At 50.2% G+C, this 42331-nt stretch carries 31 protein-coding genes (1 of these 31 running past the window's edge); 21 read left to right on the top strand and 10 right to left on the bottom strand.

Annotated features, from left to right (window positions below):
• Window positions 1–183 precede the first annotated feature (183 nt).
• On the bottom strand, window positions 184–654 hold the full coding sequence (locus DN748_RS15160; protein ID WP_112372677.1) for an Lrp/AsnC ligand binding domain-containing protein: 471 nt from the start codon (window positions 652–654) through the stop codon (window positions 184–186).
• Window positions 655–780: 126 nt separating this feature from the next.
• A complete protein-coding gene (locus tag DN748_RS15155; RefSeq protein WP_112372676.1) occupies window positions 781–2151 on the bottom strand; it encodes a saccharopine dehydrogenase family protein in 1371 nt (456 codons plus the stop codon).
• 253 nt (window positions 2152–2404) lie between these two features.
• Between DN748_RS15155 and DN748_RS15150 the strand changes: the two genes are divergently transcribed.
• On the top strand, window positions 2405–2794 hold the full coding sequence (locus DN748_RS15150) for a DUF423 domain-containing protein (RefSeq protein WP_201741496.1): 390 nt from the start codon (window positions 2405–2407) through the stop codon (window positions 2792–2794).
• Window positions 2795–2871: 77 nt separating this feature from the next.
• Entirely contained in the window at window positions 2872–4467 is a 1596-nt protein-coding gene (gene pckA / locus DN748_RS15145; RefSeq protein ID WP_112372674.1) for a phosphoenolpyruvate carboxykinase (ATP), read from the top strand.
• Window positions 4468–4550: 83 nt separating this feature from the next.
• On the opposite strand, the gene DN748_RS15140 is transcribed toward pckA, so the two are convergent.
• The 3 genes from DN748_RS15140 to DN748_RS15130 form a co-directional block, all read right to left on the bottom strand.
• The gene (locus DN748_RS15140) at window positions 4551–5297 is read right to left on the bottom strand and encodes a uroporphyrinogen-III synthase (protein ID WP_112372673.1); all 747 of its coding nucleotides are present in this window, start codon (window positions 5295–5297) and stop codon (window positions 4551–4553) included.
• 34 nt (window positions 5298–5331) lie between these two features.
• On the bottom strand, window positions 5332–5979 hold the full coding sequence (locus DN748_RS15135) for a DUF4271 domain-containing protein (protein WP_161554572.1): 648 nt from the start codon (window positions 5977–5979) through the stop codon (window positions 5332–5334).
• 120 nt (window positions 5980–6099) lie between these two features.
• Complete coding sequence (locus DN748_RS15130) at window positions 6100–7806, bottom strand: ArnT family glycosyltransferase (RefSeq protein WP_112372671.1); 1707 nt, start codon at window positions 7804–7806, stop codon at window positions 6100–6102.
• A 154-nt stretch (window positions 7807–7960) separates the two neighbouring features.
• Between DN748_RS15130 and DN748_RS15125 the strand changes: the two genes are divergently transcribed.
• Genes DN748_RS15125 through DN748_RS15115 form a run of 3 tightly spaced genes read left to right on the top strand, consistent with a single transcriptional unit; the run spans window position 7961 to window position 10466 of the window.
• Complete coding sequence (locus DN748_RS15125; RefSeq protein ID WP_112372684.1) at window positions 7961–8695, top strand: polyprenol monophosphomannose synthase; 735 nt, start codon at window positions 7961–7963, stop codon at window positions 8693–8695.
• 42 nt (window positions 8696–8737) lie between these two features.
• Complete coding sequence (locus DN748_RS15120) at window positions 8738–10069, top strand: dihydroorotase (protein WP_112372670.1); 1332 nt, start codon at window positions 8738–8740, stop codon at window positions 10067–10069.
• 13 nt (window positions 10070–10082) lie between these two features.
• Window positions 10083–10466: a DUF4296 domain-containing protein gene (locus tag DN748_RS15115; RefSeq protein ID WP_112372669.1), complete on the top strand. Its 384-nt coding sequence runs from the start codon at window positions 10083–10085 to the stop codon at window positions 10464–10466.
• 12 nt (window positions 10467–10478) lie between these two features.
• Here DN748_RS15115 and DN748_RS15110 read toward each other — a convergent pair whose 3' ends face one another.
• Window positions 10479–10940 (bottom strand): copper resistance protein NlpE, encoded by a 462-nt coding sequence (locus DN748_RS15110; protein WP_112372668.1) that lies wholly within the window; start codon window positions 10938–10940, stop codon window positions 10479–10481.
• Between the two features lie 100 nt (window positions 10941–11040).
• Window positions 11041–12594 carry an L-piperidine-6-carboxylate dehydrogenase gene (amaB, locus tag DN748_RS15105; protein ID WP_112372667.1) on the bottom strand — a complete coding sequence of 518 codons (1554 nt, stop codon included), beginning with the start codon at window positions 12592–12594 and terminating at the stop codon, window positions 11041–11043.
• Window positions 12595–12789: 195 nt separating this feature from the next.
• Here amaB and DN748_RS15100 point away from each other — a divergent pair, with 195 nt between their 5' ends.
• Complete coding sequence (locus DN748_RS15100; protein ID WP_112372666.1) at window positions 12790–13008, top strand: hypothetical protein; 219 nt, start codon at window positions 12790–12792, stop codon at window positions 13006–13008.
• On the opposite strand, the gene DN748_RS15095 is transcribed toward DN748_RS15100, so the two are convergent.
• Window positions 13009–13542, bottom strand: a complete 534-nt coding sequence (locus DN748_RS15095) for a 3-hydroxyanthranilate 3,4-dioxygenase (RefSeq protein WP_112372665.1) — start codon at window positions 13540–13542, stop codon at window positions 13009–13011.
• Between the two features lie 377 nt (window positions 13543–13919).
• Between DN748_RS15095 and DN748_RS15085 the strand changes: the two genes are divergently transcribed.
• From DN748_RS15085 to ade, 3 genes are read left to right on the top strand one after another with little or no spacing between them, the layout of a single operon-like run.
• A complete protein-coding gene (locus DN748_RS15085; protein ID WP_112372663.1) occupies window positions 13920–14987 on the top strand; it encodes an isoaspartyl peptidase/L-asparaginase family protein in 1068 nt (355 codons plus the stop codon).
• A 54-nt stretch (window positions 14988–15041) separates the two neighbouring features.
• Complete coding sequence (locus DN748_RS15080; RefSeq protein ID WP_112372662.1) at window positions 15042–20588, top strand: alpha-2-macroglobulin family protein; 5547 nt, start codon at window positions 15042–15044, stop codon at window positions 20586–20588.
• Window positions 20589–20621: 33 nt separating this feature from the next.
• A complete protein-coding gene (gene ade, locus DN748_RS15075; protein ID WP_112372661.1) occupies window positions 20622–22259 on the top strand; it encodes an adenine deaminase in 1638 nt (545 codons plus the stop codon).
• Here the strand turns inward: ade and DN748_RS15070 are convergent.
• Window positions 22222–23271 carry an NAD-dependent epimerase/dehydratase family protein gene (locus tag DN748_RS15070; RefSeq protein WP_112372660.1) on the bottom strand — a complete coding sequence of 350 codons (1050 nt, stop codon included), beginning with the start codon at window positions 23269–23271 and terminating at the stop codon, window positions 22222–22224. The two genes, ade and DN748_RS15070, sit on opposite strands and share 38 nt — an antisense overlap.
• Window positions 23272–23397: 126 nt before the next feature.
• Here DN748_RS15070 and tyrS point away from each other — a divergent pair, with 126 nt between their 5' ends.
• Window positions 23398–24699, top strand: coding sequence for a tyrosine--tRNA ligase (tyrS, locus tag DN748_RS15065; RefSeq protein WP_112372659.1), 1302 nt, complete (start codon window positions 23398–23400; stop codon window positions 24697–24699).
• Between the two features lie 74 nt (window positions 24700–24773).
• Here tyrS and DN748_RS15060 read toward each other — a convergent pair whose 3' ends face one another.
• A complete protein-coding gene (locus DN748_RS15060; RefSeq protein WP_112372683.1) occupies window positions 24774–25742 on the bottom strand; it encodes a 2-hydroxyacid dehydrogenase in 969 nt (322 codons plus the stop codon).
• Window positions 25743–25936: 194 nt separating this feature from the next.
• Here DN748_RS15060 and DN748_RS15055 point away from each other — a divergent pair, with 194 nt between their 5' ends.
• The 11 genes from DN748_RS15055 to DN748_RS15005 all read left to right on the top strand — a co-directional run.
• Window positions 25937–26515 (top strand): 30S ribosomal protein S16, encoded by a 579-nt coding sequence (locus DN748_RS15055; RefSeq protein WP_112372658.1) that lies wholly within the window; start codon window positions 25937–25939, stop codon window positions 26513–26515.
• Window positions 26516–26528: 13 nt separating this feature from the next.
• Window positions 26529–27053, top strand: a complete 525-nt coding sequence (gene rimM, locus DN748_RS15050) for a ribosome maturation factor RimM (protein ID WP_112372657.1) — start codon at window positions 26529–26531, stop codon at window positions 27051–27053.
• A gap of 100 nt (window positions 27054–27153) precedes the next feature.
• The gene (locus DN748_RS15045) at window positions 27154–27822 is read left to right on the top strand and encodes a tRNA1(Val) (adenine(37)-N6)-methyltransferase (protein ID WP_236636883.1); all 669 of its coding nucleotides are present in this window, start codon (window positions 27154–27156) and stop codon (window positions 27820–27822) included.
• 72 nt (window positions 27823–27894) lie between these two features.
• Window positions 27895–28923, top strand: coding sequence for a LacI family DNA-binding transcriptional regulator (locus DN748_RS15040; RefSeq protein WP_112372655.1), 1029 nt, complete (start codon window positions 27895–27897; stop codon window positions 28921–28923).
• A 268-nt stretch (window positions 28924–29191) separates the two neighbouring features.
• Entirely contained in the window at window positions 29192–30163 is a 972-nt protein-coding gene (locus tag DN748_RS15035) for a glycoside hydrolase family 43 protein (protein ID WP_112372654.1), read from the top strand.
• A gap of 52 nt (window positions 30164–30215) precedes the next feature.
• Window positions 30216–31958 (top strand): GMC family oxidoreductase, encoded by a 1743-nt coding sequence (locus DN748_RS15030; protein ID WP_112372653.1) that lies wholly within the window; start codon window positions 30216–30218, stop codon window positions 31956–31958.
• Window positions 31959–32079: 121 nt separating this feature from the next.
• On the top strand, window positions 32080–32775 hold the full coding sequence (locus tag DN748_RS15025; RefSeq protein WP_112372652.1) for a gluconate 2-dehydrogenase subunit 3 family protein: 696 nt from the start codon (window positions 32080–32082) through the stop codon (window positions 32773–32775).
• Window positions 32776–33106: 331 nt separating this feature from the next.
• Window positions 33107–36097, top strand: coding sequence for a SusC/RagA family TonB-linked outer membrane protein (locus DN748_RS15020; RefSeq protein WP_112372651.1), 2991 nt, complete (start codon window positions 33107–33109; stop codon window positions 36095–36097).
• A 12-nt stretch (window positions 36098–36109) separates the two neighbouring features.
• Complete coding sequence (locus DN748_RS15015; RefSeq protein ID WP_112372650.1) at window positions 36110–37744, top strand: RagB/SusD family nutrient uptake outer membrane protein; 1635 nt, start codon at window positions 36110–36112, stop codon at window positions 37742–37744.
• A 634-nt stretch (window positions 37745–38378) separates the two neighbouring features.
• The gene (locus DN748_RS15010) at window positions 38379–41450 is read left to right on the top strand and encodes a SusC/RagA family TonB-linked outer membrane protein (protein ID WP_112372649.1); all 3072 of its coding nucleotides are present in this window, start codon (window positions 38379–38381) and stop codon (window positions 41448–41450) included.
• An 18-nt stretch (window positions 41451–41468) separates the two neighbouring features.
• A protein-coding gene (locus tag DN748_RS15005) for a RagB/SusD family nutrient uptake outer membrane protein (RefSeq protein ID WP_112372648.1) crosses the window boundary here: on the top strand, window positions 41469–42331 show its 5' portion. The gene runs 649 nt beyond the window's last position; the window shows 863 of its 1512 coding nt (coding positions 1–863); its start codon is at window positions 41469–41471; its stop codon lies off the right edge, out of view.

Raw genomic sequence — 42331 nt, 5'->3', positions numbered from 1 at the left:
TACAATGAGGTACGTCCCTTAGAATTATAGAAAAAATTTATGAACAAAACTTGTCTGAGTCATAGGATACAGGCAGGTTCGTCTGAAGAGGGGAGTTTTTCAAATGGAGCAACTTACCATAGATACGTCATGGGTAGCACAGTCGAAGGATCTCCGGCGTCCATGATGGGATAAAACCCCGGATCACAGTTGTATCTGCCTCTCGATCTGCTGGTGCAGGGAGATAAATGTTTCCGTGCGCGAGATACCTTCTATAGACTGTATCTTGTGGTTGAGCAGTTCCATGAGATGTTCGTTGTCTTTACAGAGTATCTTGATGAGAATACTCCAGTTGCCCGTGGTATAATGACATTCCAGTACTTCCGGTATTTCCTTTAACTGTTTTACGGCCTCGGGGTTCCGGATGGCCTTGTCCAGGTAAATACCGATAAAGGCCATAGTGGTATACCCCAGTATACGGGGATTAATGATAAAGCGGGAGCCCGAGATAAGCCCCGATTCTTCCAGCTTGCGGAGTCTCTGGTGTATGGCAGCACCTGAAATCCCTATCTTTCGCGCAATTTCGAGGATGGGCCTTCGCGCATCGTTCATCAGGGACCGGAGGATTTCCTTGTCTATGCCGTCTATATTGACTGTTTCATTGACGATTTTCATAGTGCTTGTTTAAAAATGCAATTAAATATACAATATTATATAACACTGTAACGTCAAAACACTGCCAATTATTTACAGATTGAAACAGTTTTGTTGTTTTTGCCTGGGGCATAGCTTTTTAAGCGGTTACCCGGCTACGTAATTCGGGTTGTACCCGGTGTAAGGGTGTTCGGTTTCGGTGAAGCGGATGCCCTGTGCTTCCAGGGCTGCCAGTATGGGGGCATAGACTTCTTTGTCAATGGGTATCCTGACACCGGGGGCAGATATCTTTCCCCGAAGGATATACAGTGCAGCCATGCCCACGGGAAGGCCAACGGTTTTTGCCATGGCGGTGTAGGTCCGGTCCTGGCCGGTAACGACCATGCTGGCATCGGTCTGGTACCGCTCTCCTGCCAGTTCGTAACCGAATTTGTGGTACATGACGATCATGTCCCTGTCGTGTTCTTCCAGGCTCCAGCTTTCTTCCAGTATCTTCTGGAGGATACGTGCCGGGCTGGCATTTTTGAGCCCTACCTTCCTGCGGTGGTCAAACAGTCCGAGCTCCTCGAGTTTGGCCCACATGATGTCGTCCTGGTCTATTTTCAGGTAATACCGGAGTTTAAGCTCTACGGAATCGGTGGGAGAGAACGGAAGAAAAGCATTGATAAAGTCGCGGAAACTCATGTTTTCGGAGCCTTCCATGACATAGCTGTCGTCGGTCATGCCCAGTTGTACGAAAATATTCCACGCCCTTGAAAAGCCTACTTTTCTCATGGTGCCCCTGTAAAGCGTAAGCACGTCCTGAAGCCCGTATGCCTCACGGTATTTGAGGGAGTCCCGGTTGGCATAAGCCTCGAATTTTCCGTACCCTTCGACATCCAGGAATTCGGTACGCCTGAACAGCTTGTGATAGGGAATGTACTTGTATGCCCCTTCCTGTATGAACTTGGCCGCCCCGCCCTGTCCGGCCAGGACCACATTTCTCGGATTCCATGTAAATTTGTAATTCCACAGGTTGGTATCGCTTTCCGGGGCCACCAGCCCTCCGCAGAAGGATTCGAAAAGCAGCATCCTGCCGCCCTGCTCCCGTATGCGGTCTATGACCTGCATGGCACTCATATGGTCTATACCGGGGTCCAGCCCTATTTCGTTCATGAATACCAGCCCCTTGTCCCGCACCTCCCGGTCCAGCTGCTGCATGGCCGGGCTCACATAAGAAGCCGTTACCAGGTGCTTGCCCAGGACGAGACAGGTCTTTGCGATCTCGATATGCAGGGCTGCCGGCAGCATGGAGATGACCAGGTCTGCAGGCCGTATGTTTTTTTCGAGCAGGTCGCCCCGGGAAATGTCGAGCCTTACGGTGCCTATTCCGGGATATTGTGCCTTAAGCAGTTCCAGTTGTGTCTTGTCCCTGTCCCCGAGAGTGATCCCGATTCCTCCCTCCCCGGCTTCCCGGTATAAATAGTCGATAAGGTATGAAGTGGATTTCCCGGTGCCTATGATCAGAATGTGTTTCAAAAGAATGGATTTTTGGTTAAATTTTTTATCACGTATTTTTGCCTGTGTGGCTGCTTAATGGTGTGGTTTGTATTATTTTTATAACACGAATATATAAAAATGTTGTATTTGTAAAAAATAATGATGCTGTTGTCCCGCCCCGCGATCAGAATTTAAACAGTTTCCGGGAAAGGACAATACCTTTGCGTTTTTTTGTTTGCACCAGCAACCAGCAACCAGCAACCTCACACCGAAATAACTCAAATTTATCCGCATGAAAAAAAATATCCTCATTACCGCTGCCTTTTTCGGGCTTACAGCCATTATACTCGGGGCTTTCGGGGCCCACGGGTTAAAAAGGCTCATCGATGAAGAAGCCCTGCTCACTTTTGAGACCGGGGTGAAATACCAGATGTACCACGCACTTTTCCTGTTGTTTGCAGGAAGCACTTCCCTGATTCCGGAGAAGGCGGGAAAGGCGATTTTCTGGCTCACGACCGTAGGGGTTATCTTTTTTTCCGGCTCCATTTACGGTTTGGCGACCAACGGGCTCAGTGCTTTCGACTTCAGGACCATTGCACTGATCACCCCGGTCGGGGGCGCGCTGCTTATCGCCGCCTGGGGAGTGTTGTTTTATAACTTTCTGAGGCTTAAAATCAAATAAATATAACACGAAAACGTTTTCGTTTCGATTAATTTTTACATTTGTAGTATAAAAACACACACTAAACTATTTTCGTAATGATTAACGACACGCTACACACGAAAACGTTTTCGGCGGACGATTACGGCATCAGGAATGCCAGGGTACATTACCAGCTTTCTCCGGAAAAGCTGCAACAAATTACCATTGCAAAAAAACAGGGCGTTGAGGCTTCTTCGGGGGCGCTTGCGGTATGTACAGGGGAATTTACCGGAAGGGCGCCCAAAGACCGTTTTATTGTAAAGGACGACATCACTTCTGCAAAGGTGTGGTGGGGAGAGGTGAATATTCCGTTTGAAGCGACGCATTTCGACCGGCTGTACGACAAGATGACCGCTTATCTCTCCGGAAAGGAGGTTTTTGTCCGCGACTGTTATGCCTGTGCTGCGGAAGATTACCGTACCGGTATCCGGGTGATTACCGAATATGCCTGGAGCAACCTCTTTGCATACAATATGTTTCTGAGGCCCGAACCCGGGGACCTGGAGGATTTTGAGGCGGAGTGGACCGTGATCAATGCCCCGGGATTTTATGCAGACCCGGCTGTAGACGGCACCAGAAGTCATAATTTTTCCATTCTGAATTTCAGCAGGAAGATCATTCTTATCGGGGGCTCGGGATATACCGGGGAGATCAAGAAGGGAATTTTTTCCGCACTTAATTTCGAACTTCCCGTATACAGGAACACGCTTCCCATGCACTGCAGTGCAAATGTGGGGGAAGATAATGCCACTGCCCTGTTTTTCGGTCTCTCGGGTACCGGCAAAACAACACTGTCGGCAGACCCGGACCGGAAACTGATCGGGGATGACGAACACGGGTGGACGGCTAAAAATACGGTATTCAATTTTGAGGGAGGATGTTATGCCAAGGTGATCAACCTGAGCCGGGAGAACGAACCGGATATTTACGGGGCCATACGGAAAGGGGCATTGCTGGAAAATGTCATCCTCGGTCCCGACGGCAGGGTCGATTATGAAGATGGTTCCATAACACAGAACACCAGGGTCAGTTATCCGATATCTCACATCGGGAACATTCAGCGCCCGTCCATAGGCCGTGACCCTGAGAATATCTTTTTCCTGACTGCGGATGCTTTCGGAGTGCTGCCTCCCGTTTCCAGGCTTACCCCGGGACAGGCAGCCTACCACTTTATTTCGGGGTATACGGCAAAGGTAGCCGGTACCGAAGCAGGCGTCGATGAACCCGTACCTTCTTTTTCTGCGTGTTTCGGAGCGCCTTTCATGCCTTTGCACCCCACGGTCTATGCCGGGATGCTCAGTGCCAAAATGAAGGAAACCGGGGCAAGGGTCTGGCTGGTAAATACGGGATGGACCGGCGGGCCGTACGGCACCGGTGCACGTATGAAACTCAGGTATACCCGGGCCATGATAAATGCTGCACTACGGGGAGAACTTGCGCAGGTGGAATATGGCAAACACCCGGTTTTCGGGCTGCAGGTACCGCAATCCTGCCCTGATGTTCCCGCAGAAATACTCAACCCGCGGAATACCTGGGGTGATAAGGATGCCTATGACCGGCAGGCATTAAAGCTTTCGGAGGCTTTCAGGGAAAATTTCAGGAAATTTGAAGCTTATGCCAGTGAAGAGATCCTGGCAGGGGCCCCGGGATAAGATCTTTCGTAATACCGGAAAGCAATACGGGCTGTCTTTTTTAAAAAGGACAGCCCGCTTTTGTATTATGGTATATTATTGTCTTATCTTTTGTTGGCTTCCAGAATATATTTCTCCAGGGCCATGGTCATGGAAGGGGTTTCGGGAGTAGGCGCCTGAATGTCAATGCGAAGCCCGGCGTCGGTTGCCGCCCTTACGGTCGTATTTCCGAATACGGCAATACGAGTGTCTTTCTGCTCGAAATCCGGAAAATTCTTGAAGAGGGATTCGATGCCTGACGGACTGAAAAATACCAGGATGTCGTAATATACGTCCCTGAGATCCGACAGGTCGCTGATCACCGTTTTGTACAGGATGGCCCTTTTCCAGGTTACCCCGAGTTCATCAAGTGTTTCCGGGACCTCCGGCTTCAATACGTCGGAAGAAGGCAGGAGAAACTTCTCGTCTTTGTACTTCTTGATCATGGGGGCCAGTTCCTGAAAAGTCCGTTTCCCCACATAGATCTTTCGCTTGCGGTACACCACATACTTCTGCAGGTAATAGGCTACGGCCTCAGACTGGCAAAAGTATTTCATGGTATCCGGAACCTTGAAACGCATCTCTTCTGCAATTCTGAAAAAGTGATCTACGGAATTTCTACTGGTGAGAATAATAGCAGTGAACGTGGTTAAATCTATCTTTTGCTGCCTTACCTCTTTCGCATTAACTCCCTCCACATGAATAAAAGGCCTGAAGTCTATTTTTACTTTTTGCTTTTCTACAAGCTGTAAATATGGTGAATTTTCTACTTTTGGTTCCGGTTGTGAAACCAAGATTGTTTTCACTTTCATATTAACCATTTGTTTTATTTTCCCCCGATGTTAATCAAAAGACCATCTTTACGACAATCAGATAGGGTGCTATTTCCAGAGCGCAAAGATACAAAATAAAATAAAACAACTTCCCGGTCAAAAACTTTTGATGTTTTCTAAGGATCCTCCCCCATGCGATAATATTTAGTAAAAGGAATAGTGAAATGGTTGCAGATATTACAATTTTCTCGTGAATGGGATTGTAAACCAGTAATGCGATAAGGGGGGTTAAGATGATGGCTATCAGGCTTCTGTAGGTGAGCTTGTAAAAATTATACTTCTCGAGGAAACTATTCAGGTCGAAGATGGTGGCGATGATCTTCTCCAGGTAAAACTTAAACATGATAAACAACCCCAGGGCCGCGATAATTAACAATAAGTTGATATGGAGCGAAACCAACCCGAGGTAGGCCCCGGCAAGCCAGAGCAGCATTCCGAAAATAATGATCTGTACCAGGAACAGGGGAATGTTGAACCTGTTCAGGTTGGGGTCCTGTTCCTTGCCGTAAAGTTTCAGGTACTTGTCAGACACAAATGCTTCCAGGAAACGCCGGAACCTTGCCTCGTTAGATATTTTGGCGTAGGCTACCAGTGCCAGGCAACTCACCAGCAACACGGTCTCGATCGTGTGGTAATCTGCATTCCTGTATATTGCATTCATGTCCATAGGCGATGGTCAAAAATAGTTAAAAATAGGGGTTTACGTTATTAGGTTAATACGTTATTAAGTTAATCAGGCAGGACTCAATAACCCAATAACCCAATAACCTATTAACCAACCCTACTCAGAAGGAGCCTGCTCAATGGGGACAACGCTTCCCTGGAAGCCGGAAGGCCACCCGTATTCCGAGATGGAAATGCGGAAAAGCGTTCCGTTATCAAATTTATGTATACTGTCCAGGCCCACCCTAAGCTCTATGGAACTTCTGGGGCTCAGTGTTTTTACACTTTCGGTGAGCCTCGGGTAAATGTTTACGGTATCGGTAATGCGTTTCTTTTCGTTGAGGACAAGGCCGTAAAATTTAAGTTTCTCAAACGGCACTCCTTCGGTATACGGGTTGGTAAGCATAAGTGTAAGCGAATCGGATCTGCTGTTTACACTGCTCCCGTAAACGCTGCAGCCCAGTTTGCGGAACGACCTGAAGTCTTCCACGATCTTTCCCTTCCACAGGCTTCCTTTCCTGCGGCTGATATTTATACCGAATGCGGAATCGGCATCCTTGCGGGAAGAAAAATAGGCTACTTTCTGGTGCTGTACCAGGGATTCGGAACGGTCGATGTCGTACTGGTTCTGGCGGTGTTCGACGCTGTTGAGGGAGAAGACCGGGACCCTGGTGTAAAAGCCGTACATACTGGCTACCCGGTATGAATCCTCGAAAACCACCGGGATCCCTTCGGTTTTTTCATACATGGCCCTGGTCCACGCCTTGTTGCCGTGGCTTTCATAGGGTATGGGCGAGATCTCATCGAAAACGAGGATTATCCTGGCCACACCGATCACGACCAGTGATGCCGTACTGGTGCGGCGCAACCAGGTCCGGAATGTTCCGTGTTCAAGGCAGTACCGGAAGGTGAGGATGACAAGCGGGAGCATGGTGAGCAATGGCCATTGAGCCTGGGTCTTCCGGTTGAAGGAGGACAACAGGAAAAAACCAATAATCCCCCAGCTCACTACCACAAGGGCCCGGTCAAAGCTGTTTTTCCTGAGGATATCATAACGGGAAAACCGGTAAAGGGCCAGGTATATCAGCGGAAAGGAAAACCCGGGAACAATCAGTACGTTTAAGAGATAGTTCAGGGTAAAGGACGGTCTCCAGTAGCTGTTTGCCCTCCCGGAAAGATGGTATTGAAGCGACACGAAATCGGAGTCAAAAAGCCAGAAAAGGTGAGGAAGGTAACAGATAAGCGAAAGGGCCAGTGCTACCCAGAACCGGTATTTCAGGAATATTGCGGGATAGGACAGCAACACGAAAACGATAAACAGGAAGGCGTGATATTTGCTGTACATCATGGCGGCCATGGATATGGCGAGCAAGAGTATGGCCGGGATATCCGCCCGTTTTGTAAATCTTCTGAAAGCATACAGGAACAGGGCGCCGAAAAACAGCAACGGCGTGTCCGGCAGCATGAAAAAACCGTAGGCGTTGAACAGGGCCACCGAGGCCGAAAACAGCATGAAGAGATGTATATGTTCGTATTTCCTCTCGTCTTCGATCAGTTTCCAGAGCAGATAGACCGTTCCGGAAAAGAGGAAGGGAGCAAAGAGGCGAACCCCCAGTTCATTGTCGAAAAGGGCCGTGCCCGCAGCTGCGAGAAAAGCGACCATGGGAGGGTGATCGAAATATCCCCAGCTCAGGTTCTGGGAAAAATACCAGTAATAGGCTTCGTCAAAAATAAGCTGGGTAACCCCTCCCTGAATGAGATTGATCAGTGTCAATCCGCACAGGAAAATCAGAAGTAGTTGTTCCTTTTGTTTGTTAACTTCCATATATCCGGAAAAATTTCAAGCAAAAATACTTAATAATATATGAGAATAATACACTAATTTAGCCTTTGGGCCATATTACAACGGGCCATGCGTTACAGATAACGGAAAAAGAACGAAAGAAATTCTATTTTTGCATTCTGAGATAAGATTTTTTATGCACACGGACGGTCTGGTCATTATCCCCACATATAACGAAATTGAAAATATCGAAGCGATCATCAGGGAGGTTCTCGGATTGCGGAAAGCATTCCATGTCCTTATCGTGGACGACGGGTCTCCCGATGGTACTGCGGCCCGGGTAAGGATACTGCAAAAGGAATTTCCGGACCGCCTTTTCCTGGAGGAACGACGCGAGAAGTCGGGGCTGGGAACGGCGTATATTCACGGTTTCAGATGGGCATTGCAAAGGGAATATCCCTATATATTTGAAATGGATGCCGATTTCTCCCACAATCCCAGGGATCTCGTACGCCTGTTCAATGCCTGCTCCCTGCACGGTGCCGATGTAGCCATAGGGTCGAGGTATGTAAAAGGAGTAAATGTGGTGAACTGGCCCATGAAAAGGATACTGCTCTCTTACGGGGCGTCGTTCTATGTAAAGATGATTACCGGAATGCGCATACACGACCCTACGGCCGGGTTTATCTGCTACAGGAAAGAGGTTATAGCACAGATTGCCCTCGACCGCATACGCTTTGTGGGCTATGCATTCCAGATCGAAATGAAGTTCAGGGCCTTCCTGAAAAAGTTCCGTATTGTGGAGGTGCCCATTATTTTTAAGGACAGGGAAAAGGGAAATTCCAAAATGAGCGGAAAGATCATAAATGAGGCCGTTTTTGGGGTACTGTCCATGAAATGGCGTAGCCTGTTCCGCAAAAAGGATTTTTAAGACGTTTGCTTCCGGGGAGGGATGCAAGCTAAACGACAGCAAATGAAAACACTTATAAAAAACGCTACCGCAGTTAACGAGTTCAGGATATCCGAAACAGACGTCCTGATCGAGAACGGTATGATCTCGAGGATAGACCGCGATATCGACACCTCCGGATGTACGGTGATCGACGCAGAGGGAAAATATCTCTTTCCTGGGGTGATCGATGACCAGGTACACTTTCGCGAACCGGGGCTTACCCACAAGGCCACCATAGCGTCGGAAAGCCGGGCGGCCATTGCGGGGGGGATTACCTCGTATATTGAGATGCCCAATACCAATCCGCAGACCACAACCATTGAAAAACTGGAAGAGAAGTTTGCCATTGCGGCCGGGACTTCCCATGCCAATTATTCCTTTATGTTCGGGGGCACCAATGACAACCTGGAGGAGGTCCTTCGCGTAGATCCGAAATCCTGTGCCGGATTAAAGCTCTTCCTGGGGTCGTCTACGGGAAACATGCTGGTAGACGACGAAAAGACCCTGGAGAACATATTTTCCAGCACTCCCCTGATCATTTCCGCGCATTGTGAGGACGAGGCTACCATAAAGGCAAACCTCGAGAAATACAAGGCGGAGTACGGCGACGACATTCCGGTAAAATTCCACCCGGCGATACGCAGCGAGGAAGCCTGTTATCTCTCGTCGTCACGGGCGGTGGCCCTTGCGGAGAAAACAGGGGCGCGGCTCCATGTCTTTCACCTGTCGACCGCCAGGGAAACCGGGCTCTTCCGCAATGATATCCCCCTGCGCGAAAAGAAGATCACCGCCGAGGTATGTATACACCACCTCTGGTTCAGCGATGAGGATTACGACAATAAGGGGACCCTTATCAAATGGAACCCTGCCGTAAAAACATCTGCAGACCGCAAGGGGTTATGGCAGGCGCTGCTGGACGACAGCATAGACGTAATCGCAACCGACCACGCCCCGCATACGCTGGAGGAAAAACAAAATGTCTATACCGGGGCTCCCTCTGGCGGCCCGCTGGTTCAGCACGCACTTACAGCTATGCTGGAAACTTTTCACCAGGGCAAGATATCCCTGGAAAAGATGGTGGAGAAAATGTGCCATAACCCCGCTGTGCTCTTCCAGATCTCGAAACGGGGATTTATCCGCGAGGGGTATCATGCCGACCTGGTCCTGGCCGATCTGGACAGTCCGAATACCGTAGGAAGGAATAATATATGGTACAAATGCGGATGGTCTCCTTTTGAAGGGACAACCTTCCGTTCGGCAGTAACGCATACCTTTGTAAACGGAAACCTGGTGTTTGACAACGGTAAATTCACGGGAGGACGCCATGCCATGAGGCTGGAATTCGACCGCTAAAAAGAATAAAGTCATGAAACTCATATACCGAGCATTGCTTTTTATCGTTTTTCTTATGGTCGTTTCCTGTAAGAACAGCACGGTGGAGAAACCGGACAACCTTATTCCCGAAGACCGGATGAAAGATATTCTGCTGGATATCGCCCTGCTCAATGCGGCACGGACGGTGGATGCCGAAACGCTCCGCAAGAACAACATCCGGTCTGAAGCGTATATCTACCGCAAGTATGACATAGACAGTACCCAGTTTGCCAGGAGCAACCTGTATTATGCCTCCAGGCCCAACCGGTATAATGCCATGTACAAGGAAGTGGAAGAGCGGCTTAAACAGATGGAGGAAGATGAAAGGGAAGCCGGGGCAGAACAGGAGGAAGAAAACAAACAGCCGGAAGAATGACCCTCCGTTTTTCTATTCCACTTTTTTCAGGATAAACATTTCGGCAAAACCGCTGTCTTCGATCTTGTTCCCGTCCTGGTCCAGTACCTGGATAAAACCTTCTCCTACAAAGTATTTGTGTACGTCGCCTTCTTCCGGACTGAAGGTAATGGTGCTTTCGGATATCTTCCAGCTTCCCTCTTCCGTATAGGTGTTTTTCACATCTTCCCCGAGATATTCGTATACCGACCTGAACGAACCGTCGTCATTTATGGAAACGGTAAGCTTAATCCCTTCACAGTCCGCACAGGGAATGACCCCTTCGTAGACGCCCTGGTAATCCAGGGCATTCGCCGCATTGTGCATATCGGGGACCTCTGTCTGTTCTTCCTGCGTGTTTTCGTCCGACCCTGAAGAGGGCCTGTCTTTACAGGCGGTAAGGCATACCGTCGATATTGCAGACAGGAGGATGAGGTTTAAAATTGTTTTTTTCATGACTTTGGTTAATTTGATAATGTGCCAATGTGCCAATGTGCCAATGTGATAATGTGTCAATGTGATAATTTGTCAATTGGGAAATTTGTGATGGAGGCTGTTACAGGTCAAACTTAATGCCCTGTGCCAGCGGTAGCTCGGTGGTATAGTTGATGGTATTGGTCTGTCGCCGCATATATACCTTCCAGGCATCCGAACCCGATTCGCGTCCGCCCCCGGTTTCCTTCTCTCCTCCGAAAGCTCCCCCTATTTCTGCTCCGCTTGTTCCTATATTTACGTTGGCAATACCACAATCGGATCCTTCAGCAGATAAAAATCGCTCGGCTTCCCTCAGGTTGTTGGTCATTATCGCCGAAGACAGCCCTTGTTTCACCCCGTTTTGCAGGCGGATGGCATTTTCCAGGTCTCCGCTGTATTTAAGCAGGTACAATACGGGGGCAAAAGTCTCTTCCTGTACGATGTCGTAATGGTTTTCGGCCTCCGCAATGGCGGGTTTTACATAACAGCCGCTCTCATATCCCTCTCCGGAAATCACACCGCCTTCTACCAGTACCTTACCGCCTTCTTCCTCCACCTTTTTAAGGGCGTGAAGATACCGGGCTACGGCGTCTTTATCGATAAGCGGGCCTACGTGATTTTTTTCATCCAGCGGGTTTCCTATGCGAAGCTGCTTATATGCGGCCACGATGGCATCCTTTACCTTGTCGTAAACATCTTCGTGTACAATAAGCCTCCGGGTAGAGGTACAGCGCTGTCCGCAGGTACCCACGGCTCCGAACACGGCCCCGATCACCGTATTCTTGATGTCGGCATCGGGGGTTACGATAATGGCATTGTTTCCCCCGAGTTCCAGCAGCGACTTTCCGAGACGTGCAGCCACGGCCTGGGCCACGATCTTCCCCATACGGATCGACCCCGTGGCAGAAACCAGCGGGATACGCTCGTCACGGGTCATCATCTCCCCCACCGTATAATCGCCGGTAATGAGGCAGGATATCCCCTCGGGCAATCCGTTTTCGGCAAATACCCTTGCGGCAATATTCTGGCAGGCTACCGAGGTAAGCGGTGTTTTTTCCGAGCCTTTCCAGATGCAGGCATCCCCGCATACCCAGGCCAGTGCCGTATTCCAGCTCCATACCGCAACCGGGAAGTTGAACGCCGAGATGATCCCTACGACACCCAAAGGGTGATATTGCTCGTACATACGGTGCCCCGGCCGCTCGGAGTGCATGGTAAGTCCGTGTAACTGCCGTGAGAGCCCCACGGCAAAATCGCAGATATCGATCATTTCCTGTACTTCGCCCAGCCCTTCCTGGTATGATTTTCCCATTTCGTAGGAGACCAGTTTTCCCAGGGGTTCTTTCAGCCGTCGCAACTCGTCGTTGAACTGGCGTACGATCTCCCCGCGCTGCGGCGCAGGCATGGTACGCCATACGGCGAACCCTTCGGCGGCCGTTGTGATTACTTTTTCGTAATCTTCCCGTGTTGTCGTACTCACTTTTCCTATAAGGGCACCATCCACCGGCGAATATGAAGCGACGGGATCTCCGTTCCCGAAAAAGTTTTTCCCCGTGGAAGTCCCGTTGTTTACATCGGCAAGCCCCAGGGCCCTGAGACTTTTATCTATTCCGAAATCAGTAGCAATTAATGACATTTATAACTTTTTTTGAGTAGACTGTTAAATTTTCACGAAGTTACAAATTATTATTTTCTCCTGTTAAACCTTCCCGGCAGATCCGTATTTCCCGGGTCGAATGGTAAAGGAGGCTCTGATAACTTGATTATATATTGAATTTATGTGTTATTTTTTTATTAATTTTATGGATATATCCACATAAAAATGCATATTATGAAAAAAACTATCGGAATAATTTTAATCCTGGCCGGGCTGGTTGCAGGATATGTAGGCATAAACACTTTAGGCGACAGCGAAAGTGGTATCGAAATCGGCGATCTTGAGCTTAAGGCAGAGGATTCCTCGTCCAGGACCAGGGGGTATGCCTATCTCGGCGGAGGCGTTATATGCCTTATTGCCGGAGCGGTGCTCATAAGCCGTAAAGGCAACTGATCAGTCCGTAAACCTCGGGTCGGTATCCATGACGGTTCCGCATTGTTCACAGGTGCGCAGTGCCTCCGAATTATAAAAGTCCCGGAAGTGCGGCAGAAAGTCTTTTTCTATGTCGTGAAGTTCAAAATAGACTTCGTGGAGTTTGTGATTGCAGTTTTCGCAATACCACAGCAGCCCGTCCTTAAAATTCTTTCCGGCCCTTTTTCGCTCTATCACGAGGCCTACGGACCCTTCGCTCCGCACCGGGCTGTGGGGCACCCCGGCGGGGTTGAGGTACATGTCGCCGGGGCCGAGTTCCATCTCTTTGCGCTCCCCGTTTTCCTGGACGACCACCTTGATGTGCCCCTCGATCTGGTAAAAGAATTCTTCGGTCTGATTGTAGTGGAAGTCCTTACGGGCATTGGGCCCGGCAACGACCATCACGATATAATCTTCCGATTCGGTGTAGAGGTTCTTGTTCCCTACCGGCGGTTTGAGAAGTTCCCGGTTCTCGTCGATCCATCGGTGAAGGTTAAAAGGTTTTTTGATACTCATGTCTGAATGTCCTTTTTGATATGGAAAATAATGATGACCGGCTCCCCGTATGCAGGGGAGCAAGGGGTTTCAGGTACCTTTTGGTGCCGAAGCCCTAAAATTACGGATTTCTGCCTTTGGGCCGCATGCTTCCCGTATTTAATTTTGTTGTAATTTCAACAGCTTCCATGATCTCTCCCGGATACCGGCAGTCTGCCCGGAAGGCCATAGCCCGTTTCCGTGGTATTTACCGTTTCGGAAAGGAAAAAATACCCGTTTCCGGGGATTTTTTTAAAGGTGGTTGGCTGTTATTTTTGACTGGTCGAGTGTTGATTCGTCCTGTTTTGAACGATCCGGCCGGTATTTTTAGTATTTTTATTTTTTAAACGAGCCGTTATATGTTCCCGAACAAGTATACCTTCAAGACCGTATTGTACGGCCTGGCACTTTTTGCAGTACTTTCCTGCAGGCAGGAAGCCGGAACCTCCGGGGGAGCCCGCGATGATAAAGAAGAAAGAGTTGCCCTGGTGATTCACGGGGGTGCGGGGACCATTCTCCGGAAGAACCTTTCCCCGGAACGGGAAGCGCAGTACAGGAGTGTACTTGAAAAAGCGCTGGATACGGGATATGCCGTGCTGCAACGGGGAGGCAGCAGCCTGGATGCCGTGGAGCGGGTGGTGGTCATGCTTGAAGATTCCCCCCTGTTCAATGCCGGAAAGGGTGCGGTTTTTACCAGCGACGGGCGGAATGAACTGGACGCTTCCGTTATGGACGGGCAAAGCCTGAATGCAGGGGCGGTGGCCGGGGTAACCACAGTTAAAAACCCTGTTTCACTGGCCCGTGCGGTCATGGAAAGATCGGAACACGTTATGCTGGCCCGTGAAGGGGCGGAGGCTTTTGCCCGGGAGCAGGGACTGGAAATGGTGCCGGAGGGGTACTTTCATACCGGGGAACGGATGCGGGCGCTTAAGGCCGTACAGGAAAAGGCAAGGCGGGAAAACAGAAAACAACAGGCATCGGCCTACGACCCTTTTATCAGGGATTCCAAATACGGTACGGTGGGATGTGTGGCACTGGACCGCAAGGGAAATCTCGCAGCCGCAACCTCTACCGGGGGGATGACCAACAAGCGCTGGGGGCGTATCGGGGATTCTCCCGTTATCGGGGCCGGTACCTATGCCAACAACAATACCTGTGCCGTTTCGTCTACAGGATGGGGAGAGTTCTTTATCCGGGGCGTCGTAGCGTATGATATTTCCGCACTTATGGAATACCGGGGCCATACCCTGGAACAGGCGGCCCGGGAGGTTATCCGGAAGAAGCTCCCGGAAATGGGAGGAAACGGAGGGATCATAGCGGTAGACCATAAGGGGAATATCGTTATGGAATTCAACACCCCCGGGATGTACAGGGCGGGTATCGGTGCAGACGGGCAGAAACATATCGGAATATTCGGAGAAGATTAACCTTAAGATTACAACGGTCCCCTGAGAGGGCATGTCATATTAAAACGGAACATTATGCGTCTGAAACATTTACTCTTTATTGCCATCGCCATGATCGTGGTATCCTGTAAGGATAAAGATCCCGAACAGGCGGTCAGGGAACAGGTTTCCAACTTGTTCAAATACCGCGAATACGTCTCCGATGTTTCCCAGGGGATTATTTCCACCACTTCAGATATCAGGGTGGTGCTTACACAGCCCGTGGAGGGATGGGAGAAAAACAAGGAGCTCCCGGAACGTCTTTTCAGGGTTTCCCCGAATATCAAGGGTAAGGTTGTCGCCCTGAACAACCAGACCGTGGCTTTTGTTCCTGAAGAATCCCTGGAGCAGGATACGGAATACGAGTTTACCCTTGACCTGGAAGCATTGGTAGAGGACCTCCCTGCCGACCTGAGAAAATTCCGGTTCCGGGTAAAGACCGTCAAACAGGAATTCAACATTACCACCGATCACCTGCAGTCGTATGACCGCAACTGGCAGTATATTGAGGGAACACTCCGGAGCAGTGACCAGCTCGATATCGGTATTGCCAAAAACCTCGTGATGGCTTCGCAGGGGGATAAGGACCTCCCTGTGGATTTTTATGCCACTGCAGGCACCCATACCACCTTCCGGTTTAAGATAGACAGCATACAGCGGCAGGAAGAAGATTCCAAAGTAAAGGTGTCGTGGAGCGGAAAAGCCTTCGGTATCGATTCGGAAGGGCAGGGAGAGGTAGCCGTTCCCGGAAAGAATAATTTTACCGTGATAGAGGTCCAGGTGGCCGGGACCGACAAGCCATACCTGGAGATCAGTTTTTCAGACCCGCTTAAAAAGAACCAGGACTTTAACGGCCTGGTCCAGATCCAGGATGCCGGGTCGCTTAAATTTTCGGTAAACGGGAACGTGCTCAAGGTATACCCGAAGGGCACCCTGTCGGGAACAAAAAAACTGGAAGTATTTCAGGGCATACAGAATGCGGAGAACTACAAGCTGAAACAGCTCTTTTCCGAACAGGTGGCCTTCGAACAGCTCAAACCGGATGTGAGGCTGCTGCAAAGCGGTTCCATCCTGCCCTCGTCCAACAATCTGAAAGTCAATTTTGAGGCGGTAAACCTGAAGGCCGTTGATGTGTCGGTGATAAAAATATTCCAGGACAACATCCTTCAGTTCCTGCAATACCAGGATATTAACGGGGGCGAAGGCGATTTGCGCACCGTGGCCAGGCCCGTAGCGCGTAAAACCATAGTGTTGCAGGATGAAATTACTCCCGGCGACGGCAAATGGCACGCCTATGCCCTGGACCTGCGGGAGCTTATCAATCCTGATCCGGGGGCTGTCTACAGGGTGGAATTCCGATTTCGCCCTTCATACAGTACCTATACCTGCAGCACTACCAATTTTACCGAGGAGGAAGACACGGAAGAAGAGGATTACGACAGTGCCGTCGGGGAGTCGAGCTACTGGGACAATGCAGAGCAGTATTATTACGACGATTACTATTACGATTATTCCTATAGCTGGAGCGAAAGGGACAATCCCTGCCATACGTCCTATTACCGCAACAGGAAGACAACGGTCAACATCCTGGCTTCGGATCTCGGCGCTACGGTAAAAAAGGGAAACAACCAGTCTTATTTTATAAGCGTGACCAACCTGGTTACCGCCGACCCGGAGGCGGGGGCCAAAGTGACCTTCTATAATTTTCAGCAGCAGGAGGTGGCGCGGGCGGTTACCGACCAGGATGGTTTTGCCATGTACGATGCCGATCGTCCGGCTTCTTTTGCCATTGCAGAAAAGGGAAATAGCAAAACCTATGTCAAGCTGAACGACGGCAATGCCCTTTCGGTGAGTAAGTTCGATGTGTCGGGTGTTACCCTGCAAAAGGGGATCAAGGGATATATTTACGGGGAGCGGGGCGTATGGCGTCCGGGAGATACGCTTTTTCTTTCTTTTGTGCTGAATGACAAGGCCAGCAGGCTGCCTGCCGGGCATCCGGTAAAATTCGAGCTGCGTGATCCCTATGGCAAAATAGTGACAAAGAAGACCCGCAACGGGGGGGTAGGTAATTTTTATACGTTTATTACGCCTACCGACCAGGATGCACCTACGGGGAACTGGCAGGCGGTGGTTTCCGTAGGGGGTGCTTCATTCCATAAGAACATACGGATAGAGACCATAAAGCCCAACCGGCTGAAAATAAAGGCCGGCTTTGAAGACGAGATACTCTCCGGCTCAAAACCGGTACACGGAACCCTGGATGTAGCCTGGCTTCACGGGGCGGTAGCCCGAAACCTGAAAGCGGATATACAGCTCAGGTTCCAGCCGCAGAAAACAGCCTTCGGGCAGTTTCCGGGATATGTCTTCGACGACCCAACCAGGTCGTTCCGCGCTGAAGAACAGACCGTTTTTGACGGGAAGATCGACGCGGAGGGAAAAGCGGTGTTCTCGCTGAAACCCCAGCTGGACAAAGCCGCCCCGGGAATGCTCAGGGCTTCTTTCACAACCAAGGTATACGAGACCGGGGGAGATTTCAGTACGGATGTCTTTTCCAGGACCTACTCACCCTATCAGACTTATATCGGGCTTAATGTGCCTAAAGGGGATGAAAACCGGGGGATGCTGCTCACCGATACCAAACACCGTTTTGAAGTGGTTTCGGTTGACGAGGATGGAAACCCCAGGGCGACGAAAGGACTGAAGGTTACGGTGTATAAGGTAAACTGGCGCTGGTGGTGGGATACCTCCGAAGATAATTTGTCTTCCTATTCGGGGAGCAGTCAGCGGGAGAATGTTTATTCCCGGACACTGGATACCGGAGCGGATGGAAAAGCGTCGTTCGAATTTGAACTGAAATACCCGGAATGGGGGCGTTACCTGGTGCATGTTGAAGATCCGGAAGGAGGGCATGCTACGGGGCAGACCGTTTATATCGACTGGCCGGGATGGGCCGGGAAGTCGAGGAAAAACGATCCGTCTACGGCCACGATGCTGGTGTTCTCCACAGATAAGGAAAGCTATACGGTAGGGGAAAAGGCCGTAGTTACTTTCCCCAGCAGTGCCGGCGGGCGTGCCCTGGTGACCGTGGAAAACGGTACCGAGGTGCTGCATGCGCGCTGGGTGAATGCCGGGGAAGGGGAAACCCGTTTTGAACTGCCTGTCGAGGCCCTGTATGCCCCCAATGTGTATATCCATATTTCCCTGTTGCAGCCTCATGCCTCTACGGCAAACGACCTTCCCATACGGATGTACGGTGTAATGCCGGTAAACGTGGAGGACCCGGCCACCCGGCTGAAACCGGAAGTGGCCATGCCGGACGTGCTGCGCCCGGAAGAAACGGTTACCGTGAAGGTGAGGGAACAACAGGGCAGGCCCATGACCTATACGCTGGCTGTTGTGGACGACGGCTTGCTCGACCTTACCAGGTTCCGTACACCGGATGCCTGGGAAGCCTTTTTTGCACGGGAAGCCCTGGGCGTCAAGACCTGGGACATCTATGACGATGTTATAGGGGCCTTCGGCGGGCGCATAGACCAGGTATTCAGTATAGGAGGGGATGAAGAACTGGCCGGGGCAAAGAACAAAAAAGCCGATCGCTTCAAGCCGATGGTGGTTTACCTGGGGCCCTTCAGCCTGAAAAAGGGACAGACCGCGTCACATGAGATCGCCATCCCGAAATACATAGGTTCGGTGAGGACCATGGTGGTTGCCGGAAACCCGGAGACAGGGGCTTATGGCAGCACAGAAAAGACCACCCCGGTGAAGAAACCGCTTATGGTACTGGCCTCATTGCCGAGAAAGATAACCCCGGGCGAAAAGGTTACCCTGCCGGTAACGGTATTTGCCATGGAAGACAAGGTGAAAAATGTGACGGTACAGGTAAAAGATAACAAGGCCTTCAAGGTGGCGGAAAACAGCAGCCAGACGGTTTCCTTTGAACGCCCCGATGAAAAAATGGCGTATTTCGAACTGGAGATCTCCGATTTTGAAGGGATAGGCAAGGTAGAGGTCACCGCTTCCGGAGGTGGGGAGACCGCCTCTTATGAGGTGGAAATAGATGCGGTAAACCCCAATCCCGTAACGACCTCGGTACAGGATGTGGTACTGGAACCAGGAAGTAGCCGGGAGATTGGGCTGGAGACCTTCGGGGTGGCAGGCAGCAATGCCGTTAGCCTGGAGTTTTCTACCCTTCCCCCGATGAATTTTGACGGCCGCATGCAATACCTGATCCGCTATCCCCACGGCTGTGTGGAGCAGGTGACTTCCGCAGCCTTCCCGCAGTTGTTCCTTACGGATATTTTTGACCTGACCGCCGGAAAGAAACAGGACATACAGAAAAATGTGGAAAGTGCCATAAAACGGCTGGGCGGGTACCAGCTTCCCAACGGGGGATTTGCATACTGGAGCGGACAGCGGCAGGCCGACGACTGGGGGACTTCCTATGCGGGGCATTTTTTCCTGGAAGCGGAGAAAAGAGGGTACATACTCCCGATAGGCTTCCGCAACAGCTGGGTCAGTTACCAGCAACAGGCCGCCAAACAATGGCGAAGTTCGGAACGGAGTTCCAGCCTTGCCCAGGCTTACCGCCTGTATACCCTGGCGCTGGCAGAACGTGCCGATGTGTCGGCGATGAACCGCCTGAGGGAAACTTCGGGAATATCGAACGAGGCCAAACATCGCCTGGCCGCAGCCTATGCACTGATAGGGCAGCAGGAAATAGCCCGCGAGGTCTTTGCTTCGGCCAATATCGATTTTAAACCGGTGGTATACGACTATCACACCTATGGCTCTACCGAGAGGAACCGGGCACTGGCCCTGGAAACACTGGTGCTGCTGAATGACAAGGATACGGCACGGGAACTTGCGGTAACCATTGCCAAAAGCCTGAGCGAGGATAAGTGGATGAGTACCCAGAGTACGGCATACAGCCTGCTGGCTATGGCGAAATTTGCCGGGTATGTGGGAGGTAAGGGCATGGAGGTAACCTATACGGTAAACGGAAAACAGGCCGGTATAAACACTTCCAAAACCATGGCATCGCGTACTCCCGCGGTCAAGCAGGGTTCCAACAGCCTGCAACTGGAGAACGGCAGGGACAATACGGTTTTTGTACGGGTACTCAGCAGCGGTATCCTTCCGGTAGGTAAGGAACTGGCTGAACAGCAGAACCTCAGGGCCGTAGTAACGTATAAGGGCAGGGATGGCAGTACGATGAATGTGTCGTCCTTATCGCAGGGCACCAACTTTGTGGCGGAGGTAAGTATTACCAATCTCAAGGGAGAGGAACTGAAAAATGTGGCATTGAGCCATATCTTCCCCAGTGGCTGGGAGATCGTCAATACCCGTTTTACCGACTTCGGCGAGGGGCAGAACACCCCGAACCCGGCGACCTATACTGACCTGAGGGACGACAGGGCCAATTTCTATTTTGATCTGGGTGCGAGAAAAACCAAGACTTTCCGGGTACTGGTCAATGCTTCCTATCTCGGCAGATACTATCTCCCCGGCATACAGTGCGAGGCCATGTACGACAATGATTACCGGGTACGTACCAAAGGACAGTGGGTGGAAGTGGTTCGTTGATGGTTGTGGGTTAAACGGAAAATGGGTGAAATAATGAAGGATAGTATACAGGGGCAGTTTGTGGATATGGAGAACCGGGATATTTATCCTGCGGAGATCGTGCTGGCAGAAGGGAAGATAAAGGCGGTGGAACGGCTGGGGTCGGCCCCGGAAGTATTCCTGATGCCCGGTTTTATCGATGCTCATGTACATGTGGAGTCGTCCATGCTGGTGCCGTCGGAATTTGCGCGTCTTGCGGTCGTACACGGCACTGTGGCTACCGTATCAGACCCGCATGAGATCGCCAATGTATGTGGTATGGAAGGGGTCAGGTATATGCTTGACGATGGCCGGAAGGTGAATTTCAAGTTCTGTTTCGGGGCACCGTCCTGTGTGCCGGCAACTCCTTTTGAAACGGCCGGGGCCACCATTACGGCCGGGGATATCGACAGATTGCTGTCGGAAGAAGATATTGGCTACTTGTCGGAAATGATGAACTGGCCGGGGGTCATAGCGCGCAACCCGGAAGTCATGGAAAAAATTGCTGTTGCAAAGAAGTACGGCAAACCGGTAGACGGACACGCCCCCGGTCTTCGGGGAGCAATGGCGGAACAATATGCCAGTGCCGGAATTAGCACGGATCACGAGTGCTTCACCAGGGAGGAGGCACTTGACAAACTGAAGCTGGGCATGAAGGTCATCATACGGGAAGGTAGCGCGGCCCGGAATTTTGAGGCCCTGGCCGGCCTGATCGATGATTACCCCGACCATATTATGTTCTGCTCCGATGACAAGCATCCGGACAGTCTCGTAGAGGGGCATATCAATACCCTGGTATCCCTGGCGGTATCCCGCGGCAACGATCTTTTTAAGGTGTTAAGGGCTGCCTGTGTAAATCCCGTGCGGCATTACGGGATGAATGTAGGGCAGCTGAAACCGGGAGACCCTGCCGATTTTATAGTGGTCCGGGACCTGGTAGACTTCGGTGTGCTGAGCACCTATATCAACGGGGCCCGTGTTGCGGATAAGGGGAGGTCGCTGATACCCCGGGGCAAACCTGCCGGGATCAATAATTTTTGTGCAGGCAAGGTGGCGGCTTCCGGCTTCCGGGTCAGGGCTTCGGGAGAATACCTCCGGATTATAGAAGCACATGACGGGGAGCTGATCACTTCCGGGGCCCTGGAAAAGGCAAAGGTATGCGACGGGTTTGCCGTTCCGGATACGACAAGGGATATCCTGAAGATAGCCGTTGTCAACAGGTATGAAAATGCGCCTCCCGCAGTTGCTTTTGTACGGAACTTCGGTATAAAGGAAGGGGCGATAGCTTCTTCGGTGGCTCATGATTGTCACAATATCATTGCCGTAGGCTCGGACGACAAACTCCTGGCAAGGGCCGTAAATCTTATAGTGGACAGCAAGGGCGGTATTTCGGCGGTATCCGGCAGTGAGGAGATGTTGCTTCCCCTTCCCGTGGCAGGGATCATGTCTGATGCCGATGGTTACGAGGTGGCCCGGAAATATACAGCCATAGAAGCTATGGCTAAATCGATGGGGAGTACCCTGCAGTCTCCTTTTATGACCCTGAGCTTTATGGCCCTCCTGGTGATCCCTGACCTTAAGCTGAGCGATCGTGGCCTTTTTAGTGGGAAAGATTTCAGGTTTGTTCCCCTTTTTTCCCGGAATGTTCCCTGAGTTGCCTGTAGTACTGCCCCGTACGGCTTATAGTATCGGCTACCGGGTTAAAGGTAATGCCGAGGGCCGCTTTTATCTTTTCGCTGTTATAATAGTGACGGGCTATTGCCGACCTGGCCGTTAAACGGGTGATCCTGCGCGGTTTTCCGGTGATCCTGCCCGTGAGCCAGTCCAGCCTCCACAACAGGGGCAGGGTCCATGCGGGAACCTCTTTCCGGGGAGGCTTTTTGTCGAGGGCCCCGGCTATGGCCGTAAAGACCTGCCTGTAGCTCAGGTTTTCCCCGACAGCAACATATCTTTCGTTGCGGAGGTCGCTTTGCATAAGGCCGGTCATGATGGCCACCACATCGGTTACGTCCACATATCCCGTAATCCCTTCGGTATAATGGTTCAGCCCCCTGTCGATCTCCCGGAATATTCTTCCGCTCCCTGTTTTCCATCCCTTTTTCCCCGGCGGGATTCCGAGAATGATGCCCGGATTTACGATAACGACATCCAGTCCTTCCTGGCTTCCTCTCCACACCTCCATTTCAGCGCCATATTTGCTGATGGCATATACGTTGTTTTCCGACTCCGTATTCCAGTGGGTATCCTCGGTGATAAATTCGTCGGGGGAAGCAGTCTTTCCCAGGGTTGCCACAGAGCTCGCGAAACACAGCTTGCGGACACGGTGTGCCAGGCAGAGGTTTACGATATTGGCGGTCCCTTCCGTATTTATCTTTTTCAGCAGATGGTAGTCGGCCGGGTCGAAGGAAATAAAGGCGGCGGCGTGATATACGCGGCTAATGCCCTTAAAGGCATCGGAAAGCGCCGGAATGTCGGTAATATCGGCCTCGACCCATGTGATGCGGCCGAACCGGGCTTCCGGGTCTTTCAGTTCCTCAAAAAGCGTCTTTACTGCAGCAATATCACTGCCTTTCCTGTAAATGGCCCTTATGTGTTCTTCCTGCCGGGACAGTGCGTGTAACAAGTGAGCACCAACGAGCCCCGTTCCTCCGGTGACTAAAATCATAAGGCCAAAGATATGTATTTTAGACCGACTGCATTGCGGGAAAACAGTACAAAATCGTTGTTTACAGGGGGGCTAATTGCCTATTTATTGTAAATTTGCGCTTGTTTTACCAAAAAGGATACAGAAATGGTGAGGAATTTTGTCGAAGAATTACGCTGGAGGGGCATGATCCACGATATCATGCCGGGTACCGAAGAGCAATTGAACAAAGGAACTACCTCGGCCTATGTCGGGATCGATCCTACGGCCGATTCGCTGCATATCGGTCACCTGGTGGGGGTGATGATGCTTCGTCACTTTCAGCTGGCAGGCCATCGCCCGATAGTGCTGGTAGGCGGGGCTACAGGGATGATCGGGGACCCCTCCATGAAATCGGAGGAGCGCAATCTGCTCGATGAGGAGACCCTTGAGAAAAATATAGAGGGCCTTAAAAAACAACTGTCAAAACTGCTCGACTTTAACAGTGGCAAGCCCAATGCCGCCCTGATGGTAAACAATTACGACTGGATGAAGGACTTTTCCTTTATCACCTTTGCCCGCGATGTGGGCAAGCGTATCACGGTAAACTACATGATGGCCAAGGACTCCGTCAAAAAACGCCTGAGCGCGGAATCGGGATCGGGGATGTCCTTTACCGAATTTACCTACCAGCTTATACAGGGATACGATTTTTACCACCTCTACAAGACCTACGACTGCCTGTTGCAGATGGGAGGGTCTGACCAATGGGGCAATATTACGACCGGTACCGAACTTATCCGGCGTATGAGCGATGACAGTGCGAAGGCGTACGCCCTTACCTGTCCGCTTATTACCAAGGCCGACGGGTCGAAATTCGGAAAAACGGAAGGCGGTAACGTATGGCTCGATCCGGAAAGGACCTCTCCGTATAAATTCTACCAGTTCTGGCTGAATACTTCTGATGAAGATGCCGAAAAATACATCCGGATATTTACCTTCCTCGACCGGGAGACCATCGAAGCGCTGATTGCCGGGCACCGGGAGGCCCCGCATCTCAGGGAGCTTCAAAAAAGGCTGGCGGAAGAGATCACGGTCTTTGTACACGGCAGGGAAGCCCTGGAAAAAGCCATACAGGCGTCGGGAATACTGTTCGGGAAGAGTTCTTCCGAAGATCTGAAAGCCCTGGATGAACAGACATTTCTCGATGTATTCGACGGCGTTCCCCAGGCAGAAATAGCGGCTTCGGATATCGAGGCGGGGCTCGACATCATCGGGGCACTAAGTGAAAAATCAGGATTCCTCAAATCCAACGGGGAAGCCCGCAGGGCCCTGAAGGAAAACTCCATTTCGGTAAACAGGGAAAAAGTAGGCGAGGGATATGCCATCACCGGGAAAGACCTGATCAACAACAGGTTTGTACTGCTTCAGAGAGGGAAGAAAAACTATTTTGTGCTGGTAAAAGGGTAATGTTTTTATAAGTAGAGGCCCCATCTGTCCATGCTCCGAAAGCAACTTATTGCCCCCCGTTCTCTTACTCCATATCAAATCCCCCGATTGCCCTGTATCCCGTATAGCTGCAGTATTTTATCTGCGATGGTACGGGCGAGTTTTCTGTGGCTCTCGAAGGTCCATCCGCCGACATGCGGGGAAAGCAATACATGATCTGCCTGGAGAAGGTACTGAAAAGCTTCCGGGATGCGGTCTTCGGAGAACAGGGATTCAAAAGACGATTTTTCGTATTCCAGGACGTCCAGTGCAGCGCCCGTTATTTTTTTGCTTTTCAGGGCCCCGACGAGGTCGTCGGTAACGACACTTTTCCCCCTGGCCGTATTGATAAGCCAGAACGGTTTGGCAAACTTATCGATAAAAGCCGTGTTTACCATCCTGTCCGTGAGGGGAGTAAGCGGGGTATGCAGGCTGAGCACATCGGTTCTGGCCTGTAGTTCGCCGAGGGATACCTGGGTGGCGTTTTCATCCCCCTTGTCCGGTAAGATGTCGTAGCAGATCACCTGTGTGCCGAACCCTTTCAGCTTTGCGGCAAAGGCTTTTCCCATATTCCCGTAACCGATGATCCCCACTGTTTTCCCTTCCAGTTCGTGTCCGCGGTTGGCCTCGCGGAGCCATTGGCCTGCCCGGATCTGCCGGTCGGCACGGTTGAGGTTGTTGAAAAGGGACAGCAGCATGCCCAGTGCGTGTTCGCCTACGGCATTCCTGTTGCCTTCGGGGGCAGCGATAAGGGCTATGCCTTTCTGCCCGGCACAGGCACAATCGATATTTTCCAGCCCTGCCCCTACCCGTGCGATAAAGCGGAGCCGGGTGGCCTTGTCCATAAACTGCCGGTCTATTTTAAAACGGCTGCGTATCACAATACCGTCGTAGGAGGAGATATCTGCCTCGATATCCTCTTTGGAAGAAATGTAATCGCTGTGGTTTTCAAACCCGGCTGCTTCCAGCTGCTCCCATAAGAGCGGGTGGTTACTGTCTAAATGTAATATCTTTGTATGCTCCACGATGTCGTGTTTTGTCGTAAGTGATGAAGAGGTTCCAAAATTAGATTTTTTCCGCGGAAAAAAGTAAAGCCCTAAAAGAAAATAATTTATGGCAGGCAGATACGACAAAAATACTTATATTTGCACCCTCCTTTTCGGAAGGAGTTTCTCAGAATTAATAACCGGGGTCGGGAACCCCATATAATTAATGTATTATGCCTGTTAAAATCAGATTACAGAGACACGGTAGAAAAGGAAAACCTTTTTACTGGATCGTAGCGGCCGATGCCCGTGCCAAAAGAGATGGTAAATTCCTGGAAAAACTGGGAACTTACAATCCGAACACCAACCCTGCACAGATAGAACTCAATGTAGACGGTTCCGTGAAGTGGTTGCAAAACGGTGCACAGCCTACCGATACGGCAAAACGGATTCTTTCTTACAAGGGTGTACTCCTTAAGAAACACCTGCTTGGCGGGGTTACAAAAGGCGCTTTGACCCAGGAAGAAGCAGAGGCTAAATTTGCAGCGTGGCTGGAAGAAAAAACCGGTAAGGTTACTGCAAAAGTAGAGGGGCTGGAAAAAGCTAAAGAAGAAGCTAAGGCAAAAACGCTGGAAGCAGAAAGAGAGATCAGCGAAAAGCGTAAGGCCGACGCTGCTCCTGCAGAGGAAGTTACCGAAGAAGCCGCAGAAGAGGTTGCCGAAGAGGCTGCTGCTCCCGAAGCAGAAGCTGCACCGGAAGCCGGAGCAGGTGCGGAAGCCTCTGAAGAAGAGAACAAGGAAGCTGCAGAGTAATTATTTTGATGGGATGAAGAAAAAGGATTGCTTCTATCTCGGTAAAATAGTAAAAAAATACAGCTTTAAGGGAGAGGTGCTGGCCAAGCTGGATACCGACGAACCCGAATTGTACGAAAATCTGGAATCAGTGTTCATCGCCGTAGGGCATGACCTGGTTCCTTTTTTTATTGAAGCGTCTTCGCTTCACAAATCAGACCTGTTGCGGCTCAGGTTTGAGGATGTCACTACCGAAGAAGATGCCGATGCCCTGCTGAGGGCGGAACTCTACCTGCCGCTTTCGGCACTGCCCGAGCTGTCGGGCAACAAGTTCTATTTTCACGAAGTGATCGGTTTCCTCGTAAAGGATAAGAAATTCGGAGATGTGGGCAGGATAACCGCTGTTAACGACACTACGGCACAGCCCCTGTTTGCGATCGACCGTGACGGAAAGGAAATCCTGATCCCGATGAATGACGAGTTTATCGTAAAGGTAGACAGGAAAGCCGGAGCTGTGGTGGTCAATGTGCCCGAAGGACTGATCGAATTATACCTCTAATATATTCCTGCGGGGGAAACTCCTGCCATTTAAACCGACGGCGATGCCTGATAAACCCTTTCATTTTAAACAGTTCAGTGTAAAACAGGACCGGTGTGCCATGAAAGTAGGTACAGACGGGGTGTTGCTGGGGGCCTGGGCCGATGTTTCCCATCATCCGTTTTCGGTACTGGATATCGGGGCCGGAACCGGTGTTATTGCCCTGATGACCGCCCAGCGGTGCGGGGCAGAATTGATCGACGCGGTAGAGATCGACGGAGCGGCGTATGAGCAATGTGTGGAGAACTTCGAAAATTCTCCCTGGAACGACCGGCTGTTCTGCTATCATGCATCCCTGGCAGATTTTGCCGGTGAAATGGACGACACTTACGAGCTGATCGTTTCCAATCCGCCCTTTTTTTCGGAGCATACCTCTTCCTCAGATCCGGGCAGGGAAAAGGCCAGGTCTGCCGCGTGGCTTCCCTTCGAGCAATTGCTGGAGGCCGTGGCCCGGCTTCTCGCAGATGACGGGAGGTTTAATGTGGTAATACCATACAGGGAGGAGGAACGGTTTCTGGCACTGGCTGCCGGGCAGCGGCTTTATCCTTATCGCATTACCCGTGTGAGGGGCAGGGAAGGTGCCGGTGAGCACGGGATAGGGAGAAGCCTGGTCGGACTTTCCTTCCGGGAGCGGACTCTCCGCACCGATATGCTTGCGATAGAGCGGGAAAGGCATGACTATACCGAAGCATACAGGGCACTTACCGGTGATTTTTATCTGAATATGTAGGGTTTACCCTGTTTTTTACAGGTGGCTGTGCCCCGTTTTTAATATATTTGTAAGGCAGACCCATAGAAACACATGAAAAATAAACGTACGATCCGGGACATCGCCGATGAACTTCAGTTGTCTATTACCACGGTTTCCCTGGTCCTCAACGGCAAGGCAAGGGAAAAACGAATAAGCCAGGAGGTCATAGAGCGGGTTCAGAAATTTGTGCGGGAGGTAGATTACCGTCCCAATCATTTTGCGAGAAGTTTGCGAAACGGCAAGTCGCAGATCATAGCTTTTATGGCCGAGGATATTTCCAATCCCTTTTTTTCCAGTATTGCCAGGCGCATAGAAGACCGGGCCAATAACAGCGGGTATAAGATCGTGTACTGCAGTACCGAAAACGATCCCGAAAAAGCCAGGGAACTCATAAGGGCATTTAAAGACAGGAGTGTGGATGCCTATATCATTACCCCTACCGAAGGCATAGAGGAGGAACTGAAGGAACTGGTGGCAGGCGAAGTGCCGCTCATGCTGTTCGACCGCTATTTTAGCGGACTGGATACGGGGTATGTAGTTATTGAGAACGAAAAAAGCACTTATGAGGCGATACGGCATCTTGTAGACCAGGGGTATTCCAGTATCGGTTTTGTTACGCTCGATTCCGTGCAGTCGCAGATGCAGGGCAGGCTCAATGGATATGTAAAAGCGGTGACCGAAGCAGGGTTGCCGGAACAGGTGCTTCGGGTACCGTACGGGAGCCCCGAGACATCTATAGTGGACGCAATCCGGAATTTTCTGCAGGATAACCGGCAGCTCGACAGCCTGTTCTTCTCTTCCAATTACCTGGGGGCAGGTGGCCTGAAGGCCATCAGGAGCCTGAAACTGTCCATTCCGGAAGATATCGGGGTGGTCGCTTTTGACGACAGTGAGATCTTCAGGATGTATACCCCCGATATTACTTCGGTAACGCAGCCCGTAGAAGAAATATCGCTCAGGCTGGTAGACAGTATCCTTTACCAGCTGAAACACGAAGGGCAGCAGGTCGATACGGGAAAATATAAGATAGCACTACCCGCCCGGCTTGTGGTGCGGGGATCTTCTGTGAAGAACAAATAAGGAATTCTCTTTTCTTTGGCTTTTTTGTTGTTTGATATGTAAAAAAAACACCGGGACTTTGCCGGATAGATTTTTTTTCGTAAAATAGCGCAGAAATCGGAAGTTTTCTGCTCTTAAAGGCACTATTTGCAGGGAAATAAACAGATTTGAAGCCCTAAATCCGCTAAAACGTTTTAGCTTGCTTTTTGTAAGAGGTTGATAAAGAGAGCTTCCGGTTATGCCCCGGGCCTGTTCCGGGATTACAGATCATATTTGAAAACCGGCACCTATGAAATACTTTTTCTCGTTTATTTTCCTCTTCTCCGGGATTTCGGTTTTTGCCCAGTCGGGCAAAGCACAGAACAACCCGGTTTTTCCGGGCTGGTATGCCGATCCGGAAGGTATTGTTTTCGACAAGACCTACTGGATATACCCCACCTATTCGGCACCCTACGACAAACAGGTGTTTTTTGATGCTTTTTCTTCTCCCGACCTGGTACACTGGACCAAACACGAGCGCATACTGGATACTGCTTCGGTAAAATGGGCCAGGAGGGCGGTATGGGCTCCTTCCATTATTCAAAAGGACGACCGCTACTTCCTGTTCTTCGGGGCCAATGATATTCAGAGCAATGAAGAACACGGCGGGATAGGGGTTGCCGTAGCCTCCCGCCCGGAAGGACCTTTCCGGGATTACCTGGGGAAACCCCTGATCAGCAGGTTTTACAACGGGGCACAGCCCATAGACCAGTTTGTTTTCCGGGATAAGGACGGGAAGCACTATCTTTTTTACGGAGGCTGGAAACATTGTAATGTGGCTGTGCTGAATGACGATTTTACCGGTTTTGTACCTTTTGAGAGCGGTGAAGTGTTCAGGGAAGTGACCCCGGAAAATTATGTGGAAGGGCCGTTCATGTTCCTGCGGAACGGGAAATACTACTTTATGTGGTCTGAAGGAGGGTGGACCGGTCCCGACTACAGCGTGGCCTATGCCGTGGCAGATTCTCCGCTGGGACCTTTTAAGCGTATAGGCAAGATACTGCAACAGGATACGGATATTGCCACAGGAGCCGGGCACCATTCGGTGATTAAGGTTCCGGGGAAGGACAAATACTATATCGTATACCACCGCAGACCGCTCGGCGAGACAGACCGGAATTCCAGGGAAACCTGTATCGAAGAGATGCATTTCGACGAAAAAGGACATATTCTCCCCGTCAGGATAACACACGAAGGCGTACAGCCGGAACCCCTGAACTAAGAACCGCTTTATTTGATCAATCTATATAATTTTTGCCGTAAACAACAGAAGCATGTCATTTCAGATTAAAGAACAATCAAAAACCTACGACATATGTATCGTGGGGTCCGGGGCCGGGGGAGGGATGGCCGCCCATGTACTGGCCGAAGCCGGCTTCAAGATCGCACTGATGGAAGCCGGGCCTCATTTCGACCCTGCCAATCCCGAACAGCGTACACAGCTGCGATGGCCCTGGGAATCACCGCGGAGAGGGGCCAGTACCGTACGCCCTTTCGGGGATTTTGATATGGCATACGGAGGCTGGGAAATAGACGGAGAGCCCTATACCAAGGAAAACGGTACCGAATTCGACTGGTTCCGCTCCCGAATGCTCGGAGGGCGTACCAACCACTGGGGGAGAATTTCCCTGCGTTTCGGCCCCCTCGATTTTAAACGGAAGGATTACGACGGGAAAGGAGATAACTGGCCCATAGGGTATGAGGATGTGAGGCCTTATTACGACAAGGTGGACAAGCTTATAGGAGTATTCGGTACCCGGGAAAATATTCCCAACGAACCCGACGGGCATTTTCTGCCGCCTCCCAAACCCAGGCTGCACGAACTCTATATCAAGAAAGGGGCCGATAAGGCCGGAATACCCATGATCCCGTCGAGGTTGTCCATACTTACCAAGAGGGTCAACAATACAAGAGGGGCCTGTTTCTTCTGTAACCAGTGCTCCCGTTCCTGCAGTGTGTACGGAGACTTCTCTTCGTCATCCGTCCTGGTAAACCCGGCGATGGAAACCGGTAATGTAGACCTGTACGTTAATGCCATGGTCCGGGAAGTACTCACCGACGGGGAAGGCAAGGCTACCGGGGTTTCCTATGTGAACAAGGAAGACCTGCAGGAATACCGGGTAAAGGCTAAAGTAATTATCATGGCAGCGAGCGCCTGTAGCTCGGCCAGGATACTGCTCAACTCCAGGTCGGAAGCCCATCCTAACGGACTGGCCAATTCCAGTGATGTGGTAGGGAAATACCTGCACGACTCTACCGGGGCGTCGCGTATGGGGTTTGTGCCCTCCCTGATGGACCGCAAGCGGTATAACGAGGACGGTGTGGGAGGTATGCACCTGTATACGCCCTGGTGGCTCAACGACAGCAAAAATCTCGGGTTTACCAGGGGATATCACATCGAATACTGGGGAGGTATGGGAATGCCTGCCTATGGTTTCGGGTTTAATCTGGAGCAGCTTAACGGGCTTGTGCCGGATAAGGACGGGAACAAGAAGAAAGCGGGAGGTTACGGCCTTGACTTTAAAAATGACCTCAGAAGGTTTTACGGCTCTACGTTCGGTATGGCCGGAAGGGGAGAAAGCATCCCGAGAAAAGAGAACTACTGCGAGATAGACCACGATGTGGTAGACAAATACGGCATTCCCGTGCTCAGGTTTAATTACAAGTGGTCTGACGAAGAACGTAAACAGGCCAGGCATATGCACGATACTTTTGAGGAAGTGATCCACGCAATGGGAGGAATTGCCCTGGGCGAAAGACCCGATGCAAGTACCGATTACGGACTGGAAAACCCCGGACGGATTATTCACGAAGTAGGAACCACACGTATGGGCGACGACCCCAAAACCTCTGTAGTGAACAGGTTTAACCAGGCACATGATGTCCCCAACCTCTTTGTGGTAGACGGCGGACCTTTTGTGTCCCAGGCCGATAAGAATCCGACATGGACCATTCTCGCCCTGGCCTGGAGGGCCTCGGATTACCTGAAGGAAGAAATGAAAAAAATGAATATTTAGTGTTTGGATATTAAGTTAACAGGTTATTGAGTTACTAAGTTATTGAGGTCACACGCAATAACTCAATAACTCAGTAACCAAGTAACCAAGTAACCCAATAACTCAGTAACCCATAAATAAAATGGACAGAAGAGAAACCATAAAGACCCTGGTCATGGGCGGAGTAGCCTCCGGACTGATACTTCACGGATGTGTGCCGGGGGAGGAAAAACAGGAACAGCCGGCGGCAGATGCGAAAACCGACAGGGAAGGCTACGGACGTACCCCGGACGAAGCGGCAAGGGATGAAGCGTTGTGGGATAAAACCTTTTTTAACGAACACGAAATGGCTACCATAGCCGTACTTTCCGATATTGTGATCCCGGCCGATGACACCTCCGGTTCGGCTACCGAAGCAGGCGTACCGGAATTTATCGAATTCATAGTCAAGGATATCCCGGAACACCAGGTCCCGATGCGGGGCGGATTGATGTGGCTCGACCGGGAAAGCGGGTTGCGCTTTGACAAACAGTTTATAGCCTGTGCCGGTGAAGAACAGAAAGCGATTGTCGACGATATTGCCTATCCCGAAGAAGCCCTTCCCGAAATGAGACAGGGGGTTGTATTCTTTTCGAGGTTCAGAAACCTTGTGGCCACCGGATTTTACACCAGCCAGATCGGGATAAAAGACCTGGGATATGTGGGTAACACTCCCAATGTGTGGGACGGTGTGCCCCAGGATGTTTTGGATGAACACGGACTGGCCTATGACGAGAAAATGCTGAAGGAGTGTATCAAGCCGGAAGAAAGGGGAGAGATCATGGAATGGGATAGTTAGAAAAGACGTGGGTTTTATACCGACAGTGCGGGAGCGTTGTTTATAAGGTAGTTTTTCGGGTCGTTTTTTAATAAAAAGATAATTTACACGATATTTTTTTGTGATATTGTGTTTTTTTGCGTAAAATAGCAAATGCTAATAAAATGTTAAAGCAAGGGTATGGTTATATCAGCGTTCCGATAACTGTTCCTGGTTTTTGGCATAAAAAGGATCTTTTTTTCACTGTTTTTCGTCATTGTGCTAAAACGTTTCAGTGAGATTTTATTTCGTCATTTTTTATTGAAGGGCGTAGCGCCTCAAAAAATCTTAATTCTAAACTAAACTATCATTTATGAAAACAACTTTAATGCGAAAGCTTGTGTTTTTCGCAGTGCTCTTCTGTGCTGTGGCAACAATACAGGCTCAGGTTACGGTTTCCGGAACCGTATCAGACCAGAACGGTCCCCTGCCCGGGGCCAATATCGTGGTAAAGGGGACTACCCAGGGTACCCAGACCGATTTTGATGGTAATTATACCCTTACCGGGGTAGATGAAGATGCTGTGCTGGTGTTCAGCTACATAGGTTATAAAAACATGGAGGTAGCCGTAGATGGCAGGACTACCGTAAATGCAACTCTTGAGGAAGATGCGCAGGCTCTGGATGAAGTTGTAGTGGTAGGGTACGGGACCCTGAAGCGGAAGGAAGTTACCTCGGCGGTTTCTTCGGTTAAGGCGGAAGATTTTAATCAGGGAGGTGCGCGTTCCCCGATGGACCTGGTCCAGGGGAAGGTAGCCGGGCTCAACATTACAAGGACCCAGGGAAATAACCCGAACTCCAGTGCCTCCATACAGCTCAGGGGAGTCTCTTCACTCCGGGGTACGAGAACGCCATTGATCGTTATAGATGGCATCCCGGGAGGAAATCTCGATCTTTTGCAACAGGATGATATCGCTTCCATAGATGTGCTGAAAGACGGTTCTGCCGCAGCCATTTACGGGACAAGGGGAAATTCCGGGGTAATACTGGTCACCACAAAAAAAGGTAAGAGCGGTGCTGCACAATACGAGTATAATACGTACTTCCAGCGCGAGTTTGTAGACAACAAGCCCGATTATCTGAGCGCTTCCGAATTCCGTGACCTGATTGCACAAGGGGTGGTTTCGGAAGACCAGGACCTGGGGTACAGCACCGATCTTTACGACGAATTGATCGACAAGAACAACCTCAGTCAATATCACAATTTCTCGGCTTCCGGGGGAAGTGAAAAAACGAATTACAGGGCTTCCCTGTATTATAACGATGCCAATGGTATTGCCAGGGAAAACGGACGGGAACAATTCGGAGCGCGGGTCAATGTCAATCAGAAAGGGTTACAGGACAGGTTGAGCCTTCAGGTAAACCTGGCCTCGAACTTCAACAAGGCCGATCTGCTGGGCGGGGGGTATACCCTGACAGACCGCGGTGATTTTGACCGTACCACCGGAAGCGATTTCGAACAGGCGATACAGCGAAACCCTACTGCTCCCATTTACAATGAAGACGGTAGTTTTTATGAAACCCAGGGGTACAACAACTACAACCCGTTGTCCAGGCTGGAAAACCGGATACTGGAACGCAATCAGCAGACATTTTCCGGAGATGCCCGGCTGACCCTCGATATTATCGACGGTTTAACGGCATCGGCCTTCGGGTCTTATGTCAGGAACAGCTACAATACCCGCCACTACCGCTCTACGAACGACTGGGACCAGAGAGAGAATTCCGACTACCAGGGGATGGCCTATGCGTCCAAATTCAATTACCTGAACTGGTCCAAAACCTTTGAGTCTACCGTTAATTACAATACGACCTTTGACGAAGATCACACCATCGGGGCCATTGTGGGATACAGCTATCAGTATGAGACTACCGAGACCTTTAATGTAAACAACAACGGGTTTACTACCGATGGTTTTCTCGACTGGAGTCTTGGCGACGGTACTGCTATAAACAATACCAACCTACCCCGCCCGGGGATGGGGAGTTTTAAGGAAGACAACACCCTGATCGCCTTTTTCGGACGTGTAAATTACGCTTACCGCGAAAAATATTTTGCCCAGTTTATTTTGCGGCGGGAGGGGTCTTCCCGTTTCGGGGCCAATCACAAATGGGGGAATTTCCCCGCTGCTTCCGTAGGTTGGGCCATAGGTGAAGAAGATTTTATGAGTGCGGTTCCCGAAATAAGCAGCCTCAAGCTGAGAGTGGGTTACGGGGTAACGGGAAACCAGGGGATTCCCAACTATCAGTCGCTGATCTCATTGAGCGGAGGGGGCGCCTATCCGCTGGGCGGGGTGTATTACCAGACCTACGGCCCGGGGAGGAACCCCAACCCGGACCTTAAATGGGAAGAAAAGAAAGAGTGGAATTTCGGACTGGATTTCGGCGTATTGGACAACAGGATAAGCGGATCTGTCGATGTGTATAACAGGGTTACCGAAGACCTGTTGTACGATTATATAGTGCAGCAGCCTTCTTTTGTGCGCGACAGATTATATACGAATGTGGGAACCCTGCGCAACAAGGGAGTGGAAGTAGTGATCTCGGCGATTCCCGTTCAAAAGGAAGACTTTGTCTGGAATGTCGATTTTGCGGGCAACTCACAGTTTAACAAACTGGAGCGCCTGTCGAACGACCAGTTCCAGGCCAACTGGCTGCAGTTCGGCGGACTTCCTTCTCCCGGAAACCTCGGAGATGCCATTCGCCTGGAAGAAGGCGGAGCGGTAGGTAATTTTTACGGGAAGCGGTTTGCCGGGTTTACCGACGATGGCAAATGGCTGTTTTACAAGGCAGACGGCTCTACCGGAACGGCTTCTGAAATGAATGAAAACGACCTGGCCGTTATCGGTAACGGGGTGCCGAAATACCAGGCCTCCTTAAGCAATACCTTCAGGTACAAGAATTTTGATCTGACCGTTTTCTTCCGGGGGAAATTTGATTTCGAGATACTGAACACCAAGGATATGTATTTCGGAAATAAAAAATGGTTGCCCAACAACCTGTTAAAAAGTGCAATTACCACCCACAATCAACTTGACGATGATCCGCAGTATTCGGATTATTATATCGAAAAGGGAGATTTTGTAAAGCTGGACAATATTACCCTGGGATATAATTTTGATTTAAAGACCAAATATATACGAAACCTCAGGGTATATCTTACCGGAAGGAATATAGCGACATTTACGGGATATAGCGGAATAGATCCCGAACTGGAAGATGCCGGTTTTGAGACCGGGATAGATAGCAGAGGGTTTTATCCCAGGACCAAATCCTGGACGATTGGTTTGAATGTTGGATTCTAAAAAGACACGACGATGAAAAAATATATAAAAAAGATAATCTATATATTGATTACGGGCCTTTTGTTCGGAACGAACGGATGTACGGATCTGGACGAAGAACTTTACAGCGACCTGGTAAAGGACAACTTTTACCGCAACAGGCTTGAAGTATTGCAGGCTGCCCTGCGCCCGATAACCCATATGGGAGCCTGGATTGCGCCCAGCGGACAAAACGGGTATTACTATCATTCCGAACTTTCTTCCGACCAGCTGGCGTGGCCGCAGAAGGGAAGGCACGGTTATGACGGGGGAGATCACTTCCGGCAGCACTATCATACCTGGACCAGTAATGAAGGAAGAATGCGTACGGCATGGACGCTGTTGTGGACCGGCGTAGGGTATATCAATGCGGCCATAGAGGATATTTCGGCCATAGAAGACGCGACAGCACTCGAAATGACCGATACGGAGCTGGAAAGCATATTGTCTGAACTTCGGGTACTCCGGGCTTTTCACTATATGAAGATCATGGAACTCTGGGGAAATGTCCCGGTCGTAACGGAAATTGCTTACGGACAGCCTACGAATCCCGAAACCAGGCCCCGTGAAGAGGTTTTCGATTTTATCAGGACCGAACTGGAAGAAAATGTACCCAATCTTCAGCCCTATTCGGAAGAACTGATAGGAAGGGTTACCGCTACGGCCGGTTATGCCATGCTTTCCGAATTATACCTGAATGCGGAAAAATGGACAGGAACTCCCATGTGGGACGAGTGTATCGCGGCATGCGACAAGATCATCGAAGGAGAGGCCGGAGGAATTAACGGGACCCCTCAGCTCGCGCCCGACCTGCTTGAGACTTTCGGGAATACCAACAGGAATGCGAGAGAAAACCTCTTTCAGATCGCTTATAGCCGGGATGGAGGAAACACTCTTGATTGGGGAGGATTTTTTATGGGCTACGACAACATCAAGGAGGTACTCAATGTAGGTTATGGAGGATGGAATGCCTTTGTGGTTATTCCGAGTGCTTTTGATGCCTTTGAAGAAAACGACCTCAGAAAAGAAGAGTGGTTCCTTTTCGGCCCGCAATATAAATACGGGACCGACGAACCGGTTATGGGAACCGAGGAATGGGAAGGGCAACCTTTTGTGTATGTCAATAGTATCCGGAGAGAAAGCGAAGGCGATACCAGCAGTGAGGGAAGTATGGCCGAAGGCGAGGAGAACAGCGGCGCACGGTTTCACAAGTATAAATCGGGAACCCTTGATGACGAAAACTATCAGGAAAACAATTATGTTATCTATCGCCTGACCGAAATTTATTTTAACAAGGCCGAAGCATTGATGCGCAGGAATGACGGTGTTGCTCCCCAGGAGGCTGTCGATCTGGTCAATGCCAGCAAGGAAAGGGCATTTACCGGGGCAGACTGGCCGGATGCAATGTATACTACGGCCACGCTTACCATGGATGAACTCCTGGCGGAAAGGGGAAGGGAATTTATTTTTGAAGGCAAAAGGCGGACCGACCTGATAAGGTTTGATAAGTATGTTACCGCAAGCTGGTGGGATCACGAACCTTCGAATGACCCGAACAGGGAATTATATCCCATACCATCTAACCAGATTGCCAGTAACCCCAACCTGAAGCAGAACCCCGGGTATTAAACTGTAAAACAAGTAAAGCAAGTGAAAAAGAGGGCCATATCGTCCCTCTTTTTCGTTTTATATCATAACCGGCATTTGCAAACAAGAATCCGGAGGCAGGAGTAGCCGATGATTTCCGCAAATGACGGTCATTGCAATTGCAGCCGGGTTTGATAACAGTAAAACAGCTTGCCGGTAATCTTTGTTTTTAATGAATTTTGTATAAATTATGTTAATAAGGGGTTATCGCTTAATCAAATATTGTTTTTTGTGTAAATTGATCTTGAAAAGTATGTGTTTAGTAATAATAATCTATAAAGGAAAGCCAATGGTGTTTTCTTAAAAATACAATTCTATGACCTTATTTTTGCCAGATATATTTTTTTTGCGTAAAATAGCATGTCTGAACAAAGTGTTAAAAATTAACAACCAAATCTGTAAATCTTTACTCACCGGATGAAATGTGAAATGTCCTTGTGCCGAAATGTACCTGATTTTTTTCGGCTCGTATTCTGCAGATTTTCCCTGCGTTTTATAACGGGTGAACGAGGGGGGGATTAAAAATTTTCACATTTCGCTAAAACGTTTTAGCCGAACATTTAATGAAAATCAGGGAGAAGATTTATTAAAAACCTTAATTCTAAACCATTTATCTATGAAGACAAGTTTAATGCGAAGGCTTTTGCTTTTTACAGCATTTTTTTGTGCTGTCGGGGCACAAGTGTATGCTCAGATTACGGTTTCCGGGACCGTTTCTGATGCTACAGGACCTCTTCCCGGGGCCAATATTGTGGTCAAGGGAACGACCAACGGTACCCAGTCTGATTTTGACGGGAATTATACCCTGGACGGTGTTCCCGAAGATGCCGTATTGGTGTTCAGCTATATCGGTTACAGGGAACAGGAAATCGATGTATCGGGAGAGACAACCCTGAATGTTACTCTTGAAGAGGATACCCAGGCTCTGGATGAAGTGGTGGTCGTTGGTTACGGAACGCAAAGAAGATCTGACCTGACAGGGGCAGTCTCGACAGTTAGCAGCGAATCGCTCCAGGAAGCGCCGGTAACCAACCCCGAACAGGCCCTGGCGGGCAGGGCGGCCGGGGTCAATGTGTCTACCAACTCCGGGCGTCCGGGAGGTAACACCAACGTCAGGATACGTGGTAACAACTCCATTAATGCCAGTAATGGTCCGCTGTACGTGGTAGACGGGGTCATTGGGGCCGGGCCTATCAATTACCTGAACCCCAACGATATCGAATCGATGGAGGTACTGAAAGACGCTTCCGCTACCGCGATCTACGGGGCCCGGGGCGCTAACGGGGTCATTATCATTACTACAAAAAGAGGAAGCAAGGAAGGTGGCCGCGTCAGTTACGATACCTTCCTGAGCATAGGGGAGCTTTCCAAAAGACTGGATGTTCTCAACGCACAGGAGTTTCTGCAGGTGGAGATGAATGCGTATAACAATGCCAGTATCTACGACCCGGACGAGTGGGCCAACGGGATATATGTAAACCCTATGGAATACAGGGAGAACCGTCGGCTTTTTGATGCCGAAGGCAACCCGCTGTACGATACCGACTGGCAAAAGGAAGCCATGCGTACCGCAATTACACAGAACCATAACCTTTCCTTTACCGGGGGCAACGACGATACCTCGTACGGGATATTCCTGAACTATGCAGATCAGGAAGGTATTGTCAAGCAATCGTATTTGAAACGGTATTCCGGCCGGTTCGTGATAGACAGCCAGGTCAAGGAATGGATGAAAGTAAGCGGGGGCATTACCTTTAACCACATCGAGGAGAACAGGGTCGACGGTTCGGTAGGAGGCCTTACTCCGCTGAGAATGATCGTGGAGACCCTTCCGATAATTCCTGTAAAGTATGAAGACGGTAGCTGGGGCGGCAATGGGGACTACCCCAATATGGAGGGGGGCGAAAACCCCGTAAACCTGCTGGAGAACAGAAAGGATATTTTCAAGACCCAGAGTGTTCTGGGGGATGTCAGTGCAACTATCGACCTGGCGGAAGGGCTGGAACTCAAGACCAGTCTCGGAATGAATATCCAGAATATCCAGGAAAGCTTTTACTCCGGTAAGGACCTGCGTCAGCTCAGTGCGGACTACAACGGGGAGGCCTGGGTAGAAAATACCAGGACCAACTACTGGCAGTTTGAGAACTACCTGACCTATACGAAGGAATTTAATGAAGACCACAGGCTTACCGCCCTGGCCGGACTGGGATGGCAGCAGTACGACTTTTTCAGGAGCCGTGCGGGAAGCAGGGGCTTTAACGATGATTTCTATATGTGGAATAATCTCGAAGCGGGATCTAACCCGCTCACCCCTACCTCGCTGAACGAAAAATGGGCCATGAATTCCTATTTTGCCCGGGTAAATTACAGCCTGATGAACAAATACCTGTTTACGGTAACGGGCCGGCTCGACGGTTCTTCGAAATTCGGGGCCGATAAAAAAAGGGCTTTCTTTCCCTCGGCGGCATTTGCGTGGAAAGTTTCGGAAGAAGATTTCCTGAGAGACAGCCACGGACTGTCTACATTAAAGCTCAGAACGAGCTACGGTGAAACCGGGAACTCTGAAATAGGGGTTTACCAGTCTCTGGCCAATATGGCGGCAAATACGGCTATCCTGGGCGGAGACAGGGCCTCGGGCACAGGGATAGGTTCGCTGGCCAACCCGGACCTGAAATGGGAAAAGACCGCACAGTTCGATGCCGGTGTGGAATTCGGTTTCTTTGACAACCGCATAAGACTGGAAACCGATTTTTACTATAAAAAGACGACCGACATGTTGCTCGATGCCCCGATCCCTACCTCCAGCGGTTATTCCAGTATTTATACCAATGTCGGGAGTATGGAGAACAAGGGATTTGAAATTTCCCTGAATACGACCAATATCGATACCGAGGATTTTACCTGGACCACATCTTTTAACCTCTCCGTGAACAAAAACGAGATCCTGGCCCTGGGAGAGGCGGATGACGATATATTTCCCAATCCCTGGTTCCTTTCCAATACCAATATTCTGAGAGTCGGAGAGTCGGTCGGGTCTTTTTACGGTCTCAAAAGACTGGGTACCTGGGGGGCTGACGAGGCCTCGGAAGCGGCGTCGTACGGGGCCTTGCCGGGAGATATCAAGCATGCCGATACCAACGGGGACGGACAGATCAACGATGCGGACCGTGTGATCATAGGAAATGGTTTTGCCGAAGGCTTCGGGGCCTTGTTCAATACCTTCCGCTACAAGAATTTCGACCTGACCCTGGATTTGCAGTTTATGTACGGGAACGATATCCTGAACCTTTCAAAACATTCCGGGGAAGACAGGACGGGACAGGCGAACAGTTATGCTACCGTACTGAACGGATGGACACCGGACAATCAGAATACCATGATTGCAGCCAACAGGCCCGTAAGAGCCGGATACACTTCTACGGTAGACAGCAGAATGGTGGAGGACGGGTCCTTTATCAGGGGGCGCAACCTGATCCTGGGGTATAATTTTCCCTCGGAGGTACTGGATAAATTAAGGCTCGGGAACCTGAGGGTTTACGCATCTCTTCAGAACTTTTTTATTATAACCGATTACAGCGGTTATGATCCCGAAGTGACTACCTACGGGGATGCCTTTGCCCAGGGGATCACCTTTTTTGACTATCCCAAACCCAGAACGTATACTATTGGGTTGAACGTAAGTTTTTAATCTGAAAAATCAGGAGCAATGAAATTGATCAAACATACATATATGGCAGCTCTGGGCAGTATTGCATTACTGCTCGGATCGTGTTCGGATTTTCTCGAAGAGGATAACAAATCCAACTATACGGAAGATGAATATTTTCAAACGGCAGACCAGGCCGAAGCCGCTATTAATACACTTTACACGGAGCTAAGGTTTGTGTCCGACGGCTCCGGGACGTACGGGGAAAGCCCGTTTATGATGCTGGAATTCCCTACCGGGCTTGTAAATACCGAGGTAGGGCAGAGCCAGGCCAATAATGACCTGCGTACCCTGACTACCAATGCAGAGAACAATTACCTTTTCGTATGGTGGGAGAGGTCGTATAAGATAATCGCAAACGCCAATCTGGCCATTGAGCGTATCCCTGAAATCGAGGGAATGGATGAAAACCAGGTCAGTAACCTGATAGGGCAGGCCAGGTTTATGCGTGCCTTCAGTTATTTCAACCTGGTAAGGATCTTCGGGGATGTGCCGCTGATCCTGGAACCGGTAGAAGCTGATTCGGAATTGCTGTATCCCGAGAGGTCTCCGCAGGCAGATGTTTATGAGCTTATTGTACAGGACCTTACAGATGCTGAAAATGCCAGTCTGCCCGAGACTGACGATAGCGGAAGGGTTACCCTCGGAACGGTAAAGTCTCTGCTCTCCAGTGTTTACCTCACTATGGCAGGCTATCCCTTACAGGCAGGGGATCAGTATTATCAACTCGCAGCCGATAAGGCTAAGGAAGTGATAGATGATTTTGATTACGAGCTGTTTGATACCTACGGTAAACTTCATGACAAGGAGAATGAGAACAGCGGGGAATTTATTTTTCAGAACCAGTATTTTGCCGGTGCAAA

Source organism: Sinomicrobium soli (assembly GCF_003285545.1).
Classification (GTDB): Bacteria; Bacteroidota; Bacteroidia; order Flavobacteriales; family Flavobacteriaceae; genus Sinomicrobium.
Note: the sequence above shows the minus strand (reverse complement) of the source record. Positions and strands in the feature narration are given on the sequence as shown.

Coding starts and splice junctions, on each gene's coding strand:
- DN748_RS15160 (WP_112372677.1), bottom strand. CDS start 654: ATGAAAATCGTCAATGAAACAGTCAATATAGACGGCATAGACAAGGAA.
- DN748_RS15150 (WP_201741496.1), top strand. CDS start 2,405: ATGAAAAAAAATATCCTCATTACCGCTGCCTTTTTCGGGCTTACAGCC.
- pckA (WP_112372674.1), top strand. CDS start 2,872: ATGATTAACGACACGCTACACACGAAAACGTTTTCGGCGGACGATTAC.
- DN748_RS15140 (WP_112372673.1), bottom strand. CDS start 5,297: ATGAAAGTGAAAACAATCTTGGTTTCACAACCGGAACCAAAAGTAGAA.
- DN748_RS15135 (WP_161554572.1), bottom strand. CDS start 5,979: ATGAATGCAATATACAGGAATGCAGATTACCACACGATCGAGACCGTG.
- DN748_RS15130 (WP_112372671.1), bottom strand. CDS start 7,806: ATGGAAGTTAACAAACAAAAGGAACAACTACTTCTGATTTTCCTGTGC.
- DN748_RS15125 (WP_112372684.1), top strand. CDS start 7,961: ATGCACACGGACGGTCTGGTCATTATCCCCACATATAACGAAATTGAA.
- DN748_RS15120 (WP_112372670.1), top strand. CDS start 8,738: ATGAAAACACTTATAAAAAACGCTACCGCAGTTAACGAGTTCAGGATA.
- DN748_RS15115 (WP_112372669.1), top strand. CDS start 10,083: ATGAAACTCATATACCGAGCATTGCTTTTTATCGTTTTTCTTATGGTC.
- DN748_RS15110 (WP_112372668.1), bottom strand. CDS start 10,940: ATGAAAAAAACAATTTTAAACCTCATCCTCCTGTCTGCAATATCGACG.
- amaB (WP_112372667.1), bottom strand. CDS start 12,594: ATGTCATTAATTGCTACTGATTTCGGAATAGATAAAAGTCTCAGGGCC.
- DN748_RS15100 (WP_112372666.1), top strand. CDS start 12,790: ATGAAAAAAACTATCGGAATAATTTTAATCCTGGCCGGGCTGGTTGCA.
- DN748_RS15095 (WP_112372665.1), bottom strand. CDS start 13,542: ATGAGTATCAAAAAACCTTTTAACCTTCACCGATGGATCGACGAGAAC.
- DN748_RS15085 (WP_112372663.1), top strand. CDS start 13,920: ATGTTCCCGAACAAGTATACCTTCAAGACCGTATTGTACGGCCTGGCA.
- DN748_RS15080 (WP_112372662.1), top strand. CDS start 15,042: ATGCGTCTGAAACATTTACTCTTTATTGCCATCGCCATGATCGTGGTA.
- ade (WP_112372661.1), top strand. CDS start 20,622: ATGAAGGATAGTATACAGGGGCAGTTTGTGGATATGGAGAACCGGGAT.
- DN748_RS15070 (WP_112372660.1), bottom strand. CDS start 23,271: ATGATTTTAGTCACCGGAGGAACGGGGCTCGTTGGTGCTCACTTGTTA.
- tyrS (WP_112372659.1), top strand. CDS start 23,398: ATGGTGAGGAATTTTGTCGAAGAATTACGCTGGAGGGGCATGATCCAC.
- DN748_RS15055 (WP_112372658.1), top strand. CDS start 25,937: ATGCCTGTTAAAATCAGATTACAGAGACACGGTAGAAAAGGAAAACCT.
- rimM (WP_112372657.1), top strand. CDS start 26,529: ATGAAGAAAAAGGATTGCTTCTATCTCGGTAAAATAGTAAAAAAATAC.
- DN748_RS15045 (WP_236636883.1), top strand. CDS start 27,154: ATGAAAGTAGGTACAGACGGGGTGTTGCTGGGGGCCTGGGCCGATGTT.
- DN748_RS15040 (WP_112372655.1), top strand. CDS start 27,895: ATGAAAAATAAACGTACGATCCGGGACATCGCCGATGAACTTCAGTTG.
- DN748_RS15035 (WP_112372654.1), top strand. CDS start 29,192: ATGAAATACTTTTTCTCGTTTATTTTCCTCTTCTCCGGGATTTCGGTT.
- DN748_RS15030 (WP_112372653.1), top strand. CDS start 30,216: ATGTCATTTCAGATTAAAGAACAATCAAAAACCTACGACATATGTATC.
- DN748_RS15025 (WP_112372652.1), top strand. CDS start 32,080: ATGGACAGAAGAGAAACCATAAAGACCCTGGTCATGGGCGGAGTAGCC.
- DN748_RS15020 (WP_112372651.1), top strand. CDS start 33,107: ATGAAAACAACTTTAATGCGAAAGCTTGTGTTTTTCGCAGTGCTCTTC.
- DN748_RS15015 (WP_112372650.1), top strand. CDS start 36,110: ATGAAAAAATATATAAAAAAGATAATCTATATATTGATTACGGGCCTT.
- DN748_RS15010 (WP_112372649.1), top strand. CDS start 38,379: ATGAAGACAAGTTTAATGCGAAGGCTTTTGCTTTTTACAGCATTTTTT.